Annotated in this window: 47 protein-coding genes and 4 pseudogenes (1 of these 51 running past the window's edge); 32 read left to right on the top strand and 19 right to left on the bottom strand. The window is 51.9% G+C overall.

Annotation, left to right across the window (positions count from 1 at the left end):
* Positions 1-187: pseudogene (locus E0E17_RS19020) on the top strand (inositol monophosphatase family protein); the annotation flags it as partial.
* A gap of 325 nt (positions 188-512) precedes the next feature.
* On the opposite strand, the gene E0E17_RS19025 reads toward E0E17_RS19020, so the two are convergent.
* Positions 513-1,091 (bottom strand): DJ-1/PfpI family protein, encoded by a 579-nt coding sequence (locus E0E17_RS19025; RefSeq protein ID WP_165446270.1) that lies wholly within the window; start codon positions 1,089-1,091, stop codon positions 513-515.
* 375 nt (positions 1,092-1,466) lie between these two features.
* Positions 1,467-3,122 carry a malate dehydrogenase (quinone) gene (mqo, locus tag E0E17_RS19030; protein ID WP_130835747.1) on the bottom strand — a complete coding sequence of 552 codons (1,656 nt, stop codon included), beginning with the start codon at positions 3,120-3,122 and terminating at the stop codon, positions 1,467-1,469.
* Positions 3,123-3,355: 233 nt separating this feature from the next.
* Here mqo and E0E17_RS20535 point away from each other — a divergent pair, with 233 nt between their 5' ends.
* On the top strand, positions 3,356-3,478 hold the full coding sequence (locus E0E17_RS20535; protein ID WP_272940804.1) for a hypothetical protein: 123 nt from the start codon (positions 3,356-3,358) through the stop codon (positions 3,476-3,478).
* A gap of 169 nt (positions 3,479-3,647) precedes the next feature.
* Here E0E17_RS20535 and E0E17_RS19040 read toward each other — a convergent pair whose 3' ends face one another.
* A complete protein-coding gene (locus E0E17_RS19040) occupies positions 3,648-4,850 on the bottom strand; it encodes a CynX/NimT family MFS transporter (protein ID WP_130835748.1) in 1,203 nt (400 codons plus the stop codon).
* 290 nt (positions 4,851-5,140) lie between these two features.
* On the opposite strand from E0E17_RS19040, the gene E0E17_RS19045 reads away from it, so the two are divergent.
* The 3 genes from E0E17_RS19045 (at position 5,141) to E0E17_RS19055 (ending at position 13,173) form a co-directional block, all read left to right on the top strand.
* Positions 5,141-6,409: a 4-aminobutyrate--2-oxoglutarate transaminase gene (locus tag E0E17_RS19045; protein ID WP_130835852.1), complete on the top strand. Its 1,269-nt coding sequence runs from the start codon at positions 5,141-5,143 to the stop codon at positions 6,407-6,409.
* A 231-nt stretch (positions 6,410-6,640) separates the two neighbouring features.
* Positions 6,641-12,064, top strand: a complete 5,424-nt coding sequence (locus E0E17_RS19050; protein ID WP_130835749.1) for a hypothetical protein — start codon at positions 6,641-6,643, stop codon at positions 12,062-12,064.
* A 143-nt stretch (positions 12,065-12,207) separates the two neighbouring features.
* Positions 12,208-13,173: an apurinic/apyrimidinic endonuclease family protein gene (locus tag E0E17_RS19055; RefSeq protein WP_130835750.1), complete on the top strand. Its 966-nt coding sequence runs from the start codon at positions 12,208-12,210 to the stop codon at positions 13,171-13,173.
* A 243-nt stretch (positions 13,174-13,416) separates the two neighbouring features.
* Here the strand turns inward: E0E17_RS19055 and E0E17_RS19060 are convergent, their stop codons facing one another.
* Together E0E17_RS19060 and E0E17_RS19065 are read right to left on the bottom strand one after the other, a co-directional pair.
* Positions 13,417-15,411: an autotransporter outer membrane beta-barrel domain-containing protein gene (locus E0E17_RS19060; protein ID WP_130835751.1), complete on the bottom strand. Its 1,995-nt coding sequence runs from the start codon at positions 15,409-15,411 to the stop codon at positions 13,417-13,419.
* A gap of 367 nt (positions 15,412-15,778) precedes the next feature.
* Entirely contained in the window at positions 15,779-16,651 is an 873-nt protein-coding gene (locus E0E17_RS19065) for an aldo/keto reductase family oxidoreductase (RefSeq protein WP_130835752.1), read from the bottom strand.
* A gap of 98 nt (positions 16,652-16,749) precedes the next feature.
* Between E0E17_RS19065 and E0E17_RS19070 the strand changes: the two genes are divergently transcribed.
* Entirely contained in the window at positions 16,750-17,673 is a 924-nt protein-coding gene (locus E0E17_RS19070; RefSeq protein ID WP_130835753.1) for a LysR substrate-binding domain-containing protein, read from the top strand.
* Positions 17,674-17,794: 121 nt separating this feature from the next.
* On the opposite strand, the gene E0E17_RS19075 is transcribed toward E0E17_RS19070, so the two are convergent.
* The gene (locus tag E0E17_RS19075) at positions 17,795-19,987 is read right to left on the bottom strand and encodes a TonB-dependent siderophore receptor (protein ID WP_130835754.1); all 2,193 of its coding nucleotides are present in this window, start codon (positions 19,985-19,987) and stop codon (positions 17,795-17,797) included.
* A gap of 309 nt (positions 19,988-20,296) precedes the next feature.
* On the opposite strand from E0E17_RS19075, the gene E0E17_RS19080 reads away from it, so the two are divergent.
* The 9 genes from E0E17_RS19080 to E0E17_RS19120 all read left to right on the top strand — a co-directional run bounded on the left by E0E17_RS19080 (position 20,297) and on the right by E0E17_RS19120 (position 27,133).
* On the top strand, positions 20,297-21,424 hold the full coding sequence (locus E0E17_RS19080; protein WP_237680846.1) for a tyrosine-type recombinase/integrase: 1,128 nt from the start codon (positions 20,297-20,299) through the stop codon (positions 21,422-21,424).
* Positions 21,425-21,767: 343 nt separating this feature from the next.
* Positions 21,768-22,442, top strand: coding sequence for an ATP-dependent Clp protease proteolytic subunit (locus E0E17_RS19085; RefSeq protein WP_130835755.1), 675 nt, complete (start codon positions 21,768-21,770; stop codon positions 22,440-22,442).
* 345 nt (positions 22,443-22,787) lie between these two features.
* Complete coding sequence (locus E0E17_RS19090; RefSeq protein ID WP_130835756.1) at positions 22,788-23,348, top strand: non-canonical purine NTP pyrophosphatase; 561 nt, start codon at positions 22,788-22,790, stop codon at positions 23,346-23,348.
* Positions 23,345-24,139, top strand: a complete 795-nt coding sequence (locus E0E17_RS19095; RefSeq protein WP_130835757.1) for an SIR2 family protein — start codon at positions 23,345-23,347, stop codon at positions 24,137-24,139. The genes E0E17_RS19090 and E0E17_RS19095 overlap by 4 nt, the downstream gene beginning before the upstream one ends.
* A gap of 37 nt (positions 24,140-24,176) precedes the next feature.
* On the top strand, positions 24,177-24,620 hold the full coding sequence (locus E0E17_RS19100) for a lysozyme inhibitor LprI family protein (RefSeq protein ID WP_130835758.1): 444 nt from the start codon (positions 24,177-24,179) through the stop codon (positions 24,618-24,620).
* A 119-nt stretch (positions 24,621-24,739) separates the two neighbouring features.
* On the top strand, positions 24,740-25,270 hold the full coding sequence (locus E0E17_RS19105; protein ID WP_130835759.1) for a hypothetical protein: 531 nt from the start codon (positions 24,740-24,742) through the stop codon (positions 25,268-25,270).
* Between the two features lie 164 nt (positions 25,271-25,434).
* Positions 25,435-25,755 carry a YebG family protein gene (locus E0E17_RS19110; protein ID WP_130835760.1) on the top strand — a complete coding sequence of 107 codons (321 nt, stop codon included), beginning with the start codon at positions 25,435-25,437 and terminating at the stop codon, positions 25,753-25,755.
* Positions 25,756-25,950: 195 nt separating this feature from the next.
* Positions 25,951-26,883, top strand: coding sequence for an SDR family NAD(P)-dependent oxidoreductase (locus tag E0E17_RS19115; RefSeq protein ID WP_130835761.1), 933 nt, complete (start codon positions 25,951-25,953; stop codon positions 26,881-26,883).
* Entirely contained in the window at positions 26,867-27,133 is a 267-nt protein-coding gene (locus E0E17_RS19120; protein WP_130835762.1) for a hypothetical protein, read from the top strand. The genes E0E17_RS19115 and E0E17_RS19120 overlap by 17 nt, the downstream gene beginning before the upstream one ends.
* 241 nt (positions 27,134-27,374) lie before the next feature.
* On the opposite strand, the gene E0E17_RS19125 is transcribed toward E0E17_RS19120, so the two are convergent.
* The 7 genes from E0E17_RS19125 to E0E17_RS19155 form a co-directional block, all read right to left on the bottom strand.
* Positions 27,375-28,373, bottom strand: a complete 999-nt coding sequence (locus tag E0E17_RS19125; protein ID WP_130835763.1) for a DODA-type extradiol aromatic ring-opening family dioxygenase — start codon at positions 28,371-28,373, stop codon at positions 27,375-27,377.
* Between the two features lie 145 nt (positions 28,374-28,518).
* Complete coding sequence (locus E0E17_RS19130) at positions 28,519-29,403, bottom strand: fumarylacetoacetate hydrolase family protein (protein WP_130835764.1); 885 nt, start codon at positions 29,401-29,403, stop codon at positions 28,519-28,521.
* Between the two features lie 30 nt (positions 29,404-29,433).
* Positions 29,434-29,850: a RidA family protein gene (locus tag E0E17_RS19135; RefSeq protein WP_130835765.1), complete on the bottom strand. Its 417-nt coding sequence runs from the start codon at positions 29,848-29,850 to the stop codon at positions 29,434-29,436.
* A 132-nt stretch (positions 29,851-29,982) separates the two neighbouring features.
* Entirely contained in the window at positions 29,983-30,969 is a 987-nt protein-coding gene (locus E0E17_RS19140) for an ABC transporter permease (protein WP_130835766.1), read from the bottom strand.
* Positions 30,970-31,000: 31 nt separating this feature from the next.
* A complete protein-coding gene (locus E0E17_RS19145) occupies positions 31,001-32,572 on the bottom strand; it encodes a sugar ABC transporter ATP-binding protein (protein WP_130835767.1) in 1,572 nt (523 codons plus the stop codon).
* Positions 32,573-32,592: 20 nt separating this feature from the next.
* Entirely contained in the window at positions 32,593-33,681 is a 1,089-nt protein-coding gene (locus tag E0E17_RS19150) for a substrate-binding domain-containing protein (RefSeq protein ID WP_130835768.1), read from the bottom strand.
* A 240-nt stretch (positions 33,682-33,921) separates the two neighbouring features.
* The gene (locus E0E17_RS19155) at positions 33,922-34,734 is read right to left on the bottom strand and encodes an alpha/beta fold hydrolase (RefSeq protein ID WP_130835769.1); all 813 of its coding nucleotides are present in this window, start codon (positions 34,732-34,734) and stop codon (positions 33,922-33,924) included.
* A 203-nt stretch (positions 34,735-34,937) separates the two neighbouring features.
* On the opposite strand from E0E17_RS19155, the gene E0E17_RS19160 reads away from it, so the two are divergent.
* The gene (locus tag E0E17_RS19160; protein WP_130835770.1) at positions 34,938-35,645 is read left to right on the top strand and encodes a GntR family transcriptional regulator; all 708 of its coding nucleotides are present in this window, start codon (positions 34,938-34,940) and stop codon (positions 35,643-35,645) included.
* Positions 35,646-35,660: 15 nt separating this feature from the next.
* Positions 35,661-36,404, top strand: coding sequence for a siderophore-interacting protein (locus tag E0E17_RS19165; RefSeq protein WP_165446271.1), 744 nt, complete (start codon positions 35,661-35,663; stop codon positions 36,402-36,404).
* A gap of 472 nt (positions 36,405-36,876) precedes the next feature.
* Here the strand turns inward: E0E17_RS19165 and E0E17_RS19170 are convergent, their stop codons facing one another.
* From E0E17_RS19170 to E0E17_RS19180, 3 genes and pseudogenes are all read right to left on the bottom strand, one after another.
* The gene (locus tag E0E17_RS19170; protein ID WP_130835772.1) at positions 36,877-37,260 is read right to left on the bottom strand and encodes a RidA family protein; all 384 of its coding nucleotides are present in this window, start codon (positions 37,258-37,260) and stop codon (positions 36,877-36,879) included.
* A 125-nt stretch (positions 37,261-37,385) separates the two neighbouring features.
* Positions 37,386-38,843 carry an MFS transporter gene (locus tag E0E17_RS19175; RefSeq protein WP_130835773.1) on the bottom strand — a complete coding sequence of 486 codons (1,458 nt, stop codon included), beginning with the start codon at positions 38,841-38,843 and terminating at the stop codon, positions 37,386-37,388.
* A 42-nt stretch (positions 38,844-38,885) separates the two neighbouring features.
* A pseudogene (locus E0E17_RS19180) lies at positions 38,886-39,634 on the bottom strand (SDR family NAD(P)-dependent oxidoreductase).
* Positions 39,635-39,762: 128 nt separating this feature from the next.
* On the opposite strand from E0E17_RS19180, the gene E0E17_RS19185 reads away from it, so the two are divergent.
* The gene (locus tag E0E17_RS19185) at positions 39,763-40,632 is read left to right on the top strand and encodes a LysR family transcriptional regulator (protein WP_130835774.1); all 870 of its coding nucleotides are present in this window, start codon (positions 39,763-39,765) and stop codon (positions 40,630-40,632) included.
* A gap of 1 nt (position 40,633) precedes the next feature.
* Here the strand turns inward: E0E17_RS19185 and E0E17_RS20480 are convergent.
* Positions 40,634-40,894 (bottom strand): annotated as a pseudogene (locus E0E17_RS20480) (cytochrome b); the annotation flags it as partial.
* A gap of 178 nt (positions 40,895-41,072) precedes the next feature.
* Positions 41,073-41,233 (bottom strand): annotated as a pseudogene (locus E0E17_RS20485) (GntP family permease); the annotation flags it as partial.
* A 194-nt stretch (positions 41,234-41,427) separates the two neighbouring features.
* Between E0E17_RS20485 and E0E17_RS19200 the strand changes: the two are divergent.
* On the top strand, positions 41,428-41,850 hold the full coding sequence (locus E0E17_RS19200; RefSeq protein ID WP_130835775.1) for a substrate-binding domain-containing protein: 423 nt from the start codon (positions 41,428-41,430) through the stop codon (positions 41,848-41,850).
* On the opposite strand, the gene E0E17_RS19205 is transcribed toward E0E17_RS19200, so the two are convergent.
* Positions 41,822-42,550 carry a DNA -binding domain-containing protein gene (locus tag E0E17_RS19205; protein ID WP_165446272.1) on the bottom strand — a complete coding sequence of 243 codons (729 nt, stop codon included), beginning with the start codon at positions 42,548-42,550 and terminating at the stop codon, positions 41,822-41,824. The genes E0E17_RS19200 and E0E17_RS19205 overlap by 29 nt on opposite strands.
* Before the next feature lie 474 nt (positions 42,551-43,024).
* On the opposite strand from E0E17_RS19205, the gene E0E17_RS19210 reads away from it, so the two are divergent.
* From E0E17_RS19210 to tssK, 13 genes are all read left to right on the top strand, one after another.
* The gene (locus E0E17_RS19210) at positions 43,025-43,978 is read left to right on the top strand and encodes a type VI secretion system protein TssA (RefSeq protein WP_130835777.1); all 954 of its coding nucleotides are present in this window, start codon (positions 43,025-43,027) and stop codon (positions 43,976-43,978) included.
* A 30-nt stretch (positions 43,979-44,008) separates the two neighbouring features.
* Complete coding sequence (gene tssB / locus E0E17_RS19215) at positions 44,009-44,560, top strand: type VI secretion system contractile sheath small subunit (RefSeq protein ID WP_130835778.1); 552 nt, start codon at positions 44,009-44,011, stop codon at positions 44,558-44,560.
* A gap of 23 nt (positions 44,561-44,583) precedes the next feature.
* Positions 44,584-46,080, top strand: coding sequence for a type VI secretion system contractile sheath large subunit (gene tssC, locus E0E17_RS19220; protein ID WP_130835854.1), 1,497 nt, complete (start codon positions 44,584-44,586; stop codon positions 46,078-46,080).
* 93 nt (positions 46,081-46,173) lie between these two features.
* A complete protein-coding gene (locus E0E17_RS19225; RefSeq protein WP_130835779.1) occupies positions 46,174-46,692 on the top strand; it encodes an Hcp family type VI secretion system effector in 519 nt (172 codons plus the stop codon).
* Between the two features lie 69 nt (positions 46,693-46,761).
* Positions 46,762-47,205 carry a type VI secretion system baseplate subunit TssE gene (locus E0E17_RS19230; RefSeq protein ID WP_130835780.1) on the top strand — a complete coding sequence of 148 codons (444 nt, stop codon included), beginning with the start codon at positions 46,762-46,764 and terminating at the stop codon, positions 47,203-47,205.
* Positions 47,206-47,244: 39 nt separating this feature from the next.
* Positions 47,245-49,086 (top strand): type VI secretion system baseplate subunit TssF, encoded by a 1,842-nt coding sequence (tssF, locus tag E0E17_RS19235; RefSeq protein ID WP_130835781.1) that lies wholly within the window; start codon positions 47,245-47,247, stop codon positions 49,084-49,086.
* The gene (gene tssG / locus E0E17_RS19240) at positions 49,079-50,032 is read left to right on the top strand and encodes a type VI secretion system baseplate subunit TssG (protein ID WP_130835782.1); all 954 of its coding nucleotides are present in this window, start codon (positions 49,079-49,081) and stop codon (positions 50,030-50,032) included. Before tssF ends, tssG begins: the two co-directional genes overlap by 8 nt.
* A gap of 16 nt (positions 50,033-50,048) precedes the next feature.
* A complete protein-coding gene (gene vgrG, locus E0E17_RS19245) occupies positions 50,049-52,334 on the top strand; it encodes a type VI secretion system tip protein VgrG (RefSeq protein ID WP_130835783.1) in 2,286 nt (761 codons plus the stop codon).
* Between the two features lie 13 nt (positions 52,335-52,347).
* Positions 52,348-54,543: a DUF2169 family type VI secretion system accessory protein gene (locus E0E17_RS19250; RefSeq protein ID WP_130835784.1), complete on the top strand. Its 2,196-nt coding sequence runs from the start codon at positions 52,348-52,350 to the stop codon at positions 54,541-54,543.
* 26 nt (positions 54,544-54,569) lie between these two features.
* Positions 54,570-55,670 carry a pentapeptide repeat-containing protein gene (locus E0E17_RS19255; protein ID WP_130835785.1) on the top strand — a complete coding sequence of 367 codons (1,101 nt, stop codon included), beginning with the start codon at positions 54,570-54,572 and terminating at the stop codon, positions 55,668-55,670.
* Positions 55,663-56,274, top strand: a complete 612-nt coding sequence (locus tag E0E17_RS19260; protein ID WP_130835786.1) for a DUF3540 domain-containing protein — start codon at positions 55,663-55,665, stop codon at positions 56,272-56,274. The genes E0E17_RS19255 and E0E17_RS19260 overlap by 8 nt, the downstream gene beginning before the upstream one ends.
* A gap of 5 nt (positions 56,275-56,279) precedes the next feature.
* Complete coding sequence (locus tag E0E17_RS19265; RefSeq protein ID WP_130835787.1) at positions 56,280-56,645, top strand: PAAR-like domain-containing protein; 366 nt, start codon at positions 56,280-56,282, stop codon at positions 56,643-56,645.
* Between the two features lie 61 nt (positions 56,646-56,706).
* A protein-coding gene (tssK, locus tag E0E17_RS19270) for a type VI secretion system baseplate subunit TssK (protein ID WP_130835788.1) crosses the window boundary here: on the top strand, positions 56,707-57,671 show its 5' portion. 391 nt of this gene lie beyond the right edge of the window; 965 of the gene's 1,356 nt are visible here — the first part of the coding sequence; it begins with the start codon at positions 56,707-56,709; its stop codon lies beyond the right edge, outside the window.

Genomic DNA, 57,671 nt, shown 5'->3' on the forward strand with positions numbered 1-57,671 from the left:
GGTGGTGGGTTACTACGAACCCTATATGCATGCCTGGGACTGCCTGGCGGGCTACTGTCTGGTAAAAGAGGCGGGAGGCTGGTATCACCCTTTTAATACCGAAGGCGAGCGGTTAACCAGGGGGGCGCAGGTGCTGGCCGTCGCACCCGGTGCGGAGGCTGATTTGCGCAAAATTGCCGGCATTTAATGCTGAAGCGGGCAACAGCACCAGCGAAAAGTTGCGTCGGGCGGAGTTTGAATCGCGCCACGTTATACTCAAACCGCGTAGCAGCCAGCTGCGTTTACCGTCAGGAGAGCCCCCTTCCAGCTGACGGATCTGACGACGCCGTTCCAGCCTACTGCTGCTGGGTCAGCACGCACACTGGCGAGTCACATCCGCGTGTTTTCCTGCCCGGGAAAAGCGCCTTACCGGGATAAAACAAAAGCAGCCCGCAGAGACCAAAATGTGCCTCAGCGGGCTGCCTGTTGCGAAAGTTTGAACCGATGGCGTGAGCCGTGCCGGGAGGGAAGCGTCAGGCTGGCTGCGTCTGCTTCGTTAACACCTCAACAAATTTTGCCAGCCATTCTGGATGGGCGGGCCATGCGGGCGCAGTGACAAGATTGCCATCCACACAAGCCTGATCAATGCTGATATCCGCATATTGTCCGCCACTCAGGCGGATTTCGGGGGCACAGGCGGGATAAGCGCTACAGGTACGGTTATTTAATATGCCGGCCGCCGCCAGCTGCTGTGGTCCATGACAGACCGCTGCGATGGGTTTACCTGCTGCATCGAAATGCTGGATCAGTTTCAGAACATCGGCGTTCAGCCGCAGGTATTCCGGGGCCCGACCGCCGGGAACCAGTAACGCGTCATAATCTTCACCCCGGACGGTGGCGAAATCAGCGTTCAGCACAAAACGATGCCCCGGTTTTTCGCTGTAAGTCTGCGCACCGTCAAAATCGTGAATGGCGGTCTGGACATAATCGGCATGACGTTTTTCCGGGCAAACAGCATCGACACGGTGACCAGGCATTTGTAGCGCCTGAAAAGGCACCATGGTTTCGTAATCCTCAACATAATCGCCGACCAACATGAGAATCTTCTTCATTATGTTTCACCCGACTGTAAGGGATGGAAAAATCAGCTAACCGCGTTACAGAGGATACGTCAAGCCTGCAGAAGGGACTTTTGATGGAGAGTGAACTATTGCAATAATGCCTTTAACTTTATGGAATTAATGATTTTCAAAGGGTTGCGGCCTCTCCGCCGTTGTCGTTTGCGCTAACGTTTCGGTAATACAGCGCAGCAGCGCCTGCGCGAGGGCGTCTCCGGCTGTAACACACTGGCAGCCAGTCACCGGGTGGGGAGGTATCGGCGATGAAAATGTGCCGGAACATGATGCTCAGAGGAGCGGAAGCCATCGTAGAGGCTGGCAACAAGGGAAACCTGCCTCCGCCAGCGGCGAAGACAGGAGAGTGGAGGTTTACAGTGCCATATCGTGCTGAGGCGCTGCCGCAGGTGCTGCGTTCACCGGCTGCGCAGCCGCTTTAGCTGCATTCTCTTTCATCTGAATCACTGGCGGTTTGGTCAGCTGCAGCGTTGCCGCTGTCTCATCCCATACCTGTTGCGTCAGGGCAACATTGCCATTCAGTTTCTGGCCATAGGCAGGCACAATCGTGCGGATTTTGCTCTGCCACTCCGCTGAACTGAACTGTTCAGGAAAGAGTTGCTTCATCACATTGATAGCGATCGGTGCTGCTGTGGATGCGCCCGGTGAGGCACCCAGCAGAGCTGCGAGCGTTTTCTGCTGATCGGTAACCACTTCGGTACCCAGCTTCAGCACACCGCCTTTGTCTGCATCTTTCTTGATAATCTGCACACGCTGACCCGCCTGGATCAGTTTCCAGTCTTCCTTACGGGCAGACGGATAATATGCTTTCAGCGCTTCGAAGCGGTCATCATCGCTTAACATCACCTGACTAATCAGGTATTTCACCAGATCAAAGTTATCCAGACCAACATGGGTCATGGGCATCACGTTTTTCGTGGTGGTGGTACTCAGCAGATCGAGGAAGGACCCCTGCTTCAGGAACCTGGTGGAGAAGGTCGCGAAGGGACCAAACAGCACCACACGCTTGCCATCAAGGAAACGCGCATCCAGATGCGGTACGGACATCGGTGGCGCACCCACAGAGGCCTGACCATAGACTTTTTCGCCATGCTGGCGGGCAATCTCCGGGTTCTCACTCACCAGGAAGGAACCCCCAACCGGGAAACCGGCGTAGTTATCCGCTTCCGGAATACCGGTTTTCTGCAGCAGCTTCAGCGCGCCGCCACCGGCACCAATAAAGACATATCTGGCATCGATTGCATGCGCCTTGCCGGTTTTCACATCGGTGACGGTAACATGCCAGGAGTTGTCGTCATTGCGTTTGAAATCGGTGGCTTCCGTTGATGTTTCCAGCGTGAAGTTATCCTTTTTCTTCAGGCTACCGATCAGCTGACGGGTAATTTCACCATAGTTCACGTCAGTACCGACCGGTGTCCAGGTCGCCGCCACTTTCTGCTGCGGATCGCGACCTTCAATAATCAGCGGTGCCCACTGCTTGATCTGCTTCTGGTCAGTTGAAAACTGCATGCCCTGGAACAGGGTGGTCTGTTGCAACGCCTGATAACGTTTGGTCAGATAATCAACATTTTTATCTCCCCAGACAAAACTCATGTGGGGCGTTGAGTTAATAAAAGAGCGGGGATTTTGTAGCACGCCACGCTTCACCTGAGATGACCAGAACTGGCGCGAGATCATAAAGGCTTCGTTGATCTCCAGAGCTTTACTGACATCAATGGAACCATCTGCACGTTCCGGCGTATAGTTCAGCTCCATATTCGCAGAATGACCCGTACCAGCGTTATTCCAGCCGTTAGATGATTCCAGCGCAACACCATCCAGTCTCTCTACCATCAACTGCTTCCAGTCAGGCTGAAGTTCATGCAGCAGGGTACCCAGGGACGCGCTCATAATGCCGCCACCAATCAGCAAAACATCGGTTTTTTCCGGGGCGCTTTCAGCGTAACTGTTTGAACTGACAAGAAGTGCGATGAGAGAAAAAGCAGGGAAAAACTTAGCAGGTTGTAACATTAGAATTTCAACTTAAAAATTTTTTAAAAACTAAAAAAAATGATTCTAAAGCATTATTGAATGATTTAAAAATATTTTTAACGAAACTTCAACAACCTTATAAAAATCAGGGTTAAGGATCGTCACATTCAGAGCAGAAAAATCCTCAGCGTTATTTCTGATACCGGCGGGCTCCGTAAAGATCAGCATGATGATCTGACCAGACCAGACAGCAGTATGATGCCCGGATTAAGGTGCTGAAGGATCATCAGGATGGGAAAATCCTGCTCAAGACTGACAAGATCAGCAAGCGTAAGCCGATCACCATTGCGCCGCAGGAGCGACGTGACGCGCACAAACAACTTAACCTGTCATAAGCTGTTTTAGCCCACTCTCTTCACACGGGCAAAACCCCATACCAGTACCGGGAGCAGGGCTGCGCCCGGCCTGACTCCCGGGCCGTTTTGCTGATACGACTGTGACTGAACACCTTTTGTCGGTTCATGACCCTCTGACAAGCGAATCTCGCCATCGGTATAATCATCATTAACCGATCACTTTATTCCTGCCCGCCAGCGGTGCGATGATCATCTGCAACAGACTCATTCCCAGAAGCATCAACAGAGGCAGGGACCAGCTGGCGAATTTGTCATGCAACATGCCGAAAATCAGCGGGCCAGGCGCCGCCACGCCATAGCCTACGCACTGCGCCATACCTGAAAGCTGCGCGGCCTGACGAGGGTCGCCTGCGCGCAAGCTGAACAGAGAGAGGCTGGTCACCATCGAAGCGCCCGCCCCCAGACCAGCGATGACCAGCCAGGCGACTGCCAGATGTGGCGCCAGCAACAGGCCAGCCACACCGATAAAAATGCCCAGCGATGCAGAAAGCGCAATCAGGCGTTGGTCGTGAAGCTTCTTCAGCGCCACCATACAGACCGGGTTAGCGATAACCGCGACAATCTGATAGATAAAGAGCAGCCAGCCAGCAGTTGCCTGGCTGAAGCCGTTCGTCTGAGCGTAAGGAGTAAACCAGGCAATCAGACTATAGAAAACCAGCGACTGCAGGGCCATAAATAAGGAGACCTGCCAGCCCAGCGCCGCTCGCCATGGGCTGCGCAGCGCAGCTGTGCCTGCCACGACGGCTGAAACGGCGGCTGGTGCCCTGTGAAGCTGTGGCAGCCATGCGGCAAGCGCGATAATGGCGGGCACAATCCAGACGCCCAGCGATAAAACCCAGCCGGAGTCGGTTAGCTGTGCCAGCGGAACGGCAATTCCGGAGGCGAGACTGGCCGTAATCGCCATGGTCGACGCATAAAGACCAATATACTTTGCCGTATGCGCTGTGAAGTCACGCTTAATCAGCGGGGGCAGAAGCACATTTGCGGCGGCTATTCCCATGCTGAGCGTCAGGGTGCCCAGCCAGAGTGCGGCTGAATTCTCTGTAATTCGCAGCAGAGACCCTAGGGAAATCAGCCAGAGTGCGCCCCAGAGCGTTTTTTTCAGCCCGACACGGTTGCCCAGCCAGGCCGCGCCAGGTGCCAGAGTGGCAAACATCATCAGTGGGATAAAATTGAGCAGTCCTGCTTCTGTAGCCGTCAGACCGAACGTCAGACAAATATTTTCCAGTAGCGGGCCGGTAGCTGTCAGAGGAGCACGCAGATTCGCCGCGGTAAGCAGCAGGACAAACAGGAAAAAGCCGGAGCCAGAAAACAGAGAGGTATGCGCCGCAGGCGCCTGAGACTTGAACATAATATCCATCGCACAAGAGCAGGGATCACCTGCTGATAGTGCGTTGGTTAACGTTAACGCTTACGCAACAGAGCAGGAGCCCTGATGTCTGCGCATTATAGTAGCGGCCAGATCCCGAACCGTAAAGCAGAACATGCGGGGGCCACGCGCTGTGTGAAACCTGTTTTGTTGTGGTCACAACATCCTGCGCATTGCGCGCAAAAGCGTGCCGCCTGGCAAGCGTACTGGCGCAACTGCTCATATACTCAGGCATCAGGAGGCGGCCAGCCTGTTGAGAGCGGAGAAATATGATGAGCAATGCAGAATTGAACCAGCGTCGTCTTGCTGCCACCCCACGTGGTGTTGGCGTGCTGTGTGACTTTTATGCAGCACGCGCAGAAAATGCCACGTTATGGGATGTTGAAGGTAATGAATACATCGATTTTGCTGCGGGTATTGCGGTATTAAACACAGGCCACCGCCATCCTGAGGTTATCGCTGCGATTGAACGGCAATTGCAGGATTTTACCCACACAGCTTATCAAATCGTTCCCTATGAAAATTATATTGCACTGGCAGAGCGTATTAATCAGCGCGTTCCGGTAAAAGGGCCCGTCAAAACCACCTTTTTCACCACCGGCGCGGAAGCGGTGGAAAACGCGGTGAAAATCGCCCGCGCCTTTACCGGACGTCCTGGCGTCATCGCATTTAGTGGCGGTTTTCATGGCCGAACCTGTATGACCCTGGCGCTGACAGGAAAAGTCGCGCCTTACAAACTGGGGTTCGGGCCGTTTCCCGCATCGATTTATCATGCACGCTTTCCGGATGCGCTCAATGGCATCCCGACACAGGAGGCGTTAAAAAGTCTGGAACATCTGTTCAGAGCAGACATCGATGCGCAACAGGTCGCAGCAATTATTATCGAGCCGGTACAGGGGGAGGGCGGATTCAATATCGCACCGGCAGATTTTATGCGCGCCCTGCGTGAACTCTGCGATCGCCATGGGATCTTGTTGATTGCTGATGAGGTACAAACAGGATTTGCCCGTACCGGTCGGCTGTTTGCCATGGAACACTACCCGGATGCGCAGCCAGACCTGGTAACCATGGCAAAAAGCCTGGCTGGCGGCATGCCGCTTTCAGCTGTTGCTGGCCGTGCGGAGGTGATGGATGCACCAGCTGCAGGGGGGCTGGGCGGCACCTATGCCGGCAATCCTCTGGCGGTGGCCGCTGCCCATGCCGTACTGGATATCATCGACAAAGAAGAGTTATGCGAACGCGCGCAACAGCTGGGCACTCAACTGACCGCGGTGCTGCAGCAGGCGCGCCAACAGTGTGCTGCCATTACCGATATTCGTGCGCTGGGTTCGATGATTGCGGTAGAGTTTTATGACCCTGCTACCGGTCAGCCTGCAGCCGCCTTTGTGCGCGAGCTACAGACGCGAGCCCGGGAGGCGGGGTTACTGCTGTTGAATTGTGGCGTTAATGGCAACGTGATCCGCTTTCTTTATCCCCTCACTATTCCGCAAGCGCAGTTCAGTCAGGCGCTGAAGATCTTATCGCACATACTCGTCTCCTGAGAAAACAGGGATGTCGGCAGAGCGACATCCCGCCGCACCTGTTGCGGCAGGCGATGCATTTCCTGAACACTCTTGTCAGAATGACATCAAAAATGATGGTTTTTCAGATGAATTTAGAAACTCCCCTTGCCATGCTGGTTTTTTTATCTTCCGGCAAAAATTCGCTATACCTGCTGTGCAGATGGCTTTCTGCTTTTGTCAGGTCACAGAGCGTGGTGGAGATTCATCGCAATGCCAAAAATCAGAACCTCTTTTTCAGCGCAGGACTGGCGTTTACACACAGGCTTAAATAATAAAAAACAGGCAGAGGAGTTTCAAAAAAGAGTAAAGTGGCTGGCAGAACATCCGGGACTGAATTCCGATAATTTTCAGCGCTGGCTTCTTTTTCGTTTTATGATTAATGTCATCGCTGTTACTAACACCCCATACTCTGTGCCGTCCAGGCGTCAGCTACCCCGTGATCCCGGTTTATCCGACCCTGCCGGACTAAGCCTGCAAAACAGATCGGCTTTATCTGTAACGCCCTCAGCATCGCTTATCCGCCAGATTCAGCCGCAAAAGGTGAACGCACGCAGCAAAAAACACCCCTGTTATCCCGAAGGAGCGCAGAGAAAAGAAGATTTCTCAAAAGCGGGTGCTAATCCTGCCATAAGGAGCGAAGCGCCCGATGTTGCCTTGCCTCTGATTGTGGCTTCAGTGGCGACCACGCTTCCTCGAGGGCTGCACGGTAAAACCTTTCCCATAGTAGCCAGCGTTATGGCCATAACCGGTAGCACCTGGCTTGGGAGGCAAATCTATAACGCCTTTTATCCCGCCAGTGTTAACGCGGGAATAGAGGGAATCCCGCCAGAGGAAAAAGTTGACCAGCGTGCCATAGCGTTAGTGGACAGGAGCAGCAATAATAGTGATACCCGCAAGATGGCCTTTTTAAACTTTCCGCATGGCTTTAACGGACTATGGCTTAATGAAGAATTTACTGATTACGCCCGGATACGCACCTTAAGCACAGAGGATTTATCGAAGAACGGCACTTTTGCTAAACGCTATCTGAAAACGGAACAGGAATTCCGCAACCTTATCCAGGATGATATTTTACAGGAGGTAGATAATAAAAGCATTAATGTTGCTTTTCATGGTTATATCCGAAAGTTTATCGATGCTGTGGTTGCACATGATTACGTTCAGGTTAATGCTGGCGATAAGTCACTACGACTGGTAACTACGGGATTGGCCATAATATATAACACCCTGTTAATGGATATCGCCGGATTTGACAGCACTGCGTACTATGACATTTACAGCGAAGAAGAAATTTTGTTGTTTACGCGATTAAGGTATACGTTAAAAAACGTAATATCATATATACAACAGCAGCAAACTGCACCTTATGCTGCCATTTTCAGTAAGCCGCTTTATCAATATTATATACCAGGAATGTCTCTGCACGATAAATACGATTTTATTAACGCGATGGTTTCTCCCTTTATCGCTAATGATACAACGATTTATCGCGCAATTATGCAACAGCTAAAAAAACAGGGTGACAGTGATGAAATCTCTGACATCATATATTCAATATATGAAATCGTGCTGAACGGAATCAGTAAATTACTCAGCCTGCCGGTATCAATTTCTCATCAAAACTCATCTCTAAACCTGTATATAAACCACTGCACCTGGATTCTGGAGCGTTTACAGGGATATTTTGGTAACCTCTATATTTATGATGGCGAGGACCATATCGACACTTCTGTGACAAGCAGCGTAAAAAAACTTATGACAAATAGCTACGGGCTGTTTGAAGAATACGGCGAGAACAATGTTTATAAGGATATTGTTGACCGTATTTTTAACGGTGTCGATTTTGCTTCTCAGCCCGCCACGGGCATTTCTCTTAAAGCGAGCGAGAATGCGCAGGACAATGCTGCCAGAAAAATAGTTAACAAGTATAACGCATTAATCGCAGAGTTGTTACCTGGCGACTCGGGACAACCAGAGAGAGGGAGCAAAACGCAGGATGATTCGCTGCGCTATTTACTGACTTCTCTACAGGAAATGATCGCCATCAATAAGCAAAGCTACCAGTCATTGCCTGCTGATAAAAGACTTATTCTGGATCGCTTTGGTCAGGCGGCTATCGGATATACTCAGTTGAGTCAGTCTGACATTCGTCATGTGATCACTGATACGCTGGCTTATCATGTACTCCCGACCATGCTTGCTGATAAACGCCAGCGTCAACATTTTCCTGTTTCACTGCTGTCCAGGCTAACTGGTTTCGATATAAAAAAAATTCAGCGTGTTTCTGAAAAATCATTACTCAACAGCGGGGAATTTAACAGGGTAAAACAGCAAAGCCTTGAGATGTATAATGATGAAACGCTCAGATGGATAGAATATGGCATTTACCTTTTTACCAATCAGGAGGTCAGTGACACATCAAAACGCCTGATTGACATCCTCTCTTTACCCGGTATCGATGATTACCTTTCTGATTCGCTGCATCACATCCAGGATAAAGACACGACGGAAGAAGAACTGATTATGTTCTCCGACCTTTCACTGGCGCTGCGTTTTTTAAATGAGGAGATTCACCGTGATGATACGCTAATCTCTTTTGGCGAAAAAGTGATGCTGGCGGCTATCGGGGACTATGAAAAATTCAGAAAGCAACTGGAAGATAAAGTTTTCACGCAAAGTGCAGATGCTGCGCAATCAGCGTCAGCGATCAATGCGCTCAGGCGAGTAAATCTGATTCTGCTGAGTCTGCGCAACGAATATAGCGAAAGGCTGGATACAGTTAAATATATCAAAGATATCATTGCACACTGCAGCAGAAAAAAGGGAAGGTATATTTCCCCGTTTTTGCCGAAAAACCGTAAGGGGATTGTCTCCACAATAAATCTGGCAAAAGTGGCAGCGGTCAGACACTTTTATAACAGAACAGAGCCGGACAGAAAGAATGATGATGTTTATTTAAATATGTATAATGCGCTGGTTTACGATGATCAGCCAGAAGCCTGCCATCTGAGAATTCTTTCCTCCTTATACTGGAACGTATTTTACCATCCACTCTTCCATTCTGCAGCAAACCCCTTGCTTCAATACCTTGATGTGAAGAGCAATGTTGCTTTTGGTGAATTCGCTTCGGGTAAAGATGATTTGCGTCTGAGAAGGATTAGAGCGTTATTAGCCTATGCTTCCAGCGCAAAATTAGTCAGGTTATTTGACCTTTACAGCATAAGATATCAGGAAAAAGTTGCGCTTATAGAAAATGCTTTAGGTTACAAAAAATTAGAAAGAAACTATTTTTCGATAACGGATATAAAAAGAAGATCCAGCATAGCGGGACACTCTGCTGAAAAGTTTGCTCAGCAATTTAAAAACTATAATGCCGACAATGACATTGCAATGATAATAAGCCAGTTCATTGATACTTCAGCTATCGAAGCGGAAAAACTGCTGCTTAAGCCAAAAGCCATTTTTGCCTATAAACATCTCAATAAAAAAAGTGATCAGTCAGCTCCCGCCGGACGCGATGACGATCTGCTGATTTTATTTACTGAAGATAACCATATTTTGTTATCCTGGGCCAGTGGCTTTTATAACAATATCCTCTGGCTCGATGCAAAAAAGGATATACCCTCTTTTGCAGATATTAATCTTATTATTAAAGATCTTGCGCCCTGCGCATTAAGCTACCGGCCGAAGGTGAAAGATAATGCGAAGATTATGGCACGTCTGAGAGGGAGCGTGCTTTCATTGCTGAGCTTTCGTTATGGCCTCCAGAGTTTTAAAGAATATAATGTCACCAGCACGCCATATCCGGAACATCTGGCAATAAATGTACTGCAGCTGGGTAAAGAAAAACGACCTGAATTTGGCGTGGTCAGTGATGAACAAATCGATATCGCCTTGTTTCAGCGTTCTTCAGTGACGCAAAAGGGGAGTATCAATGATATTTTAAAAGAACAATTAAAAAATTATTTTACGGAGACCGTAGAAAGCTTAAAGGTAATCTATAACGATGATGAAGACATTACCGATCAGATTATTAATTTTATTCCTTTTGCCAGAGCGATTCGTCAGGCCTGGAATAAACTTCCTTTATCCTCTGATGATATTGTCTTTTTAGTCATGGATCTGTTGGATGGCTTGGGCATCATTCTGGATGCGGCTTCAGGCGTGGTCAAAAATAGTCTGAGGAAGCTTATCCGGGAGGAAGTAATAAAAGAATTTATACCCGGTAAAAAAATGACATTCGAGCAATTTTCTCGCGTCACTCATCGCAGCCTGAAAAAAGTAATCAAAAGTGCCGGTTTTTTATCGCGTAGCGCCATTAAAAGTCTCGCTAATGCCACGCCCTTACCGTTAATCACGCAAAGCTACCGGTTATTTTCCGGTAAAAAGACGCTTCTGGCGTCAGGAGGTTACAGTGATTACGCTGAAATGGCTAAAAATTATAAAAAGTCCAGTGAGATGACCAATCGGATAATATTGCAAAGGCTGCAAGAAAAAATGGGAGAAAATAATTTTAAAGCGATTATGGAAGAGACAGAGAAGCCTTTCCTGCCAGCTTTATCTATGGATACAGTTGATTCCTCTGGACTTTATCATGAGATTGAAAATTATCTTGAGGCAGGAAAACATCTGGAATTATACCACCGTTTCCAGAACAGAATACAACATTCCGTGGCGCGTTTTGTGCCTGGAAAAGCCAGCCGCGAACAGGTTATCGCGCATGCCCTGAGTCGAGGGTACCGCTTATATTTTCATGAAGGCGATGACCTGCACAGACTCACCGAGGCAGAAAGATACACGGCGTCAAAGGCACGCAATGGCGTCAACATTGCGTTTATAAAAGTGCAAAATGCTAAGGCTGTTCTCGATCATTGCCTGTCACTGCCCAGAGAGAGCGCACTGTATAAAAGTTTAAAAAAAGATATCAAGGATATTGTTGGCAATGTCAGTGACGCGGTGATCGCTGATGTGTTACACACCTTAAGCACACGTAATACGCTGGTGCTGAGCCTGCTTAAACAGTGGCGTGAAAATCATTTTCGCGATCTGATTTTCTTTCGTACAGCAACGAACTCGCCTTCGCCTTTAGCTTTTGTTTATCCCGGGGATGCATCCCACGCCGTTTTTTATAATCTGGAAAGTCCGTTGATCACCCCCTATAGAGTCTTAAAACATGAGGCCTCACATCAGGCCGGGACAAAGGATTTTATCTATCAGAATTATTACCCGGGGACTCTGCGTTCAACAAAAAGCATGATAAATTCTCTGCACCAGCCAGGAAATATACAGCAATTCATGGCAAGGGTTCCTCCACGTCAAATCAATATGTTATTCGGTTTACCGCGCGATGCACCTGTTGGTATTGCCCATTATGAAACCGCCTATGGCATCGTGCATAGTCCCGATTTTCCGGTGCAGATGTTAAATAGCAATGCTGACAGCTATGTTGATCTGGTTGAGCTGATAAACCGTAAATACGCGGCGGTTGCAGATGAGTCGGGCCAGGTCAGTGTCACCATAAACGCCTTTGGCAAACGGGAAGCTGCGGCGGAAGAGGATACACTGCTCATGAAACAGATGCTTGGCATCGCCTGGCTGACAGCTGGCAGCATCATAGCAAACGCGGCGGCCTGATGATGCGGGGCTGAGGACACACTGACCCGCATTACCTCTATCGGGCAGAGCATCGCATCTGACGCGTTTTATTTCTGTCTGTTTCTGTCGGGCGTCCATTTCGTTGTTAGACTTACAGGCACTATCTGACCCGGGGAGACAGTATGAAATTCGGCTATGCGTGTAAATTTTTTAATGCTGAAGGGAAGCAGCCCTTTCCATTCCGGGCAACGACACGCAAGCGGTTTCTGAGCCTGGAGGGTGAAGCAAGAACGGCTTTATTGTATGAGATCTCGCAAAACAATCTGACGCAACTGTTGCTCAACCTTAAAGCACTGGCTCAGCAGCCAGATGCATTAAGAATGATGAGGATCGGCAGCGATCTTTTACCGCTCTATACCGTTCCTGAAGCGACGCTCCTGTACCGGGCGTTCTTGCCTGACCTTTATCCGTTGCTGGCGCAGTGTGGTCAGTTTGCCCGGGAAAATAACATCCGGCTCTCTTTCCATCCCGGCCAGTATTCGGTTCTGGCCTCTGATAATCCGCTGGTGGTTGAAAGGGCCATTGAGGATGTCGAATATCATGCGTTGTGTGCCGTACTGATGGGATATGGTCAGCGATTCCAGGATTTTAAAATTAATATTCATATGAATGGAAAAGGGGGCTTTGCAGGCTTTAAAGCGGCTTTCGCTAAACTCAGTCCGGAAGCAAGGCGGATGTTAACGGTCGAAAATGATGAGATCTCCTGTTCGCTGGATGAGGTTTTACAGGCGCAGGATTTGTGCCCGGTGGTGCTGGATATTCATCATCACTGGGTAAAAGAGAATCAATTTATTCGTCCCGAGGATCCACGTATCGCCCGCATCATAGCCTCATGGCGGGGAGTCAGGCCGGTTTTACACTATTCTGTCTCGCAGGAGGGGTTAATCCCTGCGGAGGGTTTTCCCGATCAGAACGTATTGGGGGTGCCAAAAATGAAATTAAGGGCACACTCGGACTTCTATTTTAACCGCACATTAAATGACTGGGCGCTCTCCTTTGAGGAGTTCGATATCATGTGTGAGGTTAAGATGAAAAACCTTGCCAGAGACCGGCTGTATGAATATGCCCTGTCAGGTGAACGGCGCTAACGGAAGCGTGCCCAGGCACGCGCTTTTTTAATCCGGATCCGAACCTTGCCGCAGCTCTCTGCATTAGCGGGACAGGTTAAATGAAGCTGTTAGTTACATCATACTTATAAAAATATCTTTTAACCCACAGTGTGAAAGTTCAGATGCCCGAAACTAACATAGTGCTGAACAACGCAGCTTACCATCGGGAAAGCCCGCGTCTTTACGGCTTCCCGGCCCCTACCAGACAGGGGAGTCTTTTAATCAGAATCGGGCATTAACCCCCAGGCTCCATGTCACTTCATGATAATCACTGGCGTCCGCGACGGTTGAGGCGGCAGCAAAAGCGCTGATCTGCTGACCCAGCGGCACGTTGGCACCCACAGCGATATCCAGCCAGTCATTGTCGCCAGCGCGTACCGTACGGCTGAATGCGGTGCGGGTCGTTTTCAGTCCTGCAGTTACCGCTGTATCAGTATCGCCAAACTGATGGTTATAACTTACCTGTGCCCAGGGATTAACCGGCAGTTGCTGGCTGTCGATACGCCAGCCTACCGCGCCGATCTGCGAATGGGTGGTTTGATCGCTAAAGCGCATCGCACTGCTGCTGTTGCCCTGTTCGCGATAACCCGCGATGCGGCCATAATCGAGCGCATAACTGACCATAGGTCCTGTTGTCAGGTACGAGCCCAACGGCAAATCCCAGCCTGCCTGCGCACGCATGCCGAGCAATTTGCCGTCGGTGTTGCCCTGTTCGATGCGACTCGCGGGACCCAGCATCACCCGGCGTTCGATATCATCCACATCCAGATCGGCATAATGCACTTCGGCGTTGAACCATCCCTGATCAAACAGTGTTACCTGGCTCCACAGCGCCGCCAGCTGACCCCGTAAGCGATAATCATAATGTGAAGACGGCTGTCGGCGATCGTTGGCTGAGGAAAGCAGTGCGCCCAGCTGCCAGTTATCTGTCAGCTGATAGCCCACACCCAGGGTCAGATTATGGGTGGTGGCATCGCCATCCTGATAGCTACCGCCGCTATTGTCCGTATGCTGGCTGGCATAACCGCCAAATAAGACAAACTGACCGGCGTTGCCGGGCTGGTGGCGTTGCTGCTGTAAATGGCCATCCAGCGTATTATGCACATCACGAATCATCGCCAGCGGTGCCTGTGAGAGTGCGGCTACCTGGGCAGGCGCATCCAGGATTGACTGAATATAATCGGCAATCAGGGCATGCACTGCCGGGCTGGGGTGCAGACCATCAGCAAACAGATAATTCTGCGTGCCGGAAAAGCCGGGCGTGGTGGAAAGGCAGTTTGCTGCAGAAATGCCGGGCGGGCAGGCGGTGCCCGCCGTATTGCTGATACCGTAACGTCCGGGGGCGGCAATCACCTCACTGAACAGGCGGTTGATATCGGCCCGAACAATATTCCCCGGTGTGGCGACCAGGCCATTCTCTTCCTGCTGGTTATAACGCTCGCTCAGAACCGCCGCCTGTTCACTCAACGCCTGCCAGGCTTCAATCAGCTGCTGCGCCAGCGCATCGCGCACCGCAGGAACAGAAGAAACCTGCGCGGCCGCCCGGGTCAGCGCCGTTTCGATCGCCTGCTGACGCGAGGCGTTATCGGGAGTGGTTGCGTTGTTAAGTGACTGAAAGGCTGCCGCCTGTGCCGATTCAGCTGCGGGTCCCAGCAGCTGCAACACCACTTCGATTAACGCCGGCGTCGCGCCTACATTGGGTACGGTGGGCACAATGATCGTGCCTGCGCCAGCATCCACCAGGCGTTTCACCTGCGCAGCCGCTGTTGCCGCACTGTTTTCTACCGCAGCATTGGCATCCTGTGGGCTGACAACCGCCAGCGCCGTCGCCGCAGCCAGATCGTTGCCGCCGACCCAGTGAATATAGAGATCATCCCCACTGGCGCGCCCGCCAGTGCCGGACAGATAGTTGTCCAGCTGATCCCGGGTATTTTCCTGGCCCGGCACCGGCACGGCGACAGCGCCGCCCTCAGCATAGTTACTGCCTCCCTGTGATGAAGGCAGCAGGTCCTGACCCAGACGCCGGGCCAGTATCTCGTCATAAAGTGGATAGGTATCGCTGTCCCAGGTATAACGGCCGACATTCCCGCCATCACTCAGACTGTCGCCAAAAACGGTAAGGTTACCCCAGGATAATGCCGGAAGGGGGGCCAGTAACAGGCTCAGCGAAGTCAACATAACCGGAATACGTACGCGCTGTTCGTGGTGGTTGTTCATTATTATCAACTCCGGATAAATAGTCGGGCTGAAACCAGAAAGCCTGACCGCGATATTTATGACCCACGTCTTCAGACACAGGCGAATGCCATCACCTCATGCAGAACAACAAAGGCTGCGGATCCACTCAGAGAATTCATCGTCTAACCACAAAGCTATGTATCAGTGTGGCAAAAATTTTTCCGGCTGCGCAGGTAAGTCATAGATGCGTGATAGCGGGAGGGTTTCTGGCAAAAACTGCTGAAGATGGGGCCAATCGGTGGCGGACTTGTCAACTGTATGCTGCGTGGAGGGCGCACACGCAGGGCCGGTAAGAGGGCTGCCGGCACTGGCGTGTGAAAATACCGGGAAGGATAACGACAGGGGTTTATAATACCGATAAAGGCTGGCCAATGCTGTTAAGTGTTTCCACAATCTCCGCTGATAACTGCAGTTGCCCGCTGGCTAAATTCTCCTGCAGATGCTGTGGCGATGAAGTGCCGGGAATCAACAGGATATTGGGCGAACGTTGCAGCAACCAGGCGAGCGCAACCTGCATCGGTGTAGCCTCCAGTGACGTGGCAACCTTGCTGAGCTGATCCGACTGTAAGGTGCTAAAGCCGCCCAGCGGGAAAAAAGGCACAAAAGCGATGCCCTGTGAGGCCAGTTGATCAATCAGCGCATCGTCCTGACGGTTCGCCAGATTATAGAGATTCTGCACGCAGGCGATCTCCGTCATGGTTTGGGCGTCGCTTACCTGACGAGCTGTGATGTTGCTCAGGCCTATATGTTTTATCAGCCCCCGCTCTTTCAGTTTAATCAGCGCTTCCAGGGGCGCTTCAAGCGATCCCTCCTCAGGCTGGCCGACGTTAAACATGCTGCGCAAATTCACCACCTCCAGCACCTCCAGCCCCAGATTACGCAGGTTATCCTCTACAGCGCGTGTCAGTTCAGCAGCGCTCATGGCGGACAGCCATCCACCTTTATCATCACGCAAGGCACCGACTTTGGTCACGATACATAAATCATCCGGGTAGGGATGGAGCGCTTTACGAATAAGCTGATTGGTAACATGGGGCCCGTAAAAGTCGCTGGTATCGATATGACGTACGCCTGCCTCGATGGCATCCCGTAATACCTGAAGGGCACGCGCCTCATCAGCAGGCGGGCCAAAGACACCGGGCCCGGCAAGCTGCATGGCGCCATAACCCAGACGATGGACCTGTCGACTGCCGAGTGTGTAAGTCGTAGATGTTAACATTTGCGTACTCCTCTCTGTTGGTGTGGATGGATTGTAATATCACCACTACTGTGCGACTATCCGGGGAAATGAGGACACACTGTACGGGTTAGCGAACAATGGATATTAGTTTGCTTCATGCTGTGGTAGCGGTTGCAAAAGCGGGCGGCTTCCGCGAGGCGGCGCGTGTAACAGGCAATAATCCTTCCCGCCTGAGCGATGCGGTTCGACGGGCTGAACAGCAACTGGGCGTACGGCTTTTTAACCGCACCACGCGCACGGTGATCCTGACGGAAGCGGGCAGGGCGCTGATGGAACGACTGTTGCCTGCGATGAATGAAGTGGATGCGGCGCTGGATGCCCTTAATCACTATCGCCAGCGGCCGGGCGGCACGTTACGGCTGAATGTGCCGGTCAGTGCGACCCGTCTGGTACTGCCTGGTATCGTACCGGCGTTTTTGCAACGTTATCCGGAAATCCAGCTGGAAATTGTGGCGGAAAGTAATGTACAGGATGTGTTTCGTGACAGCTGCGATGCGGGCATTCGCTACGACGAACGGCTCGAACAGGATATGGTCACCCTGCCGATAGGCCCGCGGCTGCAACGATACGCGGCAGCGGCGGCACCCGCTTATCTGGCACAGTATGGCCGTCCTGCCCATCCCCGCGAGCTGATACAACATCAGTGTATCCGTGGTCGCTACGCCAGCGGGGTTATACCAGAATGGGAATTTGCGCGCGGTGATGAGCAGGTTTCTCTGCAGGTCAGGGGCCCGCTGATAGTCAGCGTGGGCGGCGCGATGGATCTGGCCGTTGATGCGGCGATTGCCGGGGCTGGGGTGATTTACCTGTTTGAAGAGTGGCTGCGCCCGGCATTAGAGAACGGAAAACTGGAGCCGATACTGCAACCCTGGTGGCTGAGTTTTTCTGGCCCGCGCCTTTATTACAACGATCGTCGGTTAATCCCGGCACCGCTGCAGGCGTTTATTGACTTTGTCCGTGAACAAAATCTCAGTCAGAACGTGAAACCGGCATTGTCGTAACCCACAATCTTAGAATGGCAGCGGCCAAATCTGCCGCTTGCACTTTATCCTCTCAATGTCAGGCAGAAATAAAAAAAGGCCTCCGCGTAACGGAAGCCTTTGTCACAGAAAAGCAGCAATATCAGAATGCCATTGTCAGCCCCGCATAATAAGCGCGGCCCGGTTCATTGTAGGTAGAGGCCCCTTCGTTTTCACGATAGAGACGTTTATCGAACAGATTGCTGACGCCCACGTTAGCGCGTAATTCTTTGGTCAGATCATAATTCAGATTCAGACCCACCACGGAATAGGCACCGATCTCTTTATTTGACAGCGAGCCCACTTCTGTACGAATTTCCGCTGTGCTGCGCGGTTTCTGGCGGCCATACATCGTCCAGTTGACGGCAGTAGAGAGTTTATCTGTTACCTGCCAGTCCAGCATGGTGTTGATGGTATATTCCGGGATCACAGAAAGCGGGTTGCCGGTTTTTTTGCTTTCTGAGGTCAGCATCCAGGTGGCATTGGTACGCCATTCCAGCGTATCCCGTATCAGCGGGATAGTCATATTACCTTCCAGACCTTCAACAACCGCTTTGCCGCCATTTTCCCAGCGCAGGATATTATTACCGTTTGAAGCGTAACCAATGACCTCGGTACCTGACACAATTTTATTCTGGTAATCGTTACGGAACCAGGTAATGCCAGCAACGTAACCGTTGTCACTGAACTCCAGGCCGACTTCTTTGTTAATGCTGACTTCTGCTTGCAGATCGTCGTTACCCACCAGGTAGCAGCTACCGGACACCACATCTTTCGGGCAGCCGTTACCACGAGTAGAGAGCAGATAGCCCTCACTCGACTGATACAGGTTCGGCGCTTTGAAGGCGCGGGCGATACCAGCTTTCAGCGTGAAGTATTCACCCAGCCCCTGAGAGATATTCAGGCTCGGACTCCAGTTGGCACCAAAATTATCGTGATAGTCAAAGCGCAGGCCGGGGATGATTTCAGTTGTGTCGGTCGCGGCGATATTGTCTTCAAACCAGAGCGAGCTAAGCTCCGCGCTGTTTTTACTGCTGCGTGCTGCAGGATCGCCAGCCACATCGCCAATCACCACGTTAGACGCGTTGGTAGCAAGCATTGAGGCGGGATCGTTCAGTTCATCACGGTTCCATTCCGCTCCCAGGGTAACGGTTTGCTCCACCAGCAGTTCAACCGGGAAGCTCACTTCGCCGTTGGCCCGATAGCTTTCCAGGCGGCTGGTTGAATAGGTGGTGCTGTTAATCATCCCTTCAACACTGCCGGTTGTGCCTTCTTTCAAACGGGTGTTATCGGTTTTCTCGTAGTTAAAGCCCAGTCTGGACTGACCCCAGTCCCAGATACCGTTATGGGTAATGCCGTAGCTCTGGCGATAGAGGCGGTTGGTTTCCTCGCCATAAAGGGATTCCACCAGTCCGTTTTTACTCTTGTTACCATTACTGTATTGCGTATCTCCTGCATAAATATTGCCCTGACGGCTGTAACCGTAGCTAAAATCCAGCATCTGCAGCGGCGTCATTTTCCATGAAACGATGGCATTGATATCTTTATTACGCACCCCTTCGCGACCGGCAGCGTAAGAGCCATTTTCCCGGGTATTGATGTCGAAATCATCGGCATCGGTTTTGTTCAGGTTGCCATACAGGCGCATGGTCAGCACGTCGCCCGCCAGTGGGCCGCTCAGGCTGAAGTTGGTACGTTTGGTTGCGCCTTCCTTCTCATTTTCTGGTTGGTTGGTATAAAGAGAAAGCGAACCATGCCAGTCATTGGTAGGACGTTTGGTAATAATGTTGACCACCCCACCTGCCGCGCCAGAACCGTAGCGTGCAGCGGCCGGGCCACGAATAACTTCAATGCGTTCGACCATCTCAGGCGGTACCCAGTTAGTATCACCCCGGGTATCACGCTCACCACGCCAGCTGTAACGTACTGAGTTACGTGAAGTGACAGGAACGCCATCGACCAGGATCAAGGTATTTTCCGGGCCCATGCCACGAATATCGATCTGACGGTTGTTACCGCGACTGCCGCTGGCGCTGTTGCCCGTCAGGTTAACCCCGGGCATTTTACGAATGATATCGGAGAGATCGTTTACCGGGGGCGTTTTTCGAATATCTTCCGCGGTAATAGTGGAAACCCCGGGCTGCTGTTTCAGCTCTTGTTCCGCAGTCACGATCATCGATTCGCCTTCAGCCAGCTTATCGGACTGTTCTTCAGCCGCGGTGACAGCGGTGGTGGTTATCAGCCCGGCCAGCAAAACGGCAGCTGAAGGTTTTTTGTCACGGAAGGTTACATTCACTTATAAAGTCTCCCTGTTGCATTAACATTTGAAAGCAAATGCGCATGATAATGATAATAATTATCATTGTATATCAGTAATTAGCTCTCTTTTGATTTTTCATCTTTGCGGTTTTTTTATTCAATGCATTATTTCCGGGAGTACTGTGAGATTGCTTTGCCAGCAGTGATAACTTTTAAACAGCAACGCCTGTATGACTCCAGACTTAATAGGTCTGGAGTCACATACGATAAGCCGCTAGAATAGGTCGTTGACTGCCTGTTTTTACCGGGTACCGGGCGCAACCTGTACCGAGCTAATGGACGCGGAATGTTTAAAAGTGTTGACGCAACGCTGACAGAAAGTCAGCATAAAGTGACAACGTCACCTCATGTCGGCCGACATGTTATGTACTGGCTGGAAAATGTGCGCCAGACGCCTCTGGTGGAACTCGATAACTTCGGCGAGCAGGGCACTGTCGAGCAGGTGATGAAAGTCTGGATAAAGCTGTCGCTACTGGTCACGCGTCGTCGACCGGAAATCGCTGTTTCTTCCCTGCTTAAGCATGTATTGCCGGCGATCGGCGCTATTCCCCTCCATGAAATAAGTCGCTTACGCCTGAACCGCCTTTATAATGTCCTGATTGCAGATGGTAAAATTGATGAGGCTAAGCGGGTTTTTGCCCTGACCAAACAGTTTTTTTCCTGGGCAGAAATGCAGGGGTATATTGACCATTCGCCGGTAGCCTCCATGAAAAAACGCGATGTGGGCGGCCGGGCAACGCCGCCGCGTACGCGCCAGTTAACCGATGCGGAAATATGGGTTTTCTGGCATGGTCTGGATGAGTGGAACATCAGCGAGCAGTGTCGCTGGGCATTGCGCCTTTGTCTGGTCAGCGCACGCCGGCCCGATGAAGTGGTGCAGGCAGCGCAAGCGGAATTCGATTTGCGTCTGGGATTATGGAAACAGGGGACACGTAATAAGTCACAGCGTGAACACACGTTGCCGGTTTCACCCCTGATGCAAATCTGCATCGATCAGCTGATGAAACATGCCTCACCCGCATCGCCCTGGCTGGTACCGTCACCGCAGGATCCTCAACATCCGCTGTCAAAAGGCGCCATTACTCAGGCCTTACGACGCATGGTGCGCGCAGAACGCGGTTTAGGTATTGAGCCTTTTACCACCCGTGATTTACGACGTACCGCGCGCTCGAAACTGGCCGCGCTTGATGTGCCCAATGATGTTGCACGTAAAATCATGAATCATGCGCTGGCAGGGATCGATCGGGTCTATGACACCCATGACTATTTACCGCAGATGCGCCTGGCGCTACAACGCTATTCCGATGCCCTACAGCATATCGTTGATCAACCAGACTATCATCGGCTGCCCCATCGATATGAAGGCGAGCGTCTGGTTCTGCCTGAAAGCGCTATTTTGTTCTGTAGCGATTAAATTCAATGCTCTCTTTTATCCTGGGTAGCAAAATTGCAGGCACTTTGTTGCAAAAGATGTTGTTTTATTGATTTTAAGTGTGTTGTAACTATAATAGCTGTTCTGCTTTTATTTCTTCTTATTTAACAGAAATCGCTTAAATCCACGAACGCCGAGCCAGGCTATTCGCTTTACGCTGGTAGGTTAATTTAAGCGCTGGCAAAATACCAACACCGGATCAAACCTTACAGGTAATACATGCGCATCGCAGCAGGTTTGTAACCGAATGGTTTCATACATTCTGGTAATAATAACTCTGATATCTACACAGCATCAGACCTTGCTGTAAAAGGAGAGACTCGAGATGCTAAAAAGAAACTTTTTTTTCCTGCTCCTGGCCGTTGCGCCCCTTTCTCAGGCCAGCACATCTATCATCATAAATAAAAATCAACCGAATGAAAATGTAAAATCAGCGAAAGTCGTTTTTACGGGGGAAGTGACCGCTCAGAAAATTACTGAACTGATGTCTGCCATTGATGATATTAATGTTAGTTTCGCGGCTGTAAAAGAAATCCAGCTCTATATCAACAGTTATGGCGGTGAAATGGAAGCGGGCTACATGGGAGGAGAGGCGATCAAAGGCTCCAGAATCCCGATCAGAACCATCAACGCAGCGATGACTGGCTCAGCCGCCACACTCATTTATTGCGCAGCAAAAAACAGAGAAACCTTTCCCGGCGCCACTTTTCTGCTTCATCCCGCCGCCACGCCGAATATACAAAATAATTATTTGCAAAAAAACCAAATCACCTTACTTAACAAAGAAGTGGATAAAGCTAATGACATATTCAGAGAAGTCTACAAACACTGTCTGAAAAACTCAGATATCGATATGGAGAAAGTTCTGTTTAGTGAGGATAACCGCACCTATATTCGCTATCCCGAGGCGTTAAAATATGGCATCGCCAGCGGTGTAGCTAAACATATAGCACCAGCAGATGTCTCCTACTATATTACCTCTCCGGAAGAGAAAAATTAACATTATTTTCACGGGCCAGGCGCTGGCCCCGAATAACACGATATAATTTTTTTCATCCCGCACTTTACTCTTTCTCTGGCAGGCGAGCATTCCGGCTTGTCTGCACCCCCAGAAAACACACGATAATAAAACGGCATTACATCCTCCATATATTGCTATAACCTGCTTGTTAACCTGAGAGCAGCGGTGTACAAAAAGCGCCATTGTGAAGAGGATGAAAGAGAGACTTTGGCGCTTAGCCGCCAGCGTTTTATGACCGCTGGTCTACACTCATCGGTGAGAGGAGAGTTCCTTCCTGGTCAGATAAAACAAAAGCATAGCGGCAACGCTTTTACTGGATGAAGTATGAAAATACGGTTTCTTTCCGCCAACGAGCTCAAGCTCAGCGAAGTACGTAACATCCTGAACCCGATAGGGGTAGATGTCGTCCCGATAGCACGGCGTATTGAAGAGATTCAGACCGAAAATGAGGTTGAGCTGGTCCGTGATAAGCTGACCAAAGCCTTTGCACTTATCGGTCGCCCTCTGTTTGTCGAGCACACGGGTCTGTACCTGGATGGGCTTAACGGTCTGCCTGCCGGGCTGACCCGTATTTTCTGGCATCGACTGGATGCCGATCGTTTTACCGCCCTGGTGCAGGGCCTCGACAGCCAGTGTGCCACAGCGAAAACCGTTCTTGGCTATTGCGATGGCCGTAAAATGTACCAGTTTGAAGGTCAGGTGCGCGGCACCATTGCCGAGCACCCCGCCGGTTCGCGTGATTTTCAATGGGATTGCGTCTTTATCCCTGAAGGACATACACAAACTTTCGCCGAGATGGGGCCCCTGAAGAATGAAATTTCAATGCGGCGCCTGGCGCTGGATCGCTTCGCCGCCTTTTTGAAAAACTCCCGAGGCCTGGCATGAAACCTGAACTGAAACGCGCTTACGATTCCGGTAAGCTGATCCTGTTTGCCGGCGCAGGCATTTCCCGTAATCTGGGGTTACCCGAATGGCACGAGCTGATTGCGCATCTGGCGAATGAGCTGGGCTACGATCCCCGGATTTTCAACTCCTACGGTACACACCTGTCGCTGGCGGAATATTACAAGCATAAAAAAGGGTCGCTCGGACCGTTGCGCAGCTGGATGGATCGTGAATGGCATCGTCCTGATATTGATGTACGTACCTCGGAAATTCACACCATGATCACCCAGGGGAATTTTACGCGCATCTATACCACCAACTACGATCGCTGGCTGGAGATGGCGCATGAGGCGCACAAAGTTCCCTATTATAAAGTGGCCAATGCGGCTGATCTGGTGGCCTTAACCGAAGATAAACGTCACATCATCAAGCTACACGGCGATTTTGATGACGATACCTCCATTGTGCTGGATGAAAGCAGCTACTTTGAACGTCTCTATTTCGATTCGCCGCTGGACATCAAGCTGACCCACGATGTGATGGGGAACTCCGTGCTGTTTGTAGGATACAGCATCAGCGATTTCAATATCCGTCTGCTTTTTTACCGGCTGACCAAAATGTGGGGACGCACCGGGCTGGCTTCAGCCAGGCCGAAATCCTATCTTTTTACCAACCGCAATAACCCGGTCGCACAAGAGGTACTGGGACAGTGGGGCATAGAAATGATCGTGTCGGAAGAGGACAACCCGCGCAAAGCGCTGGCCGATTTTCTTGAAGAGCTGATAGCCTGATATCAGACCGCCGGATAACTTTTTCAGAGAGAATATTATGTATTACCGCCTGCTTTTATCGCTGTTACTCTGCAGTGCACCGCTGTTCAGCCAGGCAGAAGATGCTGTCGACTGCAGCAACGCCACCACAACCACAGAGATTAACCAGTGTATGGCCACCCGGCTTAACAATCTGGAAGCGATGATGCAGCGCTATTACGCTCAGGCGATAACCCGCGCCAGCCAGGGAGACGAGGCGAACAGCCCACAGGTTACGCTGATTGAGCAGGCACAAACCGCGTGGCTACACTATCGCGACCGCGAATGTGATGCGGTTTATCAGGCGTGGAGTGAAGGCACAATCCGCGGGGCAATGGCGCTTGGCTGCAAAATCACGCTGACCCGGGCGCGTATCCATACGCTCTGGCAAAACTGGATCGCGCCCATGGATGACGCTCCGCCGGATCTGCCGGAGCCGCAGTTCGATGACGATCATCCCTGAGTCGCTGTATTTTCCGCTCCAGCCTTTAAGCGCACCGCGTAATCACTGGCTATACTTCGGCGTAATGCAAAAGATGCAGCATGCTGCCGGAATGAGACGTAAGCACAGGATAACGCGCCATGAATATTGTTTGTCTGGGATGGGGCTCGCTGATCTGGCAGCCTGGTATATTGCCGATCGCGGGTGAGTGGTGCGCGGATGGCCCGCAGGTACGCATTGAATTTTCTCGTATTGGCGATGGCGGGGAGCTTTCAACGGCGGTCTGCCTGAATGCCCCCGAGGTGCCGGTTTACTGGGCCCGACTCTCGGTCTCCGGGCTAAAAGAGGCCTGTGAGGCGCTAAGGCAGCGGGAGCAAATCCCCGACAGTCGCCAGGATGGTATCGGTATATTGCCCGTTACCGATGCGCCAGCTGGCTCTCTCTCTGCCTGGGCACAGGATAAAGCGATCGATGCGATCATCTGGACCGCGCTACCGCCCCGCATTGCACATACTGAAGGACGTATCCCTACGATGGAAGAGACCCTGACCTACCTGCAAGGGCTGAGCGGAGAAACGCGCGAGCATGCGCAAGGTTATATTCGTCAGGTGCCCGCTCAGATTGATACCCCTTACCGGCGCGCCATTGCGCAGGCCCTGGGCTGGCACTGACAGCCCCTTTCGCAGGTCAGCCTGATACGCCTTTCCCCCGTTCCCGCAGCGCCCCCGCCAGAGCGCTGCGGTGCATAACGTTGCTGCAGAAAAAAACAGGATCAGGCTGCAATCATCACCCCAATCTGATATACTGTATATAATTACAGTATCGGAGGTGCATTATGGCTGTTGAAACAAAATTTGTTGTCGTAAGAAAAGGTGAAGAGAAAATGACATTTGCCAGCAAGAAAGAGGCTGACGCCTACGACAAAATGCTCGACATGGCAGAAGCGTTCACCGACTGGCTGTTACAAAGCGGGTTGCAGATGGATGAAACGCAGGCAGAAAACCTGGGCCTTCATCTTGCCGGGCAGAAAGAGGCCGTTCAGCACATCCTGCGCACCAGCAAAATGCCGGATGCCAGTGCCCGGCCCGCAGCGGATCAGACAAACGCTGAGGCGGGTGGCAACGGTAAAAAGATCAGGGCCGTTAAAGCCGCCTGATCGCCGCACATCTCATCACTGACACTGTCGCCGTAAGCGGGAAACTGCTTGCGGCGTTTTTTTATCCGGTAGGCGTTACTAAAAAAGTATCCGCGCCATCTCCGGCCTGCCGATTTTTCTTCCGGGGCTTATAGTTAATCCGATAAACAAACGTTAACGGTAACAGGCAGCCTTTCCGGACAGCAGGAGTACCTTATGACAAGTAGAAAAAAAAGCGTCGCGAACAGCACTATTGTGATTGCCGGTGCCTCAAGTGGTTTTGGTCGGGGAGCTGCCCTGGCGCTGGCGAAGCAGGGCGCGCAGGTGGTTCTGGCGGCGCGACGTGAAGCGGCGCTGGACGCGCTGGCCGCAGAGATCAATGCCGCGGGGGGCAAGGCGCTGGCCGTCGCAACCGATGTCAGTCATATTGCAGAAGTCACGCATCTGGCCAACAGCGCACAGCAGCATTTTGGTCGTATCGATATCTGGATCAACAATGTCGGTGTGGGCGCACTCGGTTATTTCTGGGATATTCCACCAGAAGATCATGCACGACTTATCGACGTCAATCTCAAAGGGTTGATCTATGGGGCACATGAAGCACTATGCCGGTTCGTTGCCCAGGGTTCTGGCACCCTGATTAACGTCGGCTCGGTCGACAGCAAAGTTCCGCTGGCTTTTCACTCTTCCTATGCCGCCTCCAAAGCGGCTGTTCTTAGCCTGGGCCGCAGTCTGAATGAAGAGCTACGCCTGAGCGGGCAGCATGAAAAGATCAAAGTTTCCACCATTATGCCCTGGGCGGTAGATACCCCCTGGTGGACACATGCGGCTAACTATACCGGTCAGGCACCGCGAATGGCGGCTATGGATGATCCGGCGAAAGTCATTGATGCGATAGTCGATGCCTGTCTCAACCCGCAGGAAGAAATCCCGGTAGGCTGGAAAGCCCGGGCGGCCACAACCTCACATAATCTGTTTCCCGGTTTGACCGACCGGATGTCAGCAAAGATTGCCGGACATGAGATTAATAAAGCTGTGGCGGTGGCGCCCAACAGCGGCGCGATTTATCAACCGATGCAAGATACCGCCACTATTGATGGCAATATTCGGGCACGCATGAAACAGGAAGACAGTGGCAATAAGAGATGATGGCATGGCGGCTTTGTACAGGAAAACATACTCAAAAATGGCGATAGTACGTACCCGTGACAACGCCCCTTTCCAATGCATGATGCCGCAGGCAGTTTATCAATTTCTTAACCAGCGTCGGCTCGCAGGCGGTATTGAAGAATGCCGCCTCACATTTGCTTCGATGAGTCTGCATAACGACAAAGAGCTGAAAAGAATACGAGATACGATGGGGCATGCCAGTGTGATCACCCTGCAGAAGTATGGCTGACATGGGGGCACGCGTTTGCGCATGGCGACGGGCGAGTTAAATTCGTAATGTCAATTTTCGGAATTAAAATGACCGATCGGTTTGCGATTTTCTTTGATCAGGTCCATAGCTGACTCAAGATGGGGGGCGGATTCCATACTGTGAATAACTCTTCGAGAACGCCAGTTCACGAAAGAGAACCAGATTTTTAGCAGGTTTTTTACCCTCATAAGTGTAAAAGGCCGCTATTGCGGCCTTTGGATTAACTTTGTCCAGGATACGTCAGGTAGCTCATCCCTGTGATCCATTCCGGTACGGACTCATAGGCAACGTAATCGGGCCGCGCTCCTTTCATCGCACCCATCAGGGCGACCCAGTTAAGCGCTTCATGGCCGCCGTGCCCGCCCAGCTCTTCTACTTCTTCATAGGTCAGCGCGCGCATATATTCTACGTCACCAGCCTCAAAACGCGCCAGTATTTCACGATCCCACTCTTCATTGACCAGAGGATGACTTTTACCGAGCGGCCATTCCATCTTACTCATCATGTCAATTTCGTACTGCGCAAAGTCTGTATAAAGCGAAGGATCATTGATGAGCGCCTCTTTACCAATTGTCTGGTAGATTTTCATACGCTGTAGCAGTTCATCATCTTCCGGCGCGCCTTCAGTCCAGACCGGCGGCCAGTGTGACAAACCACCGGTTGCAAGGAAATGAACATGGTATTCATCAGGCAGAGCGTCGACAATTTCACGAACTTTTAAACCTAAATCATAGGCACGTGAGTAGGGCATCAGTGGCGGAGAAAAAACGTTAATGTAAACCGGTACCACTGGAATATTAAAGTCAGGATTGATGAAATGAAGAGGCATCATGAGGTTATTGCCATATTCAATTGCGCCCATGCGCGTAGCTTCAAATCCGCCATGGATGAGTTTTTCCAGCAGAGTCCTGGCAACATCGGAATTGCTGGCGATACTGTGCTGTCTGTCGAATTTCAGTGCTTCCATCATGTACTCAGCGGGGCCAATATTGGCATCACTGATCGGTACGGCGAGCGTCGGCATTAAATTACGAAAGTTGTTTTCAAAATGATCATCCAGAAATGCAATGATAAGGTTAGGTCTGGTATCATCTATACATTTTTTTAATCTTGCATGAATATCAGCCAGTCTTTGACGTTGTTCTGCTGAAGGCGCATCTGCCCAACCCAGCGCTCCGGGAACATGAGACATACTGATAGCACTAACAATTTTAGCCATTTTCACACCTCAATATTTATCTTGTTTTCCGCTATCGGAAAGAACGTAGAAAAACTGCCTTTTTCTCACTGCGCGAAAAAGGCTTATCTTTAAAATAAAAATTTAACACCAGAAAGTTAAAACCAAATTATAATTACAGAACTCATTAGCCAATAGTGGTTGTCAGTTCACCAATCTCAGCCATTGCAACGGTGACCTCATCGCCTTTGGTTAAATATTTAGGTGGCTTAAAACCTAATCCTACTCCAGCAGGCGTACCTGTTGCGATTATATCACCGGGTAATAAGGTGATATTTTCCCCGATGGTTTTAATAAGCACGGGAATGTCGAATATTAAATCGGAAATAGCCGCTTCCTGCCGCTTTTCACCATTGACCATGCAGAATATTTTCTGCTCTGAAGGCTGGCCAAACTCATCTGCTGTAACCAGAACCGGTCCCATAGGACAAAAGCCATCGATTCCTTTTCCGAGAATCCACTGGCTGTGTTGTTTTTGCAGGTGACGCGAGGTCAAATCATTTACCAGCGTGTAACCGAAAACGTATGTCATAGGATCATCAGCTTCCTTCACGCGTCCTTTTTTACCCAGCACTACTGCCAGCTCCGCTTCATAATCAATGGTGTTATAAGGGTCCAGAGAACCATCAATCGTATCTCCGGGACCACTGATCGAAGTGGAAGGTTTACTGAAAATAATGGGGTGTGATGGCACGTTTCCGGCAGCCGCACTTGAATCATATCCGCTATTGCCAAATTCCTCTGCGTGGGCGTAATAGTTTTTACCTACGCAGAATATATTACGACGGGTTTCGGGAATCGGTGCCAGTAACTTTACATCGCTCAGATCAACATCTGTAGAATGCGTTCTTTCACTGCATAACTCAAGTTCCGTCTTTAATTCAGAAAATCGCTCAATGAGTACATTCATATCATTAGTTTTTACAATCCCTGATACATCAACAATCTTTCCGATTTTATTAATGATGCCAATCTTTTTTTCACCCGAGAGGGTGTAGGTTACCAGTTTCATAAATCACCTTATAATGAAAAGATGGTTCTTTTAATCACGAGCGCGTGCAACAGCTTCCACTTCAATAAGGAAATCTTCTTTAACCAGACGATCCACTACCAGGAGCGTATTGGGGGCATAATCTGAAGTGGTGAATAATTCAGGAAAGAGATTTTTCCTCTTTAACATAAATTTCTCAATGTGCTGAGAAGCAACCAGATAGGTATTAAATTTCACAATATCATTGAAATCGCATCCCACCGCCTCAAGCACATCACTCAGGTTTTTAAATACCTGGTCAAATTGTGCGTCAAAATCGCCTTTCCCGACCACGTCACCATCCAGGCCAACAGATAATTGCCCGGAAATAAAATAAAGATCACCAGCACGAACTTTGGTCAGGTTTGAATACAGACCCTGTGCAGGGCTGGTGTTCTCGGGGTTAAGATATTCAATTTTATCATTCACAATATAATCCTTCACATTAAGGGTTTATTTAACTACGCAATCACAGGCAGAGGGCAGCTACATGGTAATTAACCATGAGTTTCCAGTTGCACATATTTTTCTAAATTTAAACTTTTATCTGTTGGCAGATAATTAATTTTCTGAACTGCGGCGACGTAAACGGTCAAGCACTACGGCCAGGATGATAACGATACCGACGGCAAGCGTCTGGTAATATGCCGACACTCCGATCATGTTCATTACATTTGACAATAAGGTCAGAACAACGACGCCTGTGATAACTTGCCGGATATTACCTGCACCACCGGCAAGAGCCACACCACCCAGCACAACGGCAGCCAGAGATTGTAACGTTAAGTTAGCGGCGGCAATCGGTTGCGCTGAACTGGTCCAGGCGGTCAGAACAATTGCTCCGGTTCCGGCACAAAAACCGCTAACCATATACACCAGAACAGTAACAAATCGAACATTAATGCCTGATTTTGATGCTGCCGACACATTTGACCCAATCGCATATACATAGCGGCCGAACAAAGTATATTTCAGCAGTACGGCAATCATTACCGTCAACGCCACCGCAATCCAGACCAGCATGGGAAGACCTAAAAATGTGTCATACCCTACGGCCTGTACGTAGGATGCGGGCACATCATAAATCGGTACGCCGCCTGACAGGATCAATGCAATTGCCTGCGCTACAGAAAGCATACCCAGGGTAATAACCAAAGGAGACGTATTAAAGAAGGCGATAAAGAAGCCAGAAACGGCTCCGGTCAGAGTTCCGGTGATAAGCATCACCAGCAGGCCTGCGGCAACATCGTACTGGTTCATGACCATCACCCCAGCAACGCCTGCCAGTGACATTGCCGATGAAAGAGAGAGATCCAGGCCCCCCCGAATAACCGCTACTGCCTGTCCCAGTGAAATAATCAGCAGTGGGGCGAGCTGGCAGGCAAGGTTAACGCCGTTACTGACCGTAAAGAAACGAGGCTGAACAATTCCCGCTATTGCAGCAGTTAATACCACGAGCAGTGGTAACATCCAGTCTGAAAGAGAAAAATATTTATTCTTCATGCTCTTACCTGGAGATAAAATACTCATATCTCTGCTTGTATTCATGATACCAACTCCCGCTCATGCATTCTGAGTGTTAACAGGTCGCTATAAAAGTCTCTTTCTGGCCGACAACATCGGCAATAATTGAGGCTTTGTCATTTTCGTCCGGGGCGCAGTAGGTTTTTACAATGCTGCCATGGAACATGGTCCAGACCGTATCGCTTAACATCATGGTTTCGGCCAGATCGCTTGAAAGCATCAGTACGGAAACGCCGGAAGACGCAAGCGCGCGGACGCGCTGATGAATTTCATATTTTGCATCTATATCGACACCCGCTGTCGGCTCTTCCAGCACCAGAATTTTTCTGGCACAGGCCATGGCCCTGGTAAGCAGCACTTTTTGCTGGTTGCCGCCGCTGAGGCTGGTTAAAAGATCTTGCTTGCTGGAATATTTCACGCCAGATTGCTTAAGCAGTTCTTCCGATTCCATTTCAGTCAAACGTGTGTTCAAAATTCCGCAGCGAGTAAAATTTTTAAGCTGCGTCACCATCAGATTTTCGGAAATAGTCAGAGACGGATATACGCAGTTACTTGCTCTGCCAGCTGGCAGCCAGGCCACACCGTGGCGTAACGCTTCTGAGACCCCGTTGGGACTCCAGCGCTTACCCTCCATTCTGTAAGTAATGCCTTCAGTCGCTATACCAGGTAAAAACCCCACCAACCGCCGGAGTAAGGCTTCCCCACCGCAGCCGACTACACCATATATTCCGACAATCTCCCCACGTCCGATGGTAAATACGGCTTTACCACCGCTGGCCTTTGGCACATTTTCCAAATCAATCATTGGTTCAAATGTTCGGCCTCTTCTTCTTTTAATGGCGAGATTCTCAGGCTTTTTGCCTGTAAGCCGTGCGAGGATGAAATCACTGTTTATTTCACTGGTCACAGGAAAGGCATCGACAACCTGGCCATTACGCATAATGGTGACGCGATCGCTGACGGCAACAACATCATCAATATGATGTGTGACGAGGACAGAGGCTATGCCATCAGTACGCAGCCTTCTTAGTACGCTGAAAAACTTTTCCTTTTCCACGGAACCTAACATGGCCGTCGGCTCATCAAAGATAATGACGCCGGGCTGCGACATGAGGGATTTACCGATCTCAATCAACTGCTGTATGGCAATGGGATAGGCGCTTACCGGACACTCTATATCAATGTTTTCCAGTCCTAACTGTGAAAGCACCTCACGCACCCTTTTCGTCTCTGAATGTTTCCGGGTGAGAGAAAGCAGCGTTCGGCCATTTTCAGAACCCAGCCACAGGTTGGCTCGCACAGACAAGTCTGGTGCGAGCGACAGCTCCTGATAAACCATCACTACGCCAGCATGCCGGGCTTCACGGGAGCTGCTAAAGGCAACCTGTTTTTCGCCATACCAGATTGTCCCCTCATCCGCTAAATACAGCCCACTTATAATTTTGCCTATGGTCGACTTGCCCGCACCGTTTTCCCCTAAAACACAGTGGATCTCTCCCGCCTGGAACTGAATCGAAACATTCTTCAACGCCTGAGTTGCGCCGAAGCGTTTCGAGAGACTGCTAACACGAAGTAAGGGTGCTGACTCAACGCGTTCCGGTTTAATATCTGCCTGTAGTTTCTGCATGATTATTTCCTCAAAACGCATTACTGCATAGCAGGGACTTGCCATTCTGTAGGGACAATTTCATAGTTTTCAAAATGATGCGTTAAGACATTGGACTTATCAATGACTTTATTGGGGACATTGAAGTGCGCGTAATTCAGACCATCTGTACCTGCTGCCACCAGATCAGGCATCGGTTTTTTTTCCATTGCCCGAATGGCGTACTGTACGATCAGACGTCCCATAATAATGCCTGGTTCCGACACAACCGCCAGCAACTTGCCGTCCTGTATCATTGGGACCGCGCTCTTCACCATGGCAGAACTGACTACAGATGCCTCACGATTCTGCTGGCGCACAGCCTGCACTGCGCCCATACCCAGCGTAATCTGCGGCGTGTAGATAAAATTGACGTCAGGATTACGCAGCAGCAAATCAGAAGCTTTGGTTAATCCTTCCTGAAGATCGATGTTTCCGCCAAAGCCGGTTTCAACAAACTTTACAGGGGTTGCACATTTTTTGGCTTCCGCTTTGAAACCCTCATAGCGTAGCCTGACCCACTCAGCGCCCGCAGGACCTGGGATCATGGCGACATTTTTTGTTTTAGAGTCGGATTTGCATACAGCATCCGCCGCCAGGCTGCCAATATGGGTGTCATCCTGCAGTACACCAAAATCAATATTTTTGCTGTTAACAGGGATACCCACAGCAGCCACTTTCATCCCGCTCGCTTTCAGCGATTTAATGATAGGATCGAACCCATTAAATGCTGCCGGTGCCAGCACGGCCACGTCTGTACCGAGACTTTTGAAAGCCTCAAGTTGAGCAAACTGCTCACGGACGTTTCCATACGCTCCCGCCACGGATACCTGAACAACATCAACCCCGGTACGTTTTGCTTCATCAGTGATGCCGTAAATAATACCTTTATAAAAATCATCATTAAGATGTACTACGGTGACGCCAAGTTTGAACGGTTTTTCCGCTTTGAGTTCTGGAATTATCCCGACTAATCTGTCTTCTTCTGCCTGAACAGGAGAAGCAAACACATTTATTAGCATTATTGATGCCATGAGACAGGGTGCGTTCAAAGGTACTGCTTTATATTTGAATCTCGAAAGCCAGCTCATCTTAATTCCCTCGTTCAATACTTATAAAGGTCAGGCAATCCCCTTAACAGGGAGCCTGCGTAATGAAAGAATGACTTAATATCCAACCTGAACTTTTATTGACTCTGTTAAAAAGCAAAAAAGTGCCTTTCAGAAAGTCGCAATCTCACCATGAAACTTTCAGCGAGAGTTAACTATTTTTACTGCTTCAGAAGAATGCATCCGATACCGAACAAAATAGACTTTTCTGAGCTCCGTGAATTAAAACAGCACTTTCACGGCGGCCATAAAAGCATCATTTCGTTCAAGCACCACTGAGTGAGAACAATTATTGAGAATCTGTAAATCAGCTTGTCTGATGTGTTTTGAAAGCATCTCAGAAGAGCTGGGAGGGAAGGGGATATCATCCCGACCATGCAACATTATCACAGGGCAGTTAACAGCTGATAATGTTTCAATACTGAGGGTGGTTTTTTCAACGTATTGTTGTGGTTCGCCAGTGAACATTTCGTCGAAGTACTCAGCATAACCTTTCTGAAAAACAACGGGTTCTCGCGCTCTGATATACTCTTCATCAATCACTGATTTATCATGAATAAGCGTACCAAGCGTTGAAATCAGCTCATCTCTGTTTTTGGGGCAGCGCCAGATGCGTTGAGTTGCCTGAGTGGCTTTAAACGACGCGCCAATAGCACCTGTAGTGAGAACCGCCTTAATTCGGGTATCGCTGGCGGCGGCTTTTAGCGCAATAGCTGCAGAAAGGGAATGGCCTATGAGGCCGATTTCATCTGCATCAATAAAATCAATCATGGCTTTCGCCTGACGGACCCACATTTCAAAATCAAAATAGGGCTTTTCCGGTTTACGATCACTAATACCAAACCCAATCAGGTCCATTGCGTAAACGGTAAAATCTTTAGCTAAAGGTTCAAGTACGCGCCCCCAGTTGCCCAGGCTTGAGGCGCCCGGACCGGAGCCATGTATTAGCAGTAACGGTTTACCGCGCCCCGCATAATAAAAGCCAACCTGCATCCCTTCAAATTCAAAAAAGGACTTCTTCACTGTCACGTACATATTGTACTCCTGGCAAGCTCATGTAGGTCTGAAATCAATAATACGCAATAAAATCCAATTAAAAAGGAAAAAATGGATTTTTTGTGGCGTCATAGATATTTCATATGAATATCCTTTTATAGAGGGCTGTGCTATCATGTAAGAAAACTGAGGGTTACTTCAACCAACCCACTGAAAAATAAAATCTTTTATGGAGAAGGAACATGACAAACCTGAAAGAAGGGAAATCGTTAAACGAAACGATTTATGCATCACTCAGAGAACTGATCCTTACCGGTCAACTTATACCCGGTAAAAAACTCAAAATTTCTGAACTGGCGCGACGTTTTGATGTGAGCCTTAATGTCGTACGAGAAGCCCTTAACAGACTAACCGGAGAGCTCCTGGTCGACATTGCACCTCAACAGGGTTTCAGCGTAAGAAGTCTGCACCAGGATGAACTCATTGATCTTACTGAACAAAGAATAATTTTTGAAAGTATTGCTTTGCGTAAAGCGATTGCGTCCGGAGATATTGAATGGCAAGCGCGACTTATCGCTTCTAACCACCGCCTTATTCATACCCCGCAGACACTGCCGGGAAATCCTGACAAGCTCAATCCTGAATGGCACAGCCGACATGAGGATTTCAACTTCACCATGATGGAAAACTGCGGGAGTAAATGGCTATTTCTCATGATTAAACAGCTTGCCGAAGCCTATCTTATCTATCAACGCGTGCTTTTACCTGTTGTTCCTGACCAGGGCGAGCGTAATACAGATCATAATGAGCTACTGCAGGCCATTCTGGACAGCGATGCAGAACGAGCGGTATCCATTCTTGCCGAACATCTGAATCAAACAAGAGATATTATGTTAAATGTCCTGAGCACAACTGAACACGCCAGGTCGCGCGCACGGACCACCCACTGATAAATGATACTGAACATGGATAAACAGCAAACTCGTCTGCTCCGACCGGTACAGGTTAGCCACGTTAGCGATATTAATGAACGTATGAAGCGCGTCTATCTCACCGGTGAGTCAGTTGCAGCATTTTCAGATGCGCTGCCAGCCTCCTGGGTAAAAGTTTTCTTCACGCCACCGCAGAAGCCCGAAGGGCCAGGCCGAGCCTATACCATCCGCTATGTTTCTCAGGCAGAGAATTTGCTCGCTCTGGATTTTGTTCAACATGGCGAGGGACCCGCTGCAAGCTGGAGCCGGTCTGCGCAGTCTGGCGATATCATTCGAGTCGCCGGTCCACGCGAAGGGGTTTCGGTCGCAGGCGTGAAGTCCATACTGCTTTTTGGCGACGAAACAGCGATCCCGGGCATTTTTGCTATCATCGAGGCGCTTGATGAACATGCGTCAGTGCAGGCTTTCATTGTTAAAGATTCAGAAGCCTGTTATGCGCTACCTGATACCTGTGCAGATTTGTCCGTAGCATGGCTGGATTGTCATGAAGACCTGGCTGGTTTGGTGAATGAATGGGTTCAGGAAAATACCCCTGAATTAATCTGGGGAGCCGGAGAGCACAGTATTGTCATCCCGCTGCGCAGACATCTGTTTCAGGCGTTTGGCCGAAGCCGGAAAGATACACATATTACGGCTTACTGGAAATCGGGTGAAGCCGATCATCATGACACCCCTGAGGGAATACCACTATACTCTACTATTAATAACGATTTTTAGAAAAATTACTTTATCCGGTTAATGACGTTCATCGTAAAAGACTCAGCACCCGAAGCCACCATAACAGGTGCCTCAGCAGGTTGTTCGAAGCGGCCATATCAGCTGAACGGATTAAATGACATAATGTCACGCCACTTATCAAGGCCAGATAGAAATGTTTATTAACCTGCAAAAGAGAAATGTTTAAATTTTGGGGAAGTAAAGGTGTGTAATAAAAATGGGCCAACCCAATTTTACTTGAGCTGCACACTTTAATATGAGAATTGTTGGAATCCGGTTTCTCATTAATGGCGACGCGCATTTATTTATGGTTGCCGCTACGCTATTTCAACATCAATGCAGGCGATCGTGTTGGTGTTATGGGTCCTGGGGGTAGCGAAGCGACGGGCTTATAGCCTGTTTCGGGCGGCCATTTCAGGCCGCTTTGTGCCAGAAGCGGACATTACTTCTTTTTTAGAACTCACGTCTAAAACTATCTTTTTGCCACGATCCGCATTTCCACCAGGGCATTTTCTGGAATGAACTCTGATACGCCTGTGGCGGACCATGCCGGGTATGGCGCCTTTACATACTCATCTTTCACTTTAGAAAAAACGTCTATATGTTTTTTTAGATCAATATGAAAAGTGGTCATCTCAAGAATGTTTTCATAGCCTAAGCCAGCAGCTTTTAAATAAATGCCAAGCTTATAAAACGCATCATGGAATTGTTCTTCGGGATCCTTACTTATAGGCTTGTCCTTACGTGCTGCGGTAACCCCTGAAAGATACACTGTGCCATCAGCGTCAATGACGGGGGAGAAATGCCAGTCATTGAAATAATGTTGAAATTCTTCAGGAACTATCGATTTTTTCATGTTTTTTCCTCAGGTTGATGAGGTGATAAATGCTACCGGCAAACGGCACACCTAAGGAGAACATTAGCTGATGTCGTAATCAATCAATGATGTCCACCCCTCAGTAAGACTGATTGCCTGTTACGTTACTTGATCGAAAGGCTGGTTGCAGTAGAAAATAAACCGGAGGCACGCCGGATAAGCCGGATACTTAGCCCGGCACCCGTGGCGAGGCATGCCGCCATCGCCAGAAGGGCGACGATAAAGGCATACGTGATATTTGCTCCGCTTCTGCCGGTGTCTAGCATGCTGTAAAAAATGCCGCCGATTACGGCGACGCTCAGCGCAGTGCTGATTTGTAGTGTCGAGCTGGTCACGCCGGCAATCATGCCTGAAAACTCTGGTGCAACGCGGCCTGTCACCATCCGTACCAGCGTCGGCATCGCCAGCCCCTGCCCAAGACCGGTAACAAAAAGCAGTACTGCGAGCGGCAGCATGGCAGGAGGGCTACCCGTCAGCGTATGGGCAATCAACCCTGCAAGTCCTGCTAACCCGGTAGTCTCACATCCCATTCCGATTGCGCTCAGGTAATTTCCGACAAAACGCCTCAGGTAAGGTGTCAGCAACGGTCCGATCAGAAAGCCGACGCCAAAGGGCAGAAAAAGCAGGCCCGCAGTCAGGGCGTTTAAATGCAACGCATCTTGTAAATAAACAGAAAACAAAAGAAAGAAGGCACCGATCGAATAAAACAGCAAAACGATCGTAAGCCCCTGGCCCAGCCCAGGCGCGCGTAACACGGTCGGATCAAGCAGCGGCGAACCGCCGTTCTGGCTAAGGCGACGCTCATAACGCCATAACAACAAGGCCAGTAGCGGGACAGCAATAAATGACAGCCACGTCCACCATGGCCATCCCGTCTCACGGCCTTCAATTAACGGTATAATCAGCGCACTCAGCGTGACGGTTGCCAGCAGCATGCCGACAGGGTCCAGCCGCTGTGCGGATTGCGCCCGCGTCTCTTTCAGCAGCGGCAGCCCAAAGAGAATGACCAGCAGCGCCACCGGTAGGTTAACGAGAAAAATAGCCCGCCATCCCAGATGAAACAGGTCCGCTGAAATCAGGATGCCGCCCAATACCTGCCCGATAACGGAGGCCAGGCCAAACACCGCGCCATATATACTCAGCGCTAGCGGTTTTTCCGCTTCCGGAAAAATGGCCTGCACGGAAGCCAGCGCCTGAGGAGCCATAATCGCGGCCGTGACACCCTGTAACACGCGCCCGGTAATCAGTGCCCACGGTGACCAGGCTAAACCGCACAGCAGCGATGCAGCCGCAAAACCGATAAGCCCCAGAAAAAACATCTTCCCACGACCATAAATATCGCCCAGGCGGCCGCCGGTAATTAATGTTACGGCATACACGGCAGCATAGGACGAAATGACCAGCTGTTCAGCAGAGGAAGAGGCGCTCAGCTCGCCCTGAATAGCAGGCAGCGCAACATTGACGATAAAAAAATCGAGCGGTGGCAAAAATGCGCCGACCAGCAGGATGACAAACATTGCCCAGCGACGCGGCTCGGCTTGCGGGATGGTATGTGTCGACATGGAGCACTCCACAGGTAACGGTTAGGATTGCGGGGCAGAGCGTCAGCGCATGCCGCCAGAGGCCAGAATCATCTCACCGTTGATCCATCCCGCGTCGTCTGATGCGAGAAATGAGACGATCGGGGCAATATCCTGCACCTGACCGATGCGGCCAAGTGGCGTCTGCTTTTCATTCCATGTCTGAAAGTCTGAGTTCATCGCGCCTGCACTATGACTGCCTTCCGTTTCGATAAGGCCAGGGTTGACCGCGTTGACGCGAATTCCGCGGGGGCCGAGTTCTTGTGCGAGTACGCCAGTGATGGCATCAATCGCGCCTTTGGTGCCGCTGTAGATGGCGCTCTCGGCGATAAAGACGGTGGTGACGAACGAACTGATGTTAATTATGCTGCTGCCTTTATTCAGATGCGGCGCAGCAGCGCCAGTCAGCACAGCAGCGGGCCCAGAACATTGATGTCGAACTGCCTGCGGTAGAGCGCTTCGGTGCTCTCTTCAATGCTGGCGAACTCATAAACGCCGGCATTGTTCACCACAATGTCCAGCCGCCCGAAATTGTCGATAGCCGAGTTGACCAGCGCCTCTACCTCAGCCTGACTGGTGACATCCGCCGCTACCGCCACGGCCTGCCCACCGGCGGCTTCAATATCGGCAACGACCTTAGCAGCATTGCTTCTGCCTGAAGCGTAATTAACGATGACCTTCGCGCCGTCAGCCGCCAGCTGACGGGCAATGCCTGCTCCGATACCTTTGGAGCCACCGGTTACAATGGCAACTTTGTCTTTTAATTTATTCATGTCTTCAGCTTCCTGAATTGCCGCCCAAGGCGGTGTGGTTGAGGAAGTTATAGTGATATCGACAAAGTTGTTTTGGAACTGCCGTTTTTGTATATTCAATGTTCATTTTTGTACAATGAGACACTGACATGGAATGGGGCGACGTCCGGGTATTTCTTGAAGTTATGCGTAAGGGCTCTTTCGGCGAGGCGGCCCGAAGCCTTGGCGTGAGCCATCCGACGATTGGCCGCCGGATAAAGGCGCTTGAGGACGAGGCGCAGCAAGCACTATTTCGCCGGACAAAGGGTGGACTGGTGCTGACCGATGTTGGCGACAGGGTTCTGAAGCTGGCAGAAGCGGTGGAAAACTCCGCGCTGGCGATGGAAAGGCGTCTGGCCGGTAATCACGAACGTCTTGAAGGGATATTGCGGATATCTTCAGCAGAGTGGTTTGCTAACTATGTTCTTGCACCTGTTCTGGAGGAGCTGACGCGCCGCCATCCGGCGATTGTACCGGAACTCATCGCGAGCTACCGCTTACTCAACCTGTCGCGCCGTGATGCCGACATTGCGTTTCGCATTGTTCCCTTTACCGAACCAGATATTGTCCAGCGCCGCCTGATGCGCATTCCCTATGCACTGTATGGAACGCCGGAAATCGCCGATATCGCGCAGCACGACCCGGCCGCAGTGGGGCTTATTCTGATGAATACGGCCCAATCCCACTTTTCTGACGTCGCCTGGCTGCTCGACAGGTTCCCTCAGTCAAGACGTGTGTTCACCAGTACCAGCCGGGCCGTACAGGCGCAGATGTGCCAGCGGGGAATAGGGATCGCCGTGTTGCCGCGCCCGCTTGGCGATGCCATCACCGGGTTGCAGGCCATCAGCATGTCGGAGCCACCGCCGTCCAAAGATATCTGGGTAGGGTATCACTCTGACCTTCGGCATATGGATCGTTTGCGAGTTATGCTGGATATCGCCGATGCGATGCTTGCCGATTCCGCGATGCCGTCAACGTGAGCTACGGTTTACAAATGCCAGTCATACAGCTGAACACGCCGTCACGTAGCACGCAAGCATGGAGCAGCGCAGCTGCAAGATGAAGTTTTACCGTCGCAAATAACGACAGGGCAACCCAGATATGAAGCAACCCCAGTACCGCATACCAGTCATTATTCATGTGCATAATGGGTGGCAGGACTATCCCATTTTCCAGAGTGACGGGATAACCCGCTGCTGAGAGCATTGCTCATCCAATCAGCGACTGTGCCAGCATCATCATGCCCGGTGGGCCTTTCTCTCGATATCGACGTGCACACCACTGGTGCGCACAATCTATCTTATGTTAAATGATAACCAGTTAATGCTCAAAACATTCCATCGGCCTGCTAATAACATCCGCTCCCTCACCGCATCACAGGCCTCTGGCCCTCCCTCCAGGTCTTGCCGGAAAGCCCGCCTTATACCCATCCGGTAACGTAATACACGCCGATGATGAAAAAAGCCGCCAGTACTTTAACAGCGTAATGCCCGGCACAGGTTTGTACGCTTCGCGATGAGTCAGACCGGTCACCGCTAACACGGTAATAATCGCCCCATTGTGCGGCAAAGTATCGTAACCAGCGATAACAGGGTGCGCGGCGCAGCCATCGCGGACTTCCTGATCGCTATGGTTATCGCAATATGGCGTTTATCACCGGACTCGACCCCTCTTCAACCAGCCGTGACCAGGAAAACGGCGTCGCCCGGCGGCTTGCGTAAAAGGGTCTGGACTGGCCCCGAAGGGATGCCGGACTCGGATCGATTGAGGAGGCTATGGAGGCGACCCGCAGGCTGAGGAACAGCGCAAATCCGTCAGACACGCTGTTTGGCGCGAATGATCTGATGGCCATCGGCGCCCTGAACGCCGTGGCAGGAGAAATGGGCATGCGGGCCGGTAATGAGATCTCGGTTATCGGCTTCGATAACATTGCGATGGCCAGCTGGCCATTGATCAATCTCACGACCTGGGTACAGTCACTCAGAGAAATGGTTGCGCATGTCATGTCTGTCCTTAACGCACAGCGCCTGGATGCCACTGCCCCTCCCGTGCAACATGGTCTGCAAGAGGAGTTGATATTGCGCGGAAGCTCCCGCCAGCCCTGGAACCAGACGGGCTACCACCCTGCCAACGGCCCGCTGGTTTTACTCTGCATTATTGCAGTTTTGCTCATAAATAGTCGTAATAACCAAAATTAATGAGCTCGTTGGCTTTTTTAATGCGATAGCGCAGTTTGGCCCGTAACCAGCTGTCAGAAGACCACTCTTTTTCCACTGCCTTTTCCCCGAAAAGATGAGAGGCTATTTCACGATGAGATAAACCTTTATTCATACTGTCTATCGTCGCCAGAAGCTTATGGTGGCGGCTCTCTTTTGCGCTTGATTTGCTTTTGTTATTCAGAATGCCATTAATCACGGCAGCACATTTATTGCAACAGTCATTATTAAGGGTTAAAGGGACATAGATATAGAATTGCGATCGCTTGTTTATTTGTACCGGCGCATCGATAAAAAACTGAAAGTATTCATGATTGTTAAAAATTTTAATGCAAAGCGAGTTGTCATGAAGAATAAGCTTTTTATGCTGCACCCGGGTGTTTTCGAAGATATTTTCCCAGGAGCAGCTGCCCGACTGGCTGAAGATGATCCTGGTGGACTTTTTGCTCAGTCTGGGCGACCAGAATACGTTGCTGGGGTTGGAGTTATCAGGATCAATAAACTTCAGTATTCCCCATTTTTTTTCTGCCAGCAGATCATTTTCATTCTGCCTCACCTCCAGAAAACGTTTTACATGCTCTTCACCGCTTTTGACTCTCCCTAAATTTTTCCAGTCCCTGATGTAATCCTTGTTTCTTCGCAAAAATTCCCAAGCAATATCTGTATAGGTATAATTTTCCATATATTGACCTCTGTCATCCATTTTAGATTTTTATCCGTTATAAAAAATTTATAATTTCATCATCCGCTATCCTCTTTCATTCCGATTTGCATTTTTGTGAATTTAGCCACATACTGACTGCCAGCCAGGACTACGTTATTTTTTTCTGACCTGAAACGTATAAACCTCGCCCCGGGAAGATGAAAGCAGCTATTAGCACAATGCCTGTCGCCCTGTCATTATCTTTTATTAATCTGATTTATCAGATAATTAATGGCTATATAGCGGAATTTTTTTACGATTTGAAGGTGAAAAATTATTTTCATCATTTTATCCCTAGTAAATACCTGACGTTAATGGATGATTATAACAACTAAAAAGAATAATTATACGGATTTTCGCAATGATTTATTATTATATTATTTACGGGAAGATTTAAATCGCTTTTTTAAGTCGGTGTTGGAAAAACCGTTTAAATAAAGGTAATCACACATTATGGATGATGTACTGTGCGAAGCGCTGTATGGCATAGAATTTGATCCCCTCTACAGCGAAATAGAATCGATACTGGCGCAATTCGATATGCCTGCAAATCCGCTTGCCGGGCCAGATGAGGTGACACCGATTAACTGGAATCAGATTAGCGAACAAACTGAGACCTTATTATCACGCTGTCTGGATTTACGCGTATTTCTCTGGCATGCCAGGGCCCGATTACATTGCGAGGGGTTGTGCGGTTTTTTCCAGGCGATTGTGCAGCTTGATAAATTAACAAGTAACAACAGTAAGGAATTATATCCCCGATCGGAGGAAGGAGGTGATAGCGGAGATCATGCAGCAGCACTGGGATGGTTATCAACCTCCCGCTGCCTCGCTGAATTGCGCACCGCGTGCATAATACGCGATCAGCCTTACCGTTTATGTGACCTTCTCATCACCGGCGAGCAGGAAAAAGGTTTTACTTCTGTAACTGCCGCGCTATTGGCCGTCAATAGTACATTACAGCAGACTGGCCTGCCGGATATCAGCCAGCAGTTACAGCTGATGAATATTGCTCTGATGAATATCGAAACCTATGCCAGTGACTGCAGTGAAGATTATCAGCTTAATTGTCAGGCGCTACGCCTCTTTTTAACCCGCAGCGCGGCTCAGCTGAAACAGCCCGCTCCCCCGGACAGTGCCCCTGAGCAGGGCGCGCCGGAAAAAGATCTCCTCGCCCTTCCGCCGCCGCAAACGGATAAAGAGATGACAGTCGCTGTAGACACCAGGCAGGACGTTATCCTGCTGCTGGAGCGCATCCTGCACTATTTTCAACGCCATGAACCCAGCCATCCCGCCCCAATACTTATTCGCCGGACAAAGCAGCTGATTGGCATGGATTTTATTTCCATCATTGAAGACCTGTTACCCGGGTCAGTGGATGCCCTGCAGCAATTTACCGGCAAGTGATGGCTGAAATAATGGAATAAGGAGAGCCTGATGAGCAGGGAGAGCAGTTCACAGAAATTTATTGGCAAAAATAATGCCCCCCGCGTGCAAATTGAATATGACGTGGAGCTTTACGGATCACATAAAAAAGTCGAGTTACCTTTTGTCACTGGCGTGATGTCCGATCTTTCCGGACACCGGGAACACCCTTTACCGGCTGTAGAGGAGCGTAAATTTGTCACCTTTGATCAGGATAATTTCGACAGCCGGATGCGGGCAATTAAGCCGCGACTGAAATTTTATGTCGATAACACCCTGAGCGATGAAGGTGGGCTGCTGGATATTGAACTTGAATTTACCTCCATGGACGATTTCTCCCCCGGCGCAGTGGCGCGCCATATTCCAGAAATGAACAGGTTGCTGCAGGCGCGGGCGCATCTGGCTGAACTTATTACCTATATGGACGGGAAAGCCAGCGCGGAAGAAATGGTGAAACAGCTGCTGGAACAGCCCGATTTTTTACAGCGCCTGGCCAGTGATGCGCAACGCAAAGAGGCAGCGGTGCAGGAAAATAAAGCGCAATCCACAGAGGGAGACGCATAGTGGAAAACCGTACAGGGACGTCCATCCTGCCCGCTGACGCGGATGTGAGTTTTGCTGAGACACAAATCAGTGAACTGGATAATTTGCTGGCACGAGCCTTCCGGCCGCGAACTGACGAAGCGGCGATGGCCGTGCGTCAGGCGATTGAAACCCTGGCATGCTGGGCCTGTCACAGGGAAGTCCCGGTAAGCCGCGATGTGGTATTTACCATAGAAGCGCTGGTTGCCGCGATTGATGAAAAGCTGTCGGCACAAATGAACCTGATCCTTCATCACGACGCTTTTCAGCGCCTGGAGTCGGCCTGGCGTGGCCTGAACTATTTAGTCGCCAATACCGAAGTCAGTGATACTTTGAAGATACGTGTGCTCAATATCAGCAAAGATGAGCTGGCGAAAATCTTGCGTCGTTATCGCGGTTCCGCCTGGGATCAAAGTCCGATTTTTAAACTGATTTATGAACAGGAGTATGGCCAGTTTGGCGGTGAACCCTTTGGCTGCATGATTGGCGATTTTGAATTCGATCACAGCCAGCAGAGTGTGACCTTGCTGACAGAGCTGGCACGGATAGCTGCCGCCGCCCACTGCCCTTTTATTACCTCCGCATCGCCAGCCATTATGCAGATGAACAGCTGGCAGGAATTAGGTAATCCGCGCGATATCGGCAAAATCTTTACCACGCCGGAATACGCCCCCTGGCGGCGGTTGCGGGAGAGCAACGATTCCCGCTATCTGGTCATGACGCTGCCGCGCTTCTTATCCCGTCTGCCTTACGGTGCCAAAACCCACCCTGTCGACGATTTCGCCTTTGAGGAGGTGGTGAATCCCTATACCATCCACGATTTTACCTGGGCGAATGCCGCCTATGCGATGGGCGTCAATATTAATCGCGCCTTTAATGAATATGGCTGGTGTTCAAGGATCCGCGGCATCGAGTCCGGCGGCTCGGTTGAAGAGCTGCCTGCCTGGGCTTTTCCCTCTGCTGAGGGTGGTTATGAACTGACCTGCCCCACGGAGATGGCCATTTCCGATCGGCGGGAAAATGAATTATCGAATGCGGGTTTTTTGCCGCTGGTTTATCGCAAACATTCCGACTTTGCCGCCTTTATCGGCTCATGCACCCTGCACTCACCCGTGGTGTATGACGATCCCGACGCCACCGCGAATGCCAAATTATCAGCACGTCTGCCTTACATTTTCGCTACCTGCCGCTTTGCCCATTACCTCAAGTGCATCGTGCGGGACAAAATCGGATCGTTTCGCTCACGCGTGGATATGCAGGTCTGGCTTAACGACTGGCTGATGAACTATGTGGATGGCGATCCGACCATTTCAACCGAGGCGACCAAAGCGGCACGTCCACTGGCAGCGGCAGAGGTTCGTGTTGAGGAAGTCGAAGACGATCCGGGCTTCTACCGGGCGCATTTTTACCTGCGACCTCACTATCAGTTAGAAGGGATGACGGTCTCGCTACGGCTGGTCTCCCGGCTCCCTTCCAGCAAAGAAAGTCAGACGCATCAGTAGCTGTCGTTCGCGCCAGCACACAGCGTATCCGATAAGCCGCGCTGGCGACTGCCGCATATTTAACGAGTATCACGTCACTTCAGGAGCAAATCAATGTCAGCGTTAGTGGATTATTTTCTTAAAATCGAAGGTGTGGAAGGTGAGTCTCCGGATCAGGCGTACAGCGGCTGGATCCAACTCCAGGCCTGGCAATGGTCGGAAGAAAACGCCGGGCGCTGGGGATTCGGCAGCGGTGGCGGCTCCGGCAAAGTCGAGATGAAAGATTTCGAATTTCGCATGGTGACCAACAAGGCCTCGCCGAAACTTTTTATGATGTGCGCCACCGGCGAACATATCCCGCAGGCCCGTCTGGTCTGTCGTAAATCGGGTAACGGACAGCAGGACTTCATGACCGTAACCTTCAGCCACTGTCTGGTTTCCTCCTTCAAAACCGTTGGCAATATGCCACCCGGCGTGGCCGGCGCCCCGCAGGTTGATACCGTGTTGCCTACTGATGTGATCAGCCTGAACTTTGCGCGTATCGAATTTGAGTACAAAGAGCAGAAAAACGATGGCTCCATGGGCGCAGTGATTAAATCGGGTTACGATCTGAAACTGAATGCCCGTATCTGATGGTCGTAAATCTACCTGACAGCTCCACAGCTGTGGTGCAGTTTGGGTTTTATCTCAAAGGAATGAACAATGACAACGTCGGCTCCTCTACTGTTTGATAAGTTGAGTTTGTGCCATGGACAGGCCCGTCTACCGCACTGGCGTACGGTACTGCTGCGCGATATCGAATACTTACTGAACGACGCCGCGCACAGCGCAACCCTGAACCTCAGCGCTTATCCCCAGTGTGTTACCTCGGTGGTTAATTACGGTTTGCCCCCGCTCAGTCAGCAGGTGCCGGTGGTTAGCGATCTGATGACGCTGGCGTGGCAGATACAGCGCATTATCGCCACCTTCGAACCGCGCCTGGATCCACGCTCGATTAAAGTGGTGCCGCTCATCGATAAGGATCAGACCTGCGTGCTGGCCCTGTTGTTCGCTATCCACGCCCGTTGTCACCTCCCCGCTGAGGCGGGCCTTGTCAGCCTGCGTATCGCCTTTGATTACGCGCAGGGTACGGTGCGCGCGCTATAACGGCAACGCGGACAACGGATGAACCAACGGGAGCGGCAGATGCTCAGTGAAAGTTTTCTCGCTTTATATAACGAAGAGTTGCGCGCGTTGCGTGAAGACGGGCAGCGCTTTGCCCGTATGCATCCCCAGGTTGCCCAACAGCTTGGAATGCGGGCGGACGGCGTAGTTGATCCCTTTGTGGAGCGTTTGCTGGAAGGAAGCGCTTTTCTCAGCGCGCGTATTCAGGAGCGGCTCAATAATGAGCAGCCGGAGTTTGCCCTGCAGATGCTCGCCCGACTGGCGCCTTTCTGGTATACCCCGCAACCCTCCATCGCCACCCTTGCGCTGGAGCCCGATTTAACCTCGCCGCAATGGCACCCTGCAGTGACCCTGCCCAGGGGCAGCAACATGCTGCTGCACGACGCCTCGCTCAGCGGTAAGCCGGTGACCTTCACCACCGGCCGCTCGCTGACGTTGCAGCCGGTCATGATTGTCGCAGCCGAATGCGCCACCGCTCCGTCCACCGCGCTGCCCCGGCAGGTGGCTGCTGCTTTGCAGCCCGGCGAGGCGCATATCGTCCTGCGTTTCAGCAGCAAGGGCGTCGTCACGCTGGCAGAACTCGATTTTTCGCCGCTGATTCTGACCCTCACCGGGGATGAGGTTAAAGCGCATCAGCTGCTGTCGGTGCTGCTGAATGACACCGCGCAGATCCTGTTATGGGGAAAAAATGAGGGTCAGCTTTTTATGCACAGGCTGACCCCGGATCAGTTGCGTCAGGGCGGACTGAACCGCGAAGAGGCATTGCTGCCGCGCGCCACAGGCGAGCTGCCGGGTTACGCGTTGCTGCGCGAATATTTTGCTGCGCCATCCCGCTTTTTCTGCCTGGAATTAGCAGGGATGAACGATTTTTTACAGCGTGGCACCCGGTGCGATGCGTTTGAAATATTGTTTCTGCTACGCCATTGTCCCCCGTCACTGGTGGATCGCATCAGTGCCGATGATTTTCGCCTGTTTGCGACCCCGGTGATTAATCTGAGCAAGCGGCGCTGCAGCCCGGTGCTGATCACCGGCGAGCACAGTGAATATCCGGTCATAGTCGACCACCTTAATCCGCAACGCTACCGCATCCATCATCTGCTCAGCGTGAACGGATTACTGGCCGATAGCTCGTATGTCCCTTTTTCTCCCCTGCACGGCTATGCACGTTTTAACGAAACCTCTCAGCCTGCCGGCTATAGCCTGCGCCGCTGTCAGCCGATCAGCTCCCCGGATGCGCCCGCCTCCACCGCTTTGCTGGAGGAGCGTCTGTTTATCGCCTTTTCAGCCGGTGAAAGCGGACTGGATGTCGACCAGGTGACGTCGCTCGCCATTGAAGCCATGGTCTGCGATCGCTCTCTGATCCCTTCCCGACTGCAACAACCCGCTTTTCACGCCGGGACAATGCTTCCTGTCAGGCAGATCGAGATGCTGCGTCACCCCTCATCGCCGGGTGACCTGCCGGCACTGTCGCAGGCCTGGAAGGCCCTGCAGTTACTGGCCTGTAATCCGTTGCGCTACGCCTTGCCGGCGGTGCCTGATATCGCGGAACTGCTGCAGGAATGGCTTTCGTTGTTCTGTCAGCCAGCGGCGCGCAGTCAGCATAAACGGATCACCAGCATCCGTCATGCCGCTGTGGCGCACAACTTTGAGCGCAGCCCGCTGCCGGGACCGATCGCCTGGAGCCGTGGCGTGGAAGTGACGCTGGACCTGCTGGGTAGCCACCACAGCGATCAGGGCGCGCTGCTGTTTGCGCGTATCCTGCATCACGCGCTGGCCGAGTACTGCGAACTGGGGCAGAGCTTGCGCATGCATGTCAGGGTCGATGGTGAAACGGCAGCACACTGGGGGCCGCTCTATGCCTGAGAAATCCCCCTTTGTGGCTGGTCTGTCGGCCAGCCAGGATTTTTTTGAACTGCTGCGCCGGATCGATCGTGCCGTGCCGACCCGTTCCCGACTGGGCACAACGGGCGACGGCAGCCACCGCTATCTACGTATCGTACAGCTTGCCGATATGAGCTTTGCTCCGCGGGAAGTGGTGGATGTGCGTCAGACGCCAGCGCCGCTGACCCTCTGTTGCCGACATTTCGGTCTCTTTGCCCCCTATGGTCCGCTCCCGATTCATATGACGGAACATGCCCGTCATGAGCTGCTGGCGCGCCGTAACCCGGCTTTTCAGGATCTGGCGGCGCTGCTGAGCCAGCGCATGGCGATCCTGCACTATCGTGCCTGGGCGCAACTGCATGTCTCGGTCGGCCATGACCGCAGCCAGCACAACCCCTTTTTATCTCATCTGCGCCAGCTGGCTGGTCTGCCTCCGGGAATCACGCATAACAAGCATATTCAACGGGTGCGCCAGGCCTTTCCCGGCGCTTTTTTGCCCGGCAGGGGATCGCTGAGGCATTTACAGGCCCTGCTTACCCATTATTTCGCGTTGCCGGTCAGCCTTATTGCCGGGCGCGGTCTCTGGATCGATGCAGCATGCAGTCAGGACAGTCAGCGCATGGGGAAACTGGGCGTGACGCGCCTGGGACGACGCTTTTTCGATGTGCAGCACAGTCTGGTGGTGAATATAGGTCCGGTGTCAGTGCGCGATTATCACTGTTTTCAGCGTGGCAGTGAGCGTCTGCAGGCGCTGGTGCATATCTGTCATGACGCTGTCCGTTATCGCAAAGTGCTGGAGATTCATTTACTGATCCAGACCTCGCCAGAGATGGCGGCTCACCTTGGTCAGGTAAGACCCGGCCGGAATGGCTGGCTGAAACCGCGCTCAGCGTTAATCGATCAGCGCCTGTACAGAACGGTGACCTGATAAACAAGGGAATGCAATGCCGTTGATAACGATTGAAAATGAAAAGCTGGCCGCTCTGGGGGCGTTTCCGCTGAGTTTTACCACCCGGGAGCAGCTTTCCGTTAATCCGCTTTATCAGCTGGAATTTCAGGTTGCCGATGCTGATCTTGATCTGAGCGCCCTGTTGGGCGATATCGTGAAGGTCAACATTGAACTGCCTGAAGCGGCAGGTTACCGCACATTTTTCACCTATGTAGTGGCGGGCTTTGATGCCGGACAGCGTCAGAATCAGTTTGTCTATCGTCTGGAACTGAGTAGCTGGTTGTGGTTTTTGCTGCAAAACAGCAACAGCCGGATTTTTCAGGATGAAACGGTTATTACCATTGTTGATCAGGTGTTTGCCCGCTATCCCCTTGCGGATTATCGCTTTGATATTACAGAGAGTTATCCGCAGAAAGCTTATTGCGTCCAGTTTGCGGAAAGCGATCTGAACTTTATCAACCGGATACTGGAGGCGGCGGGTCTCTGGTATTACATTGAGCACAGCGACACGCAAAACACGCTGGTGATTACCGATCGTCAGCGCTTTCCGCTGCTGGAGAGGCACTATGCGCAGTTGCCCTTTCTGCCCGATGGCGAAGAACAGCGGGCGATCAGAGAAGGTATTCAGGCCCTCCGGCGCAGTCAGCGCATCCACGCCAGCACCATTGTACTGCGCGATTATGATTTTCTTCATCCGCGCAATACCCTGCAGACGCAGGTAGAAAGCGACCGCATCCCGCTGCCAGGCATACCGCTGGAACAGTACGACTATGCGGCGGGTTATACCGATACCCGACAAGGTGAAGAGATCGCCCGTCGACGCCTTGAGGCGATCCAGTGTGCCGGACAGAGGTTACAGGGCGAGAGCAACGCCTGCGGGCTGAAAGCAGGCTACACCTTTGCGCTTATTCAGCATCCGGATGCCGCCCGCAACTGTCGCTTCAGACTGACAGGCTGCGATTACACCTTTGTGCAGGACGGGCCCGACAGCGCCAGCACTGGCCGCAACGTTGTCTGCCGTTTCACGGCGCTGAGCGAGGATATGCCCTGGCGTCCCGCCTGTACCACGCCGCGTCCGCAGCTGCCTGGCATTCAGAGCGCAACGGTGGTCGGTGCGCCGCAGTCGGAAGTGCACACGGATCAATATGGCCGCATTCGCGTGCATTTTCACTGGGATCGCGATAACAGTATGGAGGAAAACAGCTCCTGCTGGATCCGGGTCGTTCAGGCCTGGGCAGGCAAAGGCTGGGGGGTACTGGCGCTGCCACGTGTCGGCCAGGAGGTGCTGGTGACCTATATTGATGGCGATCTTGATCGTCCTGTGGTCACCGGCGTGGTCTATAACGGCGAGAACCCGCCGCCTTACCGCTTGCCGGATTACATTAACTATTCCGGCCTGGTTTCCCGCTCGTTACGCTCTGGCCGTCCGCAACACGCCAGCCAGCTAACCTTCGATGATAAACGCGGCGCCGAACGTATCCTGATTCATGCAGAACGCGACATGCAGAAAAGCGTGGAACGTAATGATGCCTGTGCCATCGGCCAGGATAAATATGAAACCGTCGAACGAACCCGAACGGACTGGGCCAGTAATCATATCTCCTGCCAGGATATCAGCTTTTCCATCACGGGCATGGCGGTATCGGCCAAAGGCGGCGATCTTTCCAGCACCGGCATGCATATGTCAGCCACCGGTATCAGCACCACCTTCACGGCGGTAAGAACCTCATGCGGTGCGGTCGGGAGCGATTTTAACGGCATCTACAACGGTTTTACCGGCATTTCCAACACGTTTACCGGCATTAACACTGGCGCTGTCGGCATCAACACCCTGATGATTGGCTGCCACAGCATTATGATAGGCAACGCGAATAGCATGACCGGTAACAGCCATAGCCTGACCGGCAGCAGCAGCAGCGTGACGGGAGAAAGTTACGCCATGACCGGCAGCAGTACCAGCAACACCGGAACCAGCGTCACCTATACCGGCCTCAGCGTCGCCACCACCGGCAGCGCAACCAGCGTCACCGGCACCAGTCTCAGCAAAACCGGCAGCAGTATCAGCCTGACCGGTACCAGTTTTAGTCAAACCGGCAGCAGCGTGACGACCACTGGCAGCAGCACCAGCACCACCGGTAACAGCATGAATATCACCGGTCATTCTGTCACTCATACCGGTAGTGCAATTCATATGACCGGCATCTCGCTGAATTACACCGGTGTCACTTACTCCGACCACGGCCTCGATCTGAAAACCGTGGGTATGCAGAGCAAAAACTGAGAAGAGCCAGACCATGCGCATTATTCGTCCCCAGCAGCTGACAGTGCTCAAAAACAGTTATCAGCTTGGTCGCCACTGTCAGATGGGCATCAGCGTCATCGCGGGCTGCTACCTTTCCCGGCCAGCACACTTCGTGACGGAACCGCAAATCTGGCAGGCGTGGAAAGCGGCCCCACTCGCTTTCCGTATGCTGGATAGCGCAGAGCCCAAACCTTTCGCTGAATTTTTGCTGGCCGGCCACGCCGGAATAGGTGAGCCAGTCAGCGCGCTGGAGGTAACAGCCCACGTCGGTCCGCTGACGCGATGCTGGCAGCTGCAGGGGGAACGCAGCCAGAATGGGCGCCTCCGTCCCTTTCTGCGTAGGGCGCTGGATCACTGCCCGGGCCATGCCGAAACGTCTTCTGATAACCCTCATCCGCTGATGATCACAGCAGCGCAGGAAAAACCGCCGCATCCGGCCCTGCTGGCCCCGACGCCGGTCCCCCCCGACTTTCCGCTGCGTAAAAAGTATCTGGATCGGGTCGCCCCGCTGATGAGAGATCAGCACTATCTGGAGACCCGCTTCCCCGGTCTCCCCTCCGCTATCGACCCGCGCTATTTTCAGCTGGCCGTGCCAACGCAGTGGTTAAACGTCGCGGAGTGGCCTGACGAAGTGCCTTTTGAACTGGTGGGCTTTCGACCACAGTATGCTGCGCTGAGCGGCCGCTTTCCGGGCGTGCGGGCACGGGCGTTTATCTGGCAAAAAGGCGCAACGGCGCCGGAAGAGGTGCCATTGCTGCGTAAAACCCTCTGGTTATTGCCGGATGAAGATATTGGCCTGATGGTGTTTAGCGGCGCTATCCCTCTGCCTCACCTGTTTGCTGAACCGCCAGAAACCCTGTTAGTGGCGCTTGATGCCGTACAGGCGTTACGTGATGAAGCGCATTACCATCAGGTCTGTGCCCGTCGTCTCAATGCGCAGGCCGCGCCCTTTGAGTTTCTCAACGATCCCGACCTCATGCCTGAGCAGATGGCGTTTAACGTGATCCGCGATCTTGCCGATCATCCTGACTCCTGCCGCTACAGCGCCGCGCCGCTGCCCCGGAAGGAAGCGGCGCGGTTTTATCAGGAAATTCAGACAGCGATCGCGCTTCAGCAACAGCTTCAGGCACGCCGGGAAGCACAGAGGGAGCCCGCGCCGCCAGCAGACGCTGATGCGCTGCCGCTTTCCCCGCCTGCGGATGCGGGGACGGCCTGGCTGCAGTCCGGGGCAGCCGTCGCGGAAAATATCACCTTTACGGCCACCGATTTTTCGGGCCGCCAGCTACGCGATAAACGCTTCCGCCGCTGCATTTTTGAACGCTGCTGTTTTGATCACAGCGAACTTACTCACTGCCGGTTCGACTATTGCCGGTTTCAACACACCTCGCACCAGCATGCTGTGATGACGCAGGTACGCATTACCGACTCTTTTTTTCAGCACAGCTGTGGGCAACAGGCGCAGTTTGCCCGCTGTGAATGGGAAAAAGTGACGATGGAAGCCACCGATCTGCAGACATGTGCGCTGACGGACTGCCTGTGGCAGCACAACATCATTACCCGGGGCGATTTCAGCGCATGTCGCTTTGACCGCTGCCGAATCAGACACAGCTGCTTTACCGCCGCCACGCTGAAGCGGAGCCAGCACCAGCAGGGAGAGATACTCGCCTGCCTGTTCGAACAGTGCGACGCGCAACACAGCGCGTTTAGCGACAGCCTGCTGAAAAAGAATTCGCTTATCGGCGGTGACTGGGAGGGCAGCCGCTTTCTCAGCTGTACGCTGGAGAGCGTCACCACCGGACTGGGCGTTAACCTCTGCGCCAGCCGCTACGAGCAGTGCCAGATGGCGAAAATGGGCTTTTATCAGGCCCGTCTTCAGCACAGTCAGTTTATTCGCAGCGCTTTACAGGAGAGCTGCTGCGATAAAGCCGATCTCAGCCAGACGCAGGTCACGGCGTGCGATATGCCCGGCCTGCGCCTGCGCGAAGCTGTGCTGACGCATGCGACATGGACAGCGACCAGCCTGCAGCAGGGAATGCTGTATCACGCTGATTTACGTGATGCAACATTCAGCGCCTGCAATCTGGCCGGGGCATGCATGGCGATGGTCAGCCTTAACGCCGCCAGCCGGTTTGAACGCTGCCTGATGGAACAGGTGCAGTGGCTGCCCCGTCGCCGGGTCACTGCTTAACCGCTTACCTTGACAGGGATGATGAGATGATGCCCGCAGAGTCTGCAACCGTGCCAGAAACCGCACGCCGGATCCATGGTAAACACTTTCGCCGCCGTCAACTGAGGGACGTGACGCTGACGCAGATCCTTTTCAGCCATTGCACTTTCAGCCAGTTAACGCTGGCGCATTTTCAGGGAAAAACCCTTTATTTCGAAAACTGCAGTTTCAGTAATGTTACGCTGCAGGGGGTCAGCCTGGCGCGGTGTCTGTTCCGCCAGTGCCAGCTGGAGAATATTCGTGTCGCTGATTTTCGCTTCCTGCATCTCTCCTGCCTGGAGAGTTCATGGCGCGGACTGGATTTACGTCAGGGTCTGGCGGAACGCTGGCTGGTGACCGGCGGCCGTCTGGATGAAGTCTCCGGGGACAAAGTCGCTATCCACTACTGGACAGCCCAGGACGTTGTGTTCAGCCGCTGCAGGCTGCGCGCCAGCAAAATGCAGGACGCGACCTGGTACGGCAGTAAACTCAGTGGCGTCATCTGGCAGGCGAGTTCCCTGATTCGTCAGGTGATGGGCAGTTGCCAGCTGGAGCGCTGTCGCTACACAGGCAACCAGTGCGACACGCTGGTATGGAGTCACTGCCAGCTCCATAAGATTAATTTCCGCCAGCTGAAGCTGGAAAACGCCAGTTTTCAGCAGTCGCAACTGTACGCCTGTAACCTGAAGGGCTGCAACCTTGGCGCGGCCCTGTTTACCCACGCCGCGCTGTCCCGTTGCGATCTCTCTTATGCACAATTGCCCTGGGCACAACTGACCGATGCGGTAATACGCGACTGTCATCTGGTCGCCACCCGGCTGACGCACTCCTGCCTGCGGCGCGCGCATCTCAGCGCATGTCATCTGTTACAGACCGATTTTACGCGGGCCGATTTACGCTGCGCTGATGTCAGTGACAGCCCGCTTGGCGTAGCCCGGACTGCCAACGCGCGTTTTCATGGCGCGCAACTACATCCCCGGGATCGACATCTGCAGACCGCAGAGCCCCTGCTGATGCAAATTGAAAAGTGGTACAGCCAGCATCAGCCTGGCCCACAAATCCGCTCCCACTCACCCTTACCCCCGACAGGAGTCCATCATTATGTTTGAGTTAACCCCGCCCTGTGCTGTTGCGTCCTCTCCCGACGAGGCAGGTTGTCACCCTTCGCCGGATACGCCGCCTCCATGTCCGCAGGGCGTGATCACCGATCGCCTCTGTATCGATGCCAGAGGCGAGCTGCGGCTCGCCAGTTACCGGGATTTCTCGCTGCTGACGGCGGCCAGCTGTCTGATTCAGCCAGCAGCGGATGATGTGGTTTGCGCTCTGTTTCACCAGCAGCAGGCTTTTGTTATCGCCATCTTACAGCGCCTGCGGAAAGATGGCGCGCTGGTGCTGTATGCAGGCGAGCAGCCTCTGCATATCGCGGCACCGACGCTGGCTCTGCACGGCACAGAGCAGGTGAAAATTCACAGCGGGCATTTTTCCCTGCTGACCCGCACAGCGCACTGCTGCGCAAACACTCTACACCAGGTGACACAGTCATTATTTATCAGCACGCAACACGCGCATAAACAAGTCACGCATCTGGATGCGACCGAAGCCGGGCATATCAGCCAGCATGCGCAACAGAGTATCGTCCTGCACGGGCGTATTGGTTCGATTCACGCCTCCGCCGCCCTCAGAATCGATGGCGGTCAGGTACATATGGGGTAAAGCCAGTGACAGCAGCAAATACCCGGGCCGGTGGCATGAGTTTTGCCGTCTGCGATCCGATGATTCCGATCCCCGGCATCAATATGGCACCAAATGTGACCGCCATCCCTAATGTCAGCCACTATTTTTGCTGCGGAGGTAACGAGCAGAATCTGGCTAGCCTGCGCCTGTTTACTATCGATACCGGCATGGTGCTGGGGACGGCTTCCGGCACCCACTCGGCCAAAATGGATCCGATGCAGGGCTCGGGAAAATATTTCATTCAGGGCAGTCCCGCCACGCGTTTAGGGGATATGAGCATGACGAACAATTACAACGCTTTATGCACGCAGCTCATTCCGAGCCAGACCAAGTATTTTATCAATGCCTAGGACGTGCTGGATGGCTGACCGCTGAGCGGGCGCTGCCCGTTATCAGACAAGGATGACTGTGATGTTTTTAAAACACCGTGTTGCCTGGGTTGAAGGCATGCTGATGGAACCCCAGCATTTCCAGCAGCAGGAGCGTTATTTTGAACATCTTCTCGACCAGCGCATACGTAGCACTGTTGCGCTGGCCTGGGGATTTCAAACACTGAAGCTTAATCAGGGCTTGCTGGAACAGGGAAAAGTGGCGCTGAACAGCGCCTGCGGCGTTTTCCCCGACGGCACGCCTTTTACGCTGGGCAATGGCGATCCGCTGCCGCTGCCGCTTGATCCCGGTGAGGATTGTCAGGGGCAGGTGATTGGCCTGAGCATACTGCGTGATATGCCGGGCAATCCCTTTATTGATCTGAGCCAGAGCCAGCGCTGTAGTCGCTACAGCGTAGTGGAGGCGGAGATTCCGGATCGCCATCCCGGCAACGCTGCGCAGGGCGCGCCGCTGGCCGCGCGACTTCAGCTGGGTCAGTTACAAACCCGCCTGAATCTGCGCAGCGCCAGCAGCGAGGCGGAAGTCGTGCTGCCGGTGGCGTTGATCAAAGAGCGTACCCGCGATGGCCGCCTGCTGCTGGATGGTGATTACCTGCCACCCATGCTCGACTTTCGGGCCAGCGGCTGGCTTGAAAACGCAGCCAGCGAGCTGCTGGGCCTGCTGAGTCAGCGCCTGGAAGTGCTCTGTCGCCCCGATGTGCCACTGACCCCAGGAGGATTGTCTGAACTGCTTGAGCTGCTGCTGTTGCAGACGCTCAGTGAATATCATCTGCAGCTCTCTCATCTCCTGGTCCAGCGTCAGGTCCACCCGGAGCGTCTGTTCTACATCCTGCTGGGGTTGCTGGGACGCCTGAATATCCTGCCCGGCGGCAGGAAAATCTGGCAGCAGCAGGACTTACATTACCGGCACCATGAACCCCATCACGGTTATTGCGCCCTGTTTACTGCGCTGCGACGCGCGCTCTCGCTGGTAATTGAAGCACCGGC

Source organism: [Erwinia] mediterraneensis (assembly GCF_900604315.1).
Lineage (GTDB): Bacteria > Pseudomonadota > Gammaproteobacteria > Enterobacterales > Enterobacteriaceae > Pantoea > Pantoea mediterraneensis_A.

What these genes read in the sequence shown, in the direction of transcription:
- E0E17_RS19025 (WP_165446270.1), bottom strand. Translation starts at nt 1,091, where the DNA reads ATGAAGAAGATTCTCATGTTGGTCGGCGATTATGTTGAGGATTACGAA.
- mqo (WP_130835747.1), bottom strand. Translation starts at nt 3,122, where the DNA reads ATGTTACAACCTGCTAAGTTTTTCCCTGCTTTTTCTCTCATCGCACTT.
- E0E17_RS19040 (WP_130835748.1), bottom strand. Translation starts at nt 4,850, where the DNA reads ATGTTCAAGTCTCAGGCGCCTGCGGCGCATACCTCTCTGTTTTCTGGC.
- E0E17_RS19045 (WP_130835852.1), top strand. Translation starts at nt 5,141, where the DNA reads ATGAGCAATGCAGAATTGAACCAGCGTCGTCTTGCTGCCACCCCACGT.
- E0E17_RS19050 (WP_130835749.1), top strand. Translation starts at nt 6,641, where the DNA reads ATGCCAAAAATCAGAACCTCTTTTTCAGCGCAGGACTGGCGTTTACAC.
- E0E17_RS19055 (WP_130835750.1), top strand. Translation starts at nt 12,208, where the DNA reads ATGAAATTCGGCTATGCGTGTAAATTTTTTAATGCTGAAGGGAAGCAG.
- E0E17_RS19060 (WP_130835751.1), bottom strand. Translation starts at nt 15,411, where the DNA reads ATGAACAACCACCACGAACAGCGCGTACGTATTCCGGTTATGTTGACT.
- E0E17_RS19065 (WP_130835752.1), bottom strand. Translation starts at nt 16,651, where the DNA reads ATGTTAACATCTACGACTTACACACTCGGCAGTCGACAGGTCCATCGT.
- E0E17_RS19070 (WP_130835753.1), top strand. Translation starts at nt 16,750, where the DNA reads ATGGATATTAGTTTGCTTCATGCTGTGGTAGCGGTTGCAAAAGCGGGC.
- E0E17_RS19080 (WP_237680846.1), top strand. Translation starts at nt 20,297, where the DNA reads ATGTTTAAAAGTGTTGACGCAACGCTGACAGAAAGTCAGCATAAAGTG.
- E0E17_RS19085 (WP_130835755.1), top strand. Translation starts at nt 21,768, where the DNA reads ATGCTAAAAAGAAACTTTTTTTTCCTGCTCCTGGCCGTTGCGCCCCTT.
- E0E17_RS19090 (WP_130835756.1), top strand. Translation starts at nt 22,788, where the DNA reads ATGAAAATACGGTTTCTTTCCGCCAACGAGCTCAAGCTCAGCGAAGTA.
- E0E17_RS19095 (WP_130835757.1), top strand. Translation starts at nt 23,345, where the DNA reads ATGAAACCTGAACTGAAACGCGCTTACGATTCCGGTAAGCTGATCCTG.
- E0E17_RS19100 (WP_130835758.1), top strand. Translation starts at nt 24,177, where the DNA reads ATGTATTACCGCCTGCTTTTATCGCTGTTACTCTGCAGTGCACCGCTG.
- E0E17_RS19105 (WP_130835759.1), top strand. Translation starts at nt 24,740, where the DNA reads ATGAATATTGTTTGTCTGGGATGGGGCTCGCTGATCTGGCAGCCTGGT.
- E0E17_RS19110 (WP_130835760.1), top strand. Translation starts at nt 25,435, where the DNA reads ATGGCTGTTGAAACAAAATTTGTTGTCGTAAGAAAAGGTGAAGAGAAA.
- E0E17_RS19115 (WP_130835761.1), top strand. Translation starts at nt 25,951, where the DNA reads ATGACAAGTAGAAAAAAAAGCGTCGCGAACAGCACTATTGTGATTGCC.
- E0E17_RS19125 (WP_130835763.1), bottom strand. Translation starts at nt 28,373, where the DNA reads ATGGCTAAAATTGTTAGTGCTATCAGTATGTCTCATGTTCCCGGAGCG.
- E0E17_RS19130 (WP_130835764.1), bottom strand. Translation starts at nt 29,403, where the DNA reads ATGAAACTGGTAACCTACACCCTCTCGGGTGAAAAAAAGATTGGCATC.
- E0E17_RS19140 (WP_130835766.1), bottom strand. Translation starts at nt 30,969, where the DNA reads ATGAATACAAGCAGAGATATGAGTATTTTATCTCCAGGTAAGAGCATG.
- E0E17_RS19145 (WP_130835767.1), bottom strand. Translation starts at nt 32,572, where the DNA reads ATGCAGAAACTACAGGCAGATATTAAACCGGAACGCGTTGAGTCAGCA.
- E0E17_RS19150 (WP_130835768.1), bottom strand. Translation starts at nt 33,681, where the DNA reads ATGAGCTGGCTTTCGAGATTCAAATATAAAGCAGTACCTTTGAACGCA.
- E0E17_RS19155 (WP_130835769.1), bottom strand. Translation starts at nt 34,734, where the DNA reads ATGTACGTGACAGTGAAGAAGTCCTTTTTTGAATTTGAAGGGATGCAG.
- E0E17_RS19160 (WP_130835770.1), top strand. Translation starts at nt 34,938, where the DNA reads ATGACAAACCTGAAAGAAGGGAAATCGTTAAACGAAACGATTTATGCA.
- E0E17_RS19165 (WP_165446271.1), top strand. Translation starts at nt 35,661, where the DNA reads ATGGATAAACAGCAAACTCGTCTGCTCCGACCGGTACAGGTTAGCCAC.
- E0E17_RS19170 (WP_130835772.1), bottom strand. Translation starts at nt 37,260, where the DNA reads ATGAAAAAATCGATAGTTCCTGAAGAATTTCAACATTATTTCAATGAC.
- E0E17_RS19175 (WP_130835773.1), bottom strand. Translation starts at nt 38,843, where the DNA reads ATGTCGACACATACCATCCCGCAAGCCGAGCCGCGTCGCTGGGCAATG.
- E0E17_RS19185 (WP_130835774.1), top strand. Translation starts at nt 39,763, where the DNA reads ATGGAATGGGGCGACGTCCGGGTATTTCTTGAAGTTATGCGTAAGGGC.
- E0E17_RS19200 (WP_130835775.1), top strand. Translation starts at nt 41,428, where the DNA reads ATGGAGGCGACCCGCAGGCTGAGGAACAGCGCAAATCCGTCAGACACG.
- E0E17_RS19205 (WP_165446272.1), bottom strand. Translation starts at nt 42,550, where the DNA reads ATGGAAAATTATACCTATACAGATATTGCTTGGGAATTTTTGCGAAGA.
- E0E17_RS19210 (WP_130835777.1), top strand. Translation starts at nt 43,025, where the DNA reads ATGGATGATGTACTGTGCGAAGCGCTGTATGGCATAGAATTTGATCCC.
- tssB (WP_130835778.1), top strand. Translation starts at nt 44,009, where the DNA reads ATGAGCAGGGAGAGCAGTTCACAGAAATTTATTGGCAAAAATAATGCC.
- E0E17_RS19225 (WP_130835779.1), top strand. Translation starts at nt 46,174, where the DNA reads ATGTCAGCGTTAGTGGATTATTTTCTTAAAATCGAAGGTGTGGAAGGT.
- E0E17_RS19230 (WP_130835780.1), top strand. Translation starts at nt 46,762, where the DNA reads ATGACAACGTCGGCTCCTCTACTGTTTGATAAGTTGAGTTTGTGCCAT.
- tssF (WP_130835781.1), top strand. Translation starts at nt 47,245, where the DNA reads ATGCTCAGTGAAAGTTTTCTCGCTTTATATAACGAAGAGTTGCGCGCG.
- tssG (WP_130835782.1), top strand. Translation starts at nt 49,079, where the DNA reads ATGCCTGAGAAATCCCCCTTTGTGGCTGGTCTGTCGGCCAGCCAGGAT.
- vgrG (WP_130835783.1), top strand. Translation starts at nt 50,049, where the DNA reads ATGCCGTTGATAACGATTGAAAATGAAAAGCTGGCCGCTCTGGGGGCG.
- E0E17_RS19250 (WP_130835784.1), top strand. Translation starts at nt 52,348, where the DNA reads ATGCGCATTATTCGTCCCCAGCAGCTGACAGTGCTCAAAAACAGTTAT.
- E0E17_RS19255 (WP_130835785.1), top strand. Translation starts at nt 54,570, where the DNA reads ATGATGCCCGCAGAGTCTGCAACCGTGCCAGAAACCGCACGCCGGATC.
- E0E17_RS19260 (WP_130835786.1), top strand. Translation starts at nt 55,663, where the DNA reads ATGTTTGAGTTAACCCCGCCCTGTGCTGTTGCGTCCTCTCCCGACGAG.